The 57,671-nt window shown below is 31.9% G+C and carries 58 protein-coding genes, 1 riboswitch and 1 other annotated feature (1 of these 60 running past the window's edge); of the genes, 41 read left to right on the forward strand and 17 right to left on the reverse strand.

Annotation, left to right across the window (positions count from 1 at the left end; all coding sequences use genetic code 11):
- Window positions 1-541, forward strand: a 541-nt coding sequence (locus BUB47_RS04975) for an EF-Tu C-terminal domain-related protein (RefSeq protein ID WP_073184326.1), incomplete at its 5' end; no start/stop codon positions are given.
- A gap of 100 nt (window positions 542-641) precedes the next feature.
- On the opposite strand, the gene BUB47_RS04980 is transcribed toward BUB47_RS04975, so the two are convergent.
- Window positions 642-1,274 carry a DUF1847 domain-containing protein gene (locus BUB47_RS04980; protein ID WP_073184328.1) on the reverse strand — a complete coding sequence of 211 codons (633 nt, stop codon included), beginning with the start codon at window positions 1,272-1,274 and terminating at the stop codon, window positions 642-644.
- A 27-nt stretch (window positions 1,275-1,301) separates the two neighbouring features.
- Complete coding sequence (locus tag BUB47_RS04985; RefSeq protein WP_073184330.1) at window positions 1,302-1,592, reverse strand: thioredoxin family protein; 291 nt, start codon at window positions 1,590-1,592, stop codon at window positions 1,302-1,304.
- 119 nt (window positions 1,593-1,711) lie between these two features.
- On the opposite strand from BUB47_RS04985, the gene BUB47_RS04990 reads away from it, so the two are divergent.
- Window positions 1,712-2,164 carry a hypothetical protein gene (locus BUB47_RS04990; protein ID WP_073184332.1) on the forward strand — a complete coding sequence of 151 codons (453 nt, stop codon included), beginning with the start codon at window positions 1,712-1,714 and terminating at the stop codon, window positions 2,162-2,164.
- Window positions 2,161-3,063, forward strand: a complete 903-nt coding sequence (locus tag BUB47_RS04995) for an AAA family ATPase (RefSeq protein WP_073184334.1) — start codon at window positions 2,161-2,163, stop codon at window positions 3,061-3,063. The genes BUB47_RS04990 and BUB47_RS04995 overlap by 4 nt, the downstream gene beginning before the upstream one ends.
- Window positions 3,064-3,311: 248 nt before the next feature.
- Here BUB47_RS04995 and BUB47_RS05000 read toward each other — a convergent pair whose 3' ends face one another.
- The 7 genes from BUB47_RS05000 to BUB47_RS05030 all read right to left on the reverse strand — a co-directional run bounded on the left by BUB47_RS05000 (window position 3,312) and on the right by BUB47_RS05030 (window position 10,873).
- Window positions 3,312-3,968 carry a hypothetical protein gene (locus tag BUB47_RS05000; protein WP_083529077.1) on the reverse strand — a complete coding sequence of 219 codons (657 nt, stop codon included), beginning with the start codon at window positions 3,966-3,968 and terminating at the stop codon, window positions 3,312-3,314.
- Window positions 3,969-4,252: 284 nt separating this feature from the next.
- Window positions 4,253-5,320, reverse strand: coding sequence for a class III poly(R)-hydroxyalkanoic acid synthase subunit PhaC (gene phaC / locus BUB47_RS05005; protein WP_073184336.1), 1,068 nt, complete (start codon window positions 5,318-5,320; stop codon window positions 4,253-4,255).
- A gap of 69 nt (window positions 5,321-5,389) precedes the next feature.
- Window positions 5,390-6,748 carry a poly(R)-hydroxyalkanoic acid synthase subunit PhaE gene (locus tag BUB47_RS05010; RefSeq protein WP_073184338.1) on the reverse strand — a complete coding sequence of 453 codons (1,359 nt, stop codon included), beginning with the start codon at window positions 6,746-6,748 and terminating at the stop codon, window positions 5,390-5,392.
- Between the two features lie 19 nt (window positions 6,749-6,767).
- Window positions 6,768-7,178: a MaoC family dehydratase gene (locus BUB47_RS05015; RefSeq protein WP_073184340.1), complete on the reverse strand. Its 411-nt coding sequence runs from the start codon at window positions 7,176-7,178 to the stop codon at window positions 6,768-6,770.
- Between the two features lie 297 nt (window positions 7,179-7,475).
- Window positions 7,476-9,194, reverse strand: a complete 1,719-nt coding sequence (locus BUB47_RS05020) for a vWA domain-containing protein (protein WP_083529078.1) — start codon at window positions 9,192-9,194, stop codon at window positions 7,476-7,478.
- A complete protein-coding gene (locus BUB47_RS05025) occupies window positions 9,191-10,105 on the reverse strand; it encodes an AAA family ATPase (protein ID WP_073184342.1) in 915 nt (304 codons plus the stop codon). Before BUB47_RS05025 ends, BUB47_RS05020 begins: the two co-directional genes overlap by 4 nt.
- A gap of 3 nt (window positions 10,106-10,108) precedes the next feature.
- Window positions 10,109-10,873 (reverse strand): sulfite exporter TauE/SafE family protein, encoded by a 765-nt coding sequence (locus BUB47_RS05030; protein ID WP_073184344.1) that lies wholly within the window; start codon window positions 10,871-10,873, stop codon window positions 10,109-10,111.
- A 215-nt stretch (window positions 10,874-11,088) separates the two neighbouring features.
- On the opposite strand from BUB47_RS05030, the gene BUB47_RS05035 reads away from it, so the two are divergent.
- From BUB47_RS05035 to BUB47_RS05065, 7 genes are all read left to right on the forward strand, one after another.
- Entirely contained in the window at window positions 11,089-11,280 is a 192-nt protein-coding gene (locus BUB47_RS05035) for a hypothetical protein (RefSeq protein ID WP_073184345.1), read from the forward strand.
- A 263-nt stretch (window positions 11,281-11,543) separates the two neighbouring features.
- Window positions 11,544-12,893 (forward strand): amidophosphoribosyltransferase, encoded by a 1,350-nt coding sequence (gene purF / locus BUB47_RS05040; protein WP_073184347.1) that lies wholly within the window; start codon window positions 11,544-11,546, stop codon window positions 12,891-12,893.
- A gap of 13 nt (window positions 12,894-12,906) precedes the next feature.
- Entirely contained in the window at window positions 12,907-13,935 is a 1,029-nt protein-coding gene (gene purM / locus BUB47_RS05045) for a phosphoribosylformylglycinamidine cyclo-ligase (RefSeq protein ID WP_073184349.1), read from the forward strand.
- Window positions 13,932-14,483: a phosphoribosylglycinamide formyltransferase gene (purN, locus tag BUB47_RS05050; RefSeq protein WP_073184351.1), complete on the forward strand. Its 552-nt coding sequence runs from the start codon at window positions 13,932-13,934 to the stop codon at window positions 14,481-14,483. Before purM ends, purN begins: the two co-directional genes overlap by 4 nt.
- Window positions 14,480-15,985: a bifunctional phosphoribosylaminoimidazolecarboxamide formyltransferase/IMP cyclohydrolase gene (gene purH / locus BUB47_RS05055; protein WP_073184353.1), complete on the forward strand. Its 1,506-nt coding sequence runs from the start codon at window positions 14,480-14,482 to the stop codon at window positions 15,983-15,985. Before purN ends, purH begins: the two co-directional genes overlap by 4 nt.
- Before the next feature lie 8 nt (window positions 15,986-15,993).
- Window positions 15,994-20,898 carry a phosphoribosylformylglycinamidine synthase gene (locus tag BUB47_RS05060; protein WP_073184355.1) on the forward strand — a complete coding sequence of 1,635 codons (4,905 nt, stop codon included), beginning with the start codon at window positions 15,994-15,996 and terminating at the stop codon, window positions 20,896-20,898.
- Window positions 20,899-21,031: 133 nt separating this feature from the next.
- Window positions 21,032-22,162: a hypothetical protein gene (locus BUB47_RS05065; RefSeq protein ID WP_073184357.1), complete on the forward strand. Its 1,131-nt coding sequence runs from the start codon at window positions 21,032-21,034 to the stop codon at window positions 22,160-22,162.
- A gap of 40 nt (window positions 22,163-22,202) precedes the next feature.
- Here BUB47_RS05065 and thiE read toward each other — a convergent pair whose 3' ends face one another.
- The 5 genes from thiE to BUB47_RS05090 form a co-directional block, all read right to left on the reverse strand.
- Window positions 22,203-22,838: a thiamine phosphate synthase gene (thiE, locus tag BUB47_RS05070; protein WP_234945635.1), complete on the reverse strand. Its 636-nt coding sequence runs from the start codon at window positions 22,836-22,838 to the stop codon at window positions 22,203-22,205.
- Window positions 22,825-23,631 (reverse strand): hydroxyethylthiazole kinase, encoded by an 807-nt coding sequence (gene thiM, locus BUB47_RS05075; RefSeq protein WP_073184361.1) that lies wholly within the window; start codon window positions 23,629-23,631, stop codon window positions 22,825-22,827. The genes thiE and thiM overlap by 14 nt, the downstream gene beginning before the upstream one ends.
- A gap of 1 nt (window position 23,632) precedes the next feature.
- Complete coding sequence (gene thiD / locus BUB47_RS05080; protein ID WP_073184363.1) at window positions 23,633-24,427, reverse strand: bifunctional hydroxymethylpyrimidine kinase/phosphomethylpyrimidine kinase; 795 nt, start codon at window positions 24,425-24,427, stop codon at window positions 23,633-23,635.
- A gap of 142 nt (window positions 24,428-24,569) precedes the next feature.
- A riboswitch (TPP riboswitch) is annotated at window positions 24,570-24,667 on the reverse strand.
- A 46-nt stretch (window positions 24,668-24,713) separates the two neighbouring features.
- A complete protein-coding gene (locus BUB47_RS05085) occupies window positions 24,714-25,343 on the reverse strand; it encodes a hypothetical protein (protein WP_073184374.1) in 630 nt (209 codons plus the stop codon).
- Window positions 25,344-25,388: 45 nt separating this feature from the next.
- Window positions 25,389-25,739, reverse strand: a complete 351-nt coding sequence (locus BUB47_RS05090; protein WP_159430536.1) for an iron chaperone — start codon at window positions 25,737-25,739, stop codon at window positions 25,389-25,391.
- A 274-nt stretch (window positions 25,740-26,013) separates the two neighbouring features.
- Here BUB47_RS05090 and BUB47_RS05095 point away from each other — a divergent pair, with 274 nt between their 5' ends.
- The 19 genes from BUB47_RS05095 to BUB47_RS05180 all read left to right on the forward strand — a co-directional run bounded on the left by BUB47_RS05095 (window position 26,014) and on the right by BUB47_RS05180 (window position 43,914).
- The gene (locus BUB47_RS05095; protein ID WP_073184378.1) at window positions 26,014-27,081 is read left to right on the forward strand and encodes a hypothetical protein; all 1,068 of its coding nucleotides are present in this window, start codon (window positions 26,014-26,016) and stop codon (window positions 27,079-27,081) included.
- Between the two features lie 115 nt (window positions 27,082-27,196).
- Window positions 27,197-27,346 (forward strand): 50S ribosomal protein L33, encoded by a 150-nt coding sequence (gene rpmG, locus BUB47_RS05100; RefSeq protein WP_073184380.1) that lies wholly within the window; start codon window positions 27,197-27,199, stop codon window positions 27,344-27,346.
- A 19-nt stretch (window positions 27,347-27,365) separates the two neighbouring features.
- Window positions 27,366-27,584 (forward strand): preprotein translocase subunit SecE, encoded by a 219-nt coding sequence (gene secE / locus BUB47_RS05105; RefSeq protein ID WP_073184382.1) that lies wholly within the window; start codon window positions 27,366-27,368, stop codon window positions 27,582-27,584.
- Entirely contained in the window at window positions 27,577-28,143 is a 567-nt protein-coding gene (gene nusG / locus BUB47_RS05110; RefSeq protein WP_073184384.1) for a transcription termination/antitermination protein NusG, read from the forward strand. Before secE ends, nusG begins: the two co-directional genes overlap by 8 nt.
- 76 nt (window positions 28,144-28,219) lie before the next feature.
- Entirely contained in the window at window positions 28,220-28,645 is a 426-nt protein-coding gene (rplK, locus tag BUB47_RS05115; protein WP_073184386.1) for a 50S ribosomal protein L11, read from the forward strand.
- Between the two features lie 40 nt (window positions 28,646-28,685).
- Window positions 28,686-29,387, forward strand: a complete 702-nt coding sequence (gene rplA, locus BUB47_RS05120) for a 50S ribosomal protein L1 (protein ID WP_073184397.1) — start codon at window positions 28,686-28,688, stop codon at window positions 29,385-29,387.
- Between the two features lie 137 nt (window positions 29,388-29,524).
- Window positions 29,525-29,665: a sequence feature (ribosomal protein L10 leader region), on the forward strand.
- Between the two features lie 11 nt (window positions 29,666-29,676).
- Window positions 29,677-30,216 (forward strand): 50S ribosomal protein L10, encoded by a 540-nt coding sequence (gene rplJ, locus BUB47_RS05125; RefSeq protein ID WP_073184399.1) that lies wholly within the window; start codon window positions 29,677-29,679, stop codon window positions 30,214-30,216.
- 40 nt (window positions 30,217-30,256) lie between these two features.
- Window positions 30,257-30,640 carry a 50S ribosomal protein L7/L12 gene (gene rplL / locus BUB47_RS05130; RefSeq protein ID WP_073184401.1) on the forward strand — a complete coding sequence of 128 codons (384 nt, stop codon included), beginning with the start codon at window positions 30,257-30,259 and terminating at the stop codon, window positions 30,638-30,640.
- A 702-nt stretch (window positions 30,641-31,342) separates the two neighbouring features.
- The gene (locus BUB47_RS09895; protein WP_143270608.1) at window positions 31,343-31,573 is read left to right on the forward strand and encodes a hypothetical protein; all 231 of its coding nucleotides are present in this window, start codon (window positions 31,343-31,345) and stop codon (window positions 31,571-31,573) included.
- A 177-nt stretch (window positions 31,574-31,750) separates the two neighbouring features.
- Window positions 31,751-33,130 carry an aminotransferase class I/II-fold pyridoxal phosphate-dependent enzyme gene (locus BUB47_RS05135; RefSeq protein WP_073184403.1) on the forward strand — a complete coding sequence of 460 codons (1,380 nt, stop codon included), beginning with the start codon at window positions 31,751-31,753 and terminating at the stop codon, window positions 33,128-33,130.
- Window positions 33,127-33,744: a dTMP kinase gene (gene tmk / locus BUB47_RS05140; protein ID WP_073184405.1), complete on the forward strand. Its 618-nt coding sequence runs from the start codon at window positions 33,127-33,129 to the stop codon at window positions 33,742-33,744. Before BUB47_RS05135 ends, tmk begins: the two co-directional genes overlap by 4 nt.
- Window positions 33,741-34,067: a cyclic-di-AMP receptor gene (locus tag BUB47_RS05145; protein WP_073184407.1), complete on the forward strand. Its 327-nt coding sequence runs from the start codon at window positions 33,741-33,743 to the stop codon at window positions 34,065-34,067. Before tmk ends, BUB47_RS05145 begins: the two co-directional genes overlap by 4 nt.
- Before the next feature lie 9 nt (window positions 34,068-34,076).
- Window positions 34,077-34,361 carry a cyclic-di-AMP receptor gene (locus BUB47_RS05150; protein WP_073184409.1) on the forward strand — a complete coding sequence of 95 codons (285 nt, stop codon included), beginning with the start codon at window positions 34,077-34,079 and terminating at the stop codon, window positions 34,359-34,361.
- Window positions 34,361-35,308 carry a DNA polymerase III subunit gene (locus tag BUB47_RS05155; RefSeq protein ID WP_073184411.1) on the forward strand — a complete coding sequence of 316 codons (948 nt, stop codon included), beginning with the start codon at window positions 34,361-34,363 and terminating at the stop codon, window positions 35,306-35,308. The genes BUB47_RS05150 and BUB47_RS05155 overlap by 1 nt, the downstream gene beginning before the upstream one ends.
- Entirely contained in the window at window positions 35,305-36,198 is an 894-nt protein-coding gene (locus BUB47_RS05160; protein WP_073184413.1) for a PSP1 domain-containing protein, read from the forward strand. Before BUB47_RS05155 ends, BUB47_RS05160 begins: the two co-directional genes overlap by 4 nt.
- A gap of 3 nt (window positions 36,199-36,201) precedes the next feature.
- The gene (locus BUB47_RS05165; protein ID WP_143270609.1) at window positions 36,202-38,346 is read left to right on the forward strand and encodes an alpha/beta hydrolase family protein; all 2,145 of its coding nucleotides are present in this window, start codon (window positions 36,202-36,204) and stop codon (window positions 38,344-38,346) included.
- A gap of 143 nt (window positions 38,347-38,489) precedes the next feature.
- The gene (locus BUB47_RS05170) at window positions 38,490-38,969 is read left to right on the forward strand and encodes a ferritin (protein ID WP_234945636.1); all 480 of its coding nucleotides are present in this window, start codon (window positions 38,490-38,492) and stop codon (window positions 38,967-38,969) included.
- A gap of 211 nt (window positions 38,970-39,180) precedes the next feature.
- A complete protein-coding gene (locus BUB47_RS05175; protein ID WP_073184429.1) occupies window positions 39,181-39,351 on the forward strand; it encodes a DUF362 domain-containing protein in 171 nt (56 codons plus the stop codon).
- A 288-nt stretch (window positions 39,352-39,639) separates the two neighbouring features.
- Window positions 39,640-43,914 carry a 2-hydroxyacyl-CoA dehydratase gene (locus BUB47_RS05180; RefSeq protein WP_073184431.1) on the forward strand — a complete coding sequence of 1,425 codons (4,275 nt, stop codon included), beginning with the start codon at window positions 39,640-39,642 and terminating at the stop codon, window positions 43,912-43,914.
- 36 nt (window positions 43,915-43,950) lie between these two features.
- On the opposite strand, the gene BUB47_RS05185 is transcribed toward BUB47_RS05180, so the two are convergent.
- Window positions 43,951-44,886: a copper amine oxidase N-terminal domain-containing protein gene (locus BUB47_RS05185; protein ID WP_073184433.1), complete on the reverse strand. Its 936-nt coding sequence runs from the start codon at window positions 44,884-44,886 to the stop codon at window positions 43,951-43,953.
- Window positions 44,887-44,931: 45 nt separating this feature from the next.
- Complete coding sequence (locus tag BUB47_RS05190; RefSeq protein ID WP_073184435.1) at window positions 44,932-45,519, reverse strand: hypothetical protein; 588 nt, start codon at window positions 45,517-45,519, stop codon at window positions 44,932-44,934.
- 136 nt (window positions 45,520-45,655) lie between these two features.
- Here BUB47_RS05190 and BUB47_RS05195 point away from each other — a divergent pair, with 136 nt between their 5' ends.
- From BUB47_RS05195 to BUB47_RS05225, 7 genes are all read left to right on the forward strand, one after another.
- Window positions 45,656-46,978, forward strand: a complete 1,323-nt coding sequence (locus BUB47_RS05195) for a CCA tRNA nucleotidyltransferase (RefSeq protein WP_073184436.1) — start codon at window positions 45,656-45,658, stop codon at window positions 46,976-46,978.
- Window position 46,979: 1 nt separating this feature from the next.
- Window positions 46,980-48,323 carry a phosphoglucosamine mutase gene (gene glmM / locus BUB47_RS05200; RefSeq protein ID WP_073184437.1) on the forward strand — a complete coding sequence of 448 codons (1,344 nt, stop codon included), beginning with the start codon at window positions 46,980-46,982 and terminating at the stop codon, window positions 48,321-48,323.
- A gap of 10 nt (window positions 48,324-48,333) precedes the next feature.
- The gene (locus BUB47_RS05205; RefSeq protein ID WP_073184439.1) at window positions 48,334-49,176 is read left to right on the forward strand and encodes a DegV family protein; all 843 of its coding nucleotides are present in this window, start codon (window positions 48,334-48,336) and stop codon (window positions 49,174-49,176) included.
- Between the two features lie 14 nt (window positions 49,177-49,190).
- Entirely contained in the window at window positions 49,191-49,757 is a 567-nt protein-coding gene (locus BUB47_RS05210; protein ID WP_073184441.1) for a GNAT family N-acetyltransferase, read from the forward strand.
- Between the two features lie 266 nt (window positions 49,758-50,023).
- Entirely contained in the window at window positions 50,024-51,187 is a 1,164-nt protein-coding gene (locus BUB47_RS05215) for a CapA family protein (protein WP_083529079.1), read from the forward strand.
- A gap of 2 nt (window positions 51,188-51,189) precedes the next feature.
- On the forward strand, window positions 51,190-52,185 hold the full coding sequence (locus BUB47_RS05220) for an asparaginase (protein WP_200779480.1): 996 nt from the start codon (window positions 51,190-51,192) through the stop codon (window positions 52,183-52,185).
- A 57-nt stretch (window positions 52,186-52,242) separates the two neighbouring features.
- Window positions 52,243-53,196 carry a DMT family transporter gene (locus tag BUB47_RS05225; protein ID WP_073184442.1) on the forward strand — a complete coding sequence of 318 codons (954 nt, stop codon included), beginning with the start codon at window positions 52,243-52,245 and terminating at the stop codon, window positions 53,194-53,196.
- On the opposite strand, the gene BUB47_RS05230 is transcribed toward BUB47_RS05225, so the two are convergent.
- Window positions 53,193-54,308, reverse strand: coding sequence for a M20 metallopeptidase family protein (locus BUB47_RS05230; protein WP_073184444.1), 1,116 nt, complete (start codon window positions 54,306-54,308; stop codon window positions 53,193-53,195). The genes BUB47_RS05225 and BUB47_RS05230 overlap by 4 nt on opposite strands.
- Before the next feature lie 165 nt (window positions 54,309-54,473).
- Here BUB47_RS05230 and BUB47_RS05235 point away from each other — a divergent pair, with 165 nt between their 5' ends.
- From BUB47_RS05235 to BUB47_RS05255, 5 genes are all read left to right on the forward strand, one after another.
- Entirely contained in the window at window positions 54,474-54,842 is a 369-nt protein-coding gene (locus BUB47_RS05235) for a hypothetical protein (protein ID WP_073184446.1), read from the forward strand.
- 103 nt (window positions 54,843-54,945) lie between these two features.
- On the forward strand, window positions 54,946-55,401 hold the full coding sequence (locus BUB47_RS05240; protein ID WP_073184448.1) for a CtsR family transcriptional regulator: 456 nt from the start codon (window positions 54,946-54,948) through the stop codon (window positions 55,399-55,401).
- Window positions 55,402-55,410: 9 nt separating this feature from the next.
- On the forward strand, window positions 55,411-55,911 hold the full coding sequence (locus BUB47_RS05245; protein ID WP_073184450.1) for a UvrB/UvrC motif-containing protein: 501 nt from the start codon (window positions 55,411-55,413) through the stop codon (window positions 55,909-55,911).
- Window positions 55,908-56,882, forward strand: coding sequence for an ATP--guanido phosphotransferase (locus BUB47_RS05250; RefSeq protein ID WP_073184451.1), 975 nt, complete (start codon window positions 55,908-55,910; stop codon window positions 56,880-56,882). The genes BUB47_RS05245 and BUB47_RS05250 overlap by 4 nt, the downstream gene beginning before the upstream one ends.
- A protein-coding gene (locus tag BUB47_RS05255; RefSeq protein WP_073184453.1) for an ATP-dependent Clp protease ATP-binding subunit crosses the window boundary here: on the forward strand, window positions 56,882-57,671 show its start. Its footprint extends 1,661 nt past the window's final position; only the first 790 of its 2,451 coding nucleotides appear in the window; it begins with the start codon at window positions 56,882-56,884; the stop codon falls past the right edge of the window. Before BUB47_RS05250 ends, BUB47_RS05255 begins: the two co-directional genes overlap by 1 nt.

Genomic DNA, 57,671 nt, shown 5'->3' on the forward strand with positions numbered 1-57,671 from the left:
AGACGTATTTTCAATAACAGGAAGAGGAACAGTAGCAACAGGAAGAGTTGAAAGAGGTCTTGTAAAAATAGGAGACAACGTAGAACTACTAGGACTAACAGAAGAAAAGAGAACAGTAGTAGTAACTGGAGTAGAAATGTTCAAGAAACAACTAGACCAAGCACAAGCAGGAGATAATATCGGAGCACTACTAAGAGGAGTGCAAAGAGAAGAAATCCAAAGAGGTCAAGTACTAGCAGCACCAGGAACAATTCACCCACATCACAAATTTGAAGCAGAAGTATATGTATTGACAAAAGAAGAAGGTGGAAGACATACACCATTCTTTAATGGCTATAGACCACAATTTTATTTAAGAACAACAGACGTAACTGGAGATATTCAATTACCAGAAGGAATAGAAATGGTAATGCCAGGAGACAATGCTACATTTACAGTAACATTAATAGCTCCAATAGCAATGGACGAAGGACTAAGATTTGCTATAAGAGAAGGCGGAAGAACAGTTGCATCAGGAGTAGTTTCAAAACTTCTTGATTAATTTTAAAAATATAAAGGTAGGTACTTTAAAAGTATCTACCTTTTTTTATTGTTTTTAATTTTAATTAATTACTACTTTATAATAATCTTTAAGTTTAAAATCACTTTAAAAGCTTGCTATAAATCCCCTTAGTATAGTGAAGAGGTGCAATTGGATTGTGGCAAGTGACCCTGTCTTTTACTATCATAGTAGTTACTGGAGCTTTAGAGTGCATATAAAATAAAGTGTCATGTCCAACACATAGACCGAAAACTATATTAAAATCAGTTCCTTCACTGTGCAAAAACTCTGCTTGAAGTATGGGATTACACATTGATTCGTGGCCTGACTGAAATATTCTATTTTCATCTGGTATTCCAACTTCAGATTTATCTATAGCACCAACTTTACAACAGGCAACTTTGTATAAAATATTATTGTGTTCTAATATTTTGCAAAAAGTTCTCACTTCGCTTATAAAAGAAATGCAAGTGGCAATTCCCACCAGTTTATAGTCCATTTTTTTAATAAATTCAACAGTTTCTTCAACACGGGTTAACTTCAAATATCCTCCGGATTCAACCTCAGAGGCAACTTTCATTATTTTATTTATATTTTCATCTTCATTGTAGGTGTTTTTAACTTTTTCAATTACATCTTTATCTAAATTTTTAGTTATACAAAAATCAGGATAAGTTGAATTCCTATCACATCCAAGTAATCCACAAGACTCACATCCTAAGTGCTTATTCACTATAACCCCTCCAATTTTAAAAAGTAGTTAATTTAACTGCAATTCATTTTCTAAAATGTGAATTATTTTTGGAAAGTCAAAAAATCCGGATTCACGGAAAATTTCATTTCCATTTTTTAAATAGAGCAGTGTTGGTGCTGTAAAAACTAAATATTTTCCCTTTAGTGCTGGTTCTTCTTCAATTTGAACGATTTTTAAATCTATATCAATATCTTTTAACTCTGTAAATAACTTTTCAATCATTGAATCACATATTGCACAAGAGTTAGTTTTAAAGAACAACAAAGTGTTCTCTGAGATGTTTTCTACTACTTTCATTTAATCGCCTCCATATATGTATATATATCCATAAAAGTAGATTTTAAATAATTTACTTCTATTTACATAATTAGTAGCTTAATTTAAGCAGAATATGGTATTATTGTTCTGGTGATAATATGAAAAATTTTGTACTAAAGTATAAATACATTTTAGTTTTATTGGCATTTGTAGTATTATTTGGCAATAGATTTATAAGGAAGCCCTTTCAAATGGATATATTTGTAACTCAAATGGGCATTAAAAGTGTAACTATGAAGTATGGCGGGTTAGAAACTGTAGGAGAAAAAACTATATCAGATAAGAATGATGTAGAAGAATTTGAAAAAATCTTAGGGGCTGCTAGGATTAGAAGAGTGGACAAACCACTTTTTACAATGCCTGGAAAGCAAAAAGCCTATTCTCTAGTTATAGATGCAAAAGATATAGTCTACACGATTGATTTTTTAAATGACAAAAAATTTCAACTGTCCTACAATCTGGATGGAAAGCCAAATATTGAAACTTACAAAGTATTAAGAGGGCTTGATAGAGAAAAGATGTTTGAAGTTTTTGGAGTTGAAGATGTGTGATTTATTTAAGAGAATTTACTATTCCGCCAAAAAAAGTTGATGAATTAGTATTTACACCATCAAAACCAAAAAATCCCTATTTTATTCCTGAAACTAATATTCCGGCTTATAACAACCACTATCCCTTTATAATTTTTAGAAATAGAATAGTAAAGCCCGTAGAATTTTCTAATATTACTATATTTTGTGGTGATAATGGCTCAGGGAAGAGTACTATACTAAATTTAATAGCAGAAAAGCTTGAAATTAACAGAAGTTCAGCTTTTAATAGAAGTTCTTTTTTTGATGACTACTTAAAACTTTGCAGCTATGATATGAGTTCTAATTTTTCTAGTAATATACTTAGTAATAGCAAGGTTATAACCAGTGATGATGTATTTGATTTTTTATTAAACCTACGCTATGCAAATGAGGGAATAGATGTAAAAAGAGAAGAGTTATTAAGTGAGTATGTAGAGTCAAAAAATAAAGACTTTAAATTTAGTTCACTAGATGACTATGAAGAAATGAAAAAAGTTGTAGATTCTAAAAGACAATCTGCTTCAAAGTATGTAAAAGACAGAACTATGAAAAATATTATAGGTCGTTCTAACGGTGAAAGTGCCTATATGTACTTTACTGAAAATATTAGAGAAAGCGGAATATATATTTTAGACGAGCCTGAAAATAGTCTGTCTGTAAAAAATCAAATTAAGTTGGTAAAATATATTGAGGATTCAGCAAGATTTTACAACTGTCAATTTATAATAGCTACTCATTCTCCCTTTGTATTGTCTTTAAAAGAAGCAAAGGTCTACGATTTAGATAGTACGCCTATGGTAGAGTCAAAGTGGACTGAAATAGAAAATGTTAAGCTCTACTATAAATTTTTTAAGGATAGAGAAGAAGAGTTTAAATAAATTATAGTTATTTATATGATAGATTGTAAAATTAAATGCGACACCTAAAATAAAAACTCATAACAAATTTGTATTTCGTGTAACGTATTAATTAACACAAGAACAAACACGAAAGGAATTTGTTATAAGTCATAAATATTTTATCATAGATGATATAAATAAAAGAGAAGTACTGAATAAAGAAGGATGTTTTGCTAGAAAAACCGCTAATATATTAGGTCTTTTATCATTCTACAATTAGCAAAGAACTATTTTTCAGGAGGAATTGGAATTTCCAAGGTTTCATTGTGAAAATAGTCAGTTCCATCTGGTGCATTGGAAGTATTGATGGCAAAAAGACTGACATAGTTTTTATTATTGGCCGTAAAGGAAATTTTTACTTGACTAAACTCCATAATATATTTTTCGTATTGGGGACGGAATCGATCCATCTCGTAATAATATCCTCCATCCTCTCCCTTGAGAAGATTTCCGGTGATAACTCTTGTTTTCTCTGTATCTTCAGGAGCGGCAGAGTAAACTTCAAGTTGGATCTTGGGAGGGTTTTCTAACGTTAAGAGAGTTTCGTTGTCATAAAATTTAAAATATATATTTTTATCAAAAAGTAGATGAACACAGGGAATATCTCCCTCGACACCGCCATCTACAAGATCCTTAATTTTTTCTGTTTTTTCCTTATCAAAGGTTGAATATTCTTCTTCGGTATAGGTTCGGACAATGGGATTTCGTTCATCCACAGAAATTTGTGCACGTAAGGTGACATTTGTTGTGGAGATATTTCTCTTATATTCCGGCGTGGGCTTAGATGCAAAGTACATCAATAAAAGAAAAGCACCAAAAAGAACTAGAATACATATAAATACTCCTAAAATAATCCTTAAAATAAGTTTGGTAACTGTTTTCAATAAACACTCTCCTTTCTATAATTCGTATTTTATGTTAGCATAAAAAAACTTTTTAAACAATAAAAGCTTTTGAAAAGAAAGATGGAAAAAACAGGTTCCTATTTATGAGATAGATTGTAAAATTAAATGGACACCTAAAATAAAACTCATAACAAATTTGTATGATGCATTTTTATATGAAATAAATAATTTGGGGTAAGTTGTCGCAATAATTATCGCAATTTAACATATATAAAAGAACACCCTACATAAAATGTAAGGTGTTCTTTTATATAAATTTAATATTATTTTCTGTCTTTTAACCACTGTGAAACAAGAGGGGCAACTATTCTCTTAGATTTTGAGCTTACGTACATTCCAATGTGTCCTGTTGGAATTTCATGTGTTTGAACATCTTTCGTTCCAACATATTTTTCAAAATTTTTGCTGGATTCTGGTGATACAATGTGGTCATTTTTAGCATATATGTTTAAAACTGGCATAGTGATATTTTTTAAGTCAACTTTTTTATCGCCAATATACATTTCACCTTTAACCAATTTATTGTCACGATATAAGTCGTTTACGAATTGTCTTAAAGCTTCTCCAACTTGGCTAGGACTGTCAAAAATCCACTTTTCCATTCTCAAGAAGTTGTCAATTGCCTCAGGATTGTCAAAGTCGTCAACTAGTTGAAGGTATTTAGTGATATTTAATGAAATTGGCTTTAAAGTTACGAAGGCATTGTTCATAAAGTCGCCTGGAATTAATCCATAGTATGCATCAACCATTTTATCAATATCAAGATATTTTCCCCAAGCAAAGAGTAGAGCATCATTAGGTTCAAAGTCAATTGGAGCAACCATTGTAATTAAGTTTTTAATTTTATCAGGGTGAAGTGCTGCATACATTGCTGAGAAAGTTCCACCTTGGCATACTCCAAGTAAATTTATTTTTTCAACTTTGTTTTTTTCTCTAATTAAATCTACAATTGTATCAATATATCCCTCTATATAGTCTTCTAAAGTTATATACTTGTCATCAAGTGTAGGATAGCCCCAGTCTATAATGTAGACATCAATGCCATCATTTAGTAAATTTTTTATAAAACTGTTATTTTCTTGCAAGTCCATCATTGTCTCTCTATTAACTAGAGCGTAGACGATTAAAACAGGTGTTTTAAGAGTACTTTTAACAGTTGGTTTGTATCTATATACTTTGAGTTTATCTTCTTCATATACAGTTTCTTTTTCTGATACACCAGGATCAGCAGCATCAGCATTCATCATTGTTTCAAAACCATCTATCATCTTTTTTTGAAATTCCATAGATTCTTCAAAACTTTTTTTAATATCAAAAGATGTATTCTTCAAATTTAGCCTCCTATTCTACTTGAATAGTAAATTATTCAAGTAACCACATATCAACTTAAAATAAGTTAATTACTTTGTTTCTTTTGTTTCCTTTTTCTCTTTTTTATCTGGAGTTTTTTCTGAAGTGGAGTTTTGTGCTTTTAACTCTTCGATTTCTTTTTTTAGAGCTTTAACTTCTTTCTTTAAGTTGTAAATATTTTTGCTAATCCCATCTAAGTTATTTTTAGTAACAAGGGGAGTATCAGATAGAAAGTCTTCTATTAGCTTATTTGATTCAAGTCTGAAGTCCATTGCTGTGATTTCAAGTTGAGCAAGCATTTTAGAAAATTCTGGACTGCCAAAGTAATCTATCATATACTTATCCATCTTTTCAGACCAGAAATTGAAGAATTCCTCAAAAGATTTAGATTCTAAACTCTCTTTTGTAATTTCAGCGTAGTCTTTTATTATATTCCTAAAGGCATTGTTTTGAACTGTGCTAAGTCTGGTTGTAAACTCTGACCCAATTATTAACAAGTCTATAAATCTATCAAAAGACTTATTTTGTTGTTCTATAGTATTTCTATTTACACCTAGTGCAGGTGAATTTAAAATTTTTCCAAATGTATCATCATATTGTTTTTTCCAAAGTTTAAAGAAATCTGCAACTTTTTCAGTGTCGTTTTCTAAAGTTCCCTCTACTAGTAAATCTCTTAAATTAGATAGTTCATCTTTCCAAGGACTGTAGAAACGAGTAAGTGTGTCAAAATATTTTTCGATTAACTCTTTTGGCTGTTCAAAGTACATCTTTAGTTCATTGGGAACGCAAGAAAGTGCCATATTGTATGTTAAATCCATATTTTTATTTACAAAATCTTGAAACTTTTCATAGTTTTCTTCTGTAACTTCTGAAAATTCATCATTTAGTTTATTCCAGAAATCATACATATATAGATAAAATTTATTGGCATTAAACATTTTATCTATAATTTCATTCATCTTTGGATCAAAAATCTTGCTGAAATCATATTGTGAATAAAAATCTTTATACTTGTCAAAGGCCTCATTTATACTTTGAAAGTTAAATGGCATATTTTGAAAATCAAATGGTGCAAATGTACTTCCACCAAAGCCCTTTGTATAAAATTCACTGGCTTTTTGTAAGTTTTCAAAATATTGTTTTTGCATGTCTAAAAATGTCTTAAATGACTCAGAATTAAATCCTGGGATTTCCATCATCTTTTGGTACATTGTAAAAGGATTGAAATCTGTATTTAAATTCTGCATAAACTTTTGTTGCATATCGAAAAATTTTTTTACTTGTTCAGAGTATGTGTCAGAAGAAGAGGTGTCAGATTTTTTGTCACCAAACCACATTGGGGTATACATTTTTTGAAAATTGTCAAACATGTTTTTTTGTGCATCGAAAAATTCTTTACTATAATCCATATTAAACTCCTTTTTGTTTCTATTCAGGTTTCTTTACAACGGCCTGTCCAGTTATTACAACATTATCAGTGCTGTTAGTACATACTGTAGTATTTAAAATGATAATGTTTTTTGCGTCTTTCTTTTCAACAACCTCTACTGAAGCTATACAATTGTCGTTAAAGTACACAGGTTTTAAAAATTTCAATTCTTGAGACATATAGATTGTGCCTGTACCTGGAAGTTTATTTGCAAGAACTGCCGAAATCAGAGATGAAACTAATAGACCGTGAACAATATTTTCTTTAAAAATACTATTTTTAGCATATTCAGAATCAAGGTGAATTGGATTTGTGTCTAAAGAAAGTTTTGAGAATTCAATTACATCCTCTTTAGTAAATGTTTTTTCAATGGTTGCCTTGTCTCCTATTTTAATATCTGAGTAATTAATACTACCACCTCCTTAATTCTTTGTATATTTATATATCTAAAGAGATTGACTCTAGTAGAATGGGTAATTTTTAATATGTAATAATATATGTATGTCTTGTTTATAAATATATACCCAAGTACTGTATTCTTTATCATATTTACATGGAATAAACCTTAGATAAATTGAAGGTATAGTATAACATATTGGGAAATGTGTCAACACAAATATTAGGTTTGATAAATACAAAAACATAGCTTAATAACATGGTAAAGAGATAAAAAATAAGAGAGGACATTTAAATTTAAATGCCTTCTCTTAAGTTATTTTTTCTGCAACTGACTTTAAAAAGATTCCAACTATTTGGGGAAATCTCTTAATGTCGGTTATATATGCAAAGTCATTTCCATATATTTTCTTTTCTGTGTCCAGATCTATTTCATGCCCTGTAAATACACCTAAGACATTAATTTCTTTTAGTTTTGCAATTAAAACCTTGTTGTAGGTGTCAAGTTGTGCAACTTCATCTACATAGTTTTTAATGCCCAAATCTTTTACGCCTACAAGGCCCAAATCCGTTTCGTCATTGGGTTTACCATCAGATAGAACAATTAATATTTTTCTGGTTTGTGAATTTTTTTCAATTAATTGTGTCATAAGTTTTATTGCAAGTCCATCTCTATTGCTTCCGGAGGCTGAGTACTTAAATATGTCTTTATTTTTTGCTCTGTTGTCATTGTAATCTCTGTACTTGTGAATAACTAAATAGTTAAAAAAGTTATTGTATCCGAAAACCCGCGTCTTTATATTTAACTGGGTTAGAGCTTCGGCGATTATAAAACCCTGAATGGCTATTTCAGACTCTCTTTCATTTTGAGAAGCAGAGGAGTCAAGTAGAATATCAATGCTAATGTCTCCGTATATATCTGTAAATTTCTTTTCAAATATTTTATTGTCTGAAGTATATAGACTCTTCCACACAGAGCCGGCTACAAGTTCACCTGTAGTACTTTTAATTTCATAGGACTCTGTATTTTTTAGAAGAGAGTTTTTTATAGTTTCAGATAAATTTTTAATTCCCCTTCTATAGTGGAGTTCATCTTCTAAAAACAGCTTTGTAGTTTCTTCATAGGACTTGTCTATCTTTGCTTTAAAGTAGGAGTTTTCATCTTCAAAGATTCCCTTAGTAAAGTGAAATTTTACTCCCTCGTGAATTTCAGTGGAGAGCTCTCTTTCTAAATTTTGCGTAACCTGAGCACTTAAATAACTGTTTCCATAGTGCTTTACTACAGACTTATACAAATCTATATTCATAAAGCTCTGTGCACTTGAATCATCAGTTAAAATATTTAGGCCGTTGTAGTCAGATGAAGTGAATTCTGCCGATTCTATAGTGTATTTTTCAAGGTTGCTCACGTCCATTTTGTTACTTGTGATATTTGGATTGTAATTACTTGTACTCATCTGTTCTTTAATTACTTTATTTAACTCTATTGTCTGCTGTACTTTTTTATTTGTGGGTAGGGTTTTATAAATGTGGAAGTACTTTTTGTATAAGTGTTTTAGAAATATTACATATTCATAGGTGTCCAGAGAATTAAAAGATAGTATTTCGTCAAGTAGTTCTTTGGCAATTGAATTTAATTTTGGAACTATATTTTGTCTGGATTCATAAAAGCCCTTTAAGATTTCATCAGATAAATCCTTAGAGAAAAGTGTCTCATATCTAAATAACATCTTTTTCTCATAGTCTTTTCTAAAGTCAATTACTCCGGGACGCTCTTTTACAATTTCAGACCTTACAGTATTTTCCAAAGTTAACTTTGCAATAGTCAATAGGTCTTTGGAGTTTGAATGAGTCTTAATATGAGAATTTACAAAGTCTAAAATATATTCTACATCAAAGTACCTGTAGTAGGCACCAAGTAAAATGGCACCATATTCACTTTCTATTAGTTCGTCAAATAAGTCGAAATTTATCTTGAAGGAGTAGTCTTCGGCTACAGTCCAAGTTAAATTTTCAAGTCGAGTCATCATTTAAAGAGCTCCTTGGATGTTAAGTTTCTTTCAAATAGAGTTCTCAAAGTGTCATCTACAATTTCAGTTTCATATAGGTCAAAGCTCTTGTGGCTCATTCCCATTTCAATGGACTCAGATATAGTTAAACCATATTCCATTAGAGAGATAGAGCTAATTAAACCACGCAGGTCAATTGACTTAGAAGAAATTTCAGAGTTGAGAGATTTTTTTTGAAGGTCTAGGAAAAACTTTGCAAATCTTTCTGTGTACTCGTCTTTCAAATTTGTTTTTTCTTTTAATATGCTAATTAAGTCTTCATGAGTTATAGTTGGCATGTCAATAACTAAAAATCTGGAAACGAGAGCTTCGTTTAAATCCCTTGTACCAATGTAGCCATAGTTCATAGTACCTATAAATCTAGTTGCCTCGTGAAGGTTTAATCTGTCATATCCAGGGACATCAATAATTCTTCTGTAGTCAAGTGCAGAGTGAACTACACTTAGAGCTTCGTTTTTTGCCATATTTATTTCGTCAAAAATTCCAAATCCTCCATACTCAGAAGCTTCGTATACAGGGCCTTTTTTTAAGATAACTTCGTTATTTTTAAAAGTATCAGAGCCGATTAGTGCTCCAACGTCTGTATTTATATTTAGAGAAATAGTCCAAAGTGGTCTATGAAACAGCAGAGCTAAATTTTCAGCCAAGACGTTTTTACCAGTGGCCTTTGGTCCTGAGAGTAGTATGTGGTTGCCGGAGAGTATTCCCGCAATTGACTTTTCCCAAACTGACTTTCCATAGTACTTAAATTTTGGATTTGGTATTCTATACTGTAGGTTACTATCTAATTTATAAAATTTTGTAAATTTATCTACTTCATTTAATAAATTTTCAGAAACCCCCTGTGTCTTTAAAAAATTAATTAATTCCATTTATTAAAATCCTCCGATTATTTTTATAGTTAGTAAAATTAAAACAAAAATTATTACAGGTCTCATGATTTTTTGAGAGTCTTTCATTGCAAGACTGGAGCCTACATAATTGCCTGCCATGTTAAATAGGGCACCTATAATTCCAAGTGGAATAATAATCTTGCCACTTAATAAAAATACAATTAGTGATGAAAAATTAGTTGCTAAATTTATTAGCTTTGAATTTCCGTTTGCATATACTACATTCATCTTTGCAAATACAGTAAAGGCTAAAATTAAAAAAGTTCCCGTACCGGGGCCGTAAAACCCATCATAACATCCTATGACAAATGAACTGAGGGAGGTTATAATATAAGTTTTTTTATTATAAACTATTTCCTGATCTAAATTTAAATTAAAGAGTTTTTTATTTAGTACTAAAAAACCTGCAATTGGAAGGACTATAATCATGAGATAGCTAAGTTGTTTTTCTGTAAATAACATTGTCAGCTTTGAACCTATTGCAGATCCAATAAAGGCAGTGATAATTGCAGGTATCATAAATTTCAAGTTTACAAATCCATGTCCAATAAATCTAATTGTGGAAATAAAAGTTCCGCAAGTTGACTGTAGTTTATTAGTTCCTATTGCAGTGTGAATTGGAAGACCTGCAAACAAAAAAGCCGGAAGGGAAATAAGGCCTCCTCCGCCTCCTATAGAGTCTACGAAGCCTGCAAAAAACAATAGCGGACATAAGATTATAAGTGTTTTAAATGTTAAATATTCCATAGGTCACCTCTAATTGATACAATACCATAAAAGATAGTTTCAAAGAAGTATTTTTGTGTATTAAAATAGTGAAAATTTTTCACATATAAAATAATTGGGATTAGGCACAAGACTGATGAATTTCAACGAAATTTCTATATTTTTTATTAAAATATCTTTAAAAATTTGCCTTGTATGGTATAATAAATTTGAAATAATATTTTCTGGAGGTTGTAATGTCTATTCTATCTCACAAGTTAATCAGTAAATTTAATAAAATTATAATAAATAACTGTCCTAATCTAAGTGTGAGAAAAATAGATTACGACTTGAGTTTAATTAATAAGTTAAGAGGAAAATTAAGTTTAATTGTGGGAATAGTATTTGAGGGTAGAAGTGTAACTAATTTTATGAGCAGTTTTATTTAAGGGAGTCTTTTTTAGATTCTCTATTTTTATTGGGGGCAAGCTAGAAAATGTTAAAGGATAAAAAACTTTTAAATGGTTTTCCATGAGGCAAAGCTAAAGTTAGTTGATTTTAAAATAAGTTTGGAAGATAGACACTAGAGAATTATCCTTAGTTTAGATTTATTGTGCAGTTTAGTCGCAATTTAGATATGGCACATTTAAAATAAGTCATAAGATTTAGTAAATAGGGTAGAGAAGTTCTTAGTTTAGAATGAGGGGTTAAGATGTGCGGAATTATTGGAATTTATTCAGATTCACCAGTAAATAAAAAATTGTTTTATGGACTCAATTCACTTCAACACAGAGGTCAGGAATCTTGTGGTATAACTGTTTCAAATTCAGAGACCTTACTAAGAGAAAGAGGAATGGGACTTGTAATTGATGTGTTTGATGAAAATAAGTTAAACAGGTTAGAGGGAAATTTGGGAATAGGACATACCAGGTACTCAACTGAGGGCGGAAATTACGAATACAACACTCAACCGCTGTTGTCTTTTACTAAGGGAACAGAAATATCTATATCTCATAATGGAAATTTAATTAACTATCAAATATTAAAGACCAGATTAGAAGAAGATGGAATGATGTTTCAAACAACTTCTGATACTGAAGTAATTTTGTTTTTAATTGCAAGATACTATAAAGATGACATTGTAGACGCTATAAAGAAGACTATGGACGTAATAGAGGGAGCATACAGCGTAGTTTTACTTTTAAAGGACAAGTTGGTTGCTTTTAGAGATAATAGAGGGATAAGACCCCTTGTAATTGGAGAGACTGAAAGTGGAGATACTGTAATTGCATCTGAAAATGCCCCTATTGAAATAATGGGAGGACGTGCAGGCAGAAATATTCTTCCGGGAGAAATAGTTGTAGTAGATGAAAACGGAATTAATTCCTATTTTCACGGTGGAGCTAAAAAACCTAAGCACTGTATATTTGAATATGTATACTTTGCAAGAGACGACGCCACTTTAGATAAGGTGAACTCCTACAACTTTAGAAGAAGATGTGGTGAGATAATTTCAAGAGAAGCTCCCTGTGATGTAGACTTGGTAGTTCCCGTGCCTGACAGTGGAATTCCATCAGCTATAGGGTATTCTCAAGAGACAAAAATTCCCTTTGCAGAGGGACTTGTAAAAAACAGATATATGGGTAGAACTTTTATAAAGCCAACTCAAGAAGAAAGAGAAATGGCCGTTAAGTTAAAGTTAAATCCGCTGCGCCATGTAATTGAGGGAAAGAAAATAGTACTAATAGATGATTCAATAGTTAGAGGTACTACATCTGCCAATCTCATAAGGAGAATGAGAGATGCGGGAGCCAAGGAAGTACACCTTAGAATAACTTCACCTCCTGTAGAATATCCTTGTTACTATGGAATAAACACCCCAAGCAGAATGAATTTAATTGCAGCAAACAATACAGTTGAAGAAATAAGAGAGAGAATAGACGCTGATTCACTTGCCTTTATTTCCATGGAGGGATTACAAAGTGCAACTTTAATTCGCGATGATAGATTTTGTAAAGCTTGTTTCAATGGGGAATATCCTGTTGACCCAGTAGTTATATAAGGAGAGAATTTAAATGATTGATTACAAAGATTCTGGAGTAGATATTGATTCGGGAAATAGGGCTGTAGAGCTAATGAAAGCTCACGTTAAGAAAACTTACACAAGTGGAGTATTTGGAGATATAGGTCTTTTTTCAGGTGGATTTAGCCTTAGAGAGTTTAAAGATATGGAAGATCCAATACTTCTTGCTTCAACAGACGGAGTGGGAACTAAACTCTTAATAGCTCAAAAAATGGACTCACACACTACGATAGGAATTGACTTAGTGGCAATGTGTGTAAATGATTTAATTTGTCAAGGTGCTAAGCCATTATTTTTTCTAGACTATATTGGAGCAGATAAAATAGTTCCTGAGAGAATTGAGAAAATTGTAGAGGGAGTTTCCAACGGATGTATTGAGTCAGGCTGCGCCCTTATTGGTGGAGAGACAGCAGAACTTCCTGGGATGTATGCAAAAGACGAATACGACCTTGCCGGATTTAGCGTTGGAATAGTAGATAGAAAAAATATAATTGACGGACAAAAGATAAAAGAGGGCAACACTATAATAGCTCTACAGTCTTCCGGACTACATTCAAATGGATATTCTCTTGCAAGAAAGTTATTTTTAGAAGAACTTGCAATGGATTTAAATGAAACTTTTCCAAATTCAGACAAAAGTGTTGGAGAAGTGCTGTTAACTCCTACAAAATTATATGTAAAGACCATAATGTATTTAGTTGAAAGACACAATATACTTGGAATTGCAAATATTACAGGTGGCGGACTTGTAGAAAATGTGCCAAGAATACTTCCAGAGGGACTTACAGCAGAGATGAGAGAAAGCTCTTGGGAAAAACCAATTGTATTTGATGAAATAATAAAATCCAACTTAGTAAAAAGAGATGAGCTATTTAGAGCTTTCAATATGGGAGTTGGAATGGTTTTAATAGTTGAAAATGAAAAAGCTGAGGAAATATTAAAAGACATAAATGAAAATACTGATGACAGAGCATTTATAATAGGTGAAATAGTAAAAGGCGAGGACGTTAAGATACTATGAAAATAGCTGTGTTAATATCCGGAACAGGTTCTAATTTAAAAGCCCTTATTGACGCACAAAAAAATAGAGAATTTAAAAGTGAAATAGTTTTAGTTCTTTCCAATAAAGATGCAAAGGGTTTGGAGTATGCAAGAGAAGCTGGAATTTCATGGGCAATAATAAAAACTGACGAAGAAATGCTTCAAGAATTAGAAAGTCACAGTGTGGATTTTATAGTCTTGGCGGGATATTTAAAAAAGATCAGTTCTAAAATATTAGATAAATATGAAAATAGAATTATAAATATTCACCCATCTCTGCTTCCTAAATATGGCGGAAGAGGATTTTATGGGCTTAGTGTTCACGAAGCTGTTTTTAAAAACAAAGATAGAGAAAGTGGTGTAACAGTCCACTATGTTAATGAAAAAGTTGATGGAGGAGAAATTATTCTTCAAGAAAAAATTGATATATCAAAGTGTAATAGCCCTGTAGAAATAAGAGATGAAGTTTTAAAAATAGAACACAGTATTTTAAAAAAGGCAATTGCAAAGATAGAGGAGGAGATATGAGAGCATTAATTTCTGTAACTGATAAGAAGAATGTTGATTATTTAGCTAAATCTCTAAGTGATTTGGGATATGAAATAGTATCTACTGGAGGTACGCTAAAGAAAATTTTAGACTCCGGAATCAAGGCAATAGATATAGAAGAAGTCACCGGTTTTCCAGAAATTTTAGATGGAAGAGTAAAGACGCTTTCTCCAAAAGTTCATGGAGCAATACTCTACAAGCGTGACGATGAAGAACATAAAAAGACAATTCTAGAACAAGATATTGAACCTATAGACATAGTAGTAGTAAATTTATATGACTTTCAAGGTGCATTAAAGACGAGAGACCATGACAATATAATAGAAAATATAGATATTGGCGGACCGACTCTAATAAGGTCAACTGCAAAAAACTATAAAGACGTCTTAATTGTAACTGACCCTTCAGACTATGAAGAAGTAGTTGAAAGGTTAAAAAATAAGACAGATGACTTAGAATTTAGAGAAAAACTTGCAGCAAAGGCATTTTCTCTCACAGCTTATTATGACTCAATGATTTCAAGGTACTTTTTAAATAGAACTTCACTTGATTCAAAGTACTACTCACTTGGATTTGAAAAGATATCTGACTTAAGATATGGAGAAAATCCATCACAAAGTGCAAAAGTCTATGAAGACAACTTTGTGGAGAGCTATCTTTCAAATTTAGAAATTCTACATGGAAAAGAAATGAGTTTTAACAACTATAATGATTTAAACGTTGCCGTTGAACTTGCAGCGGAACTTGGGAAAAATTCCGTAGTTGGACTAAAGCACGCAACTCCTTGTGCAGCATCAAAAGCAGAAAGTATTTATGAAGCTTATATAAAAACTTACAACGCAGATCCGGTTTCTATTTTTGGTGGAATAATTGCAGCCAATGGAATAGTTGACAGAGATACGGCAGTGGAAATGTCAAAAATATTTTTGGAGATAATTGTAGCTGAGGACTTTACAGAAGAGGCACTTGAGGTGTTAACTGAAAAGAAAAATATTAGACTTGTAAAAGTTGACTTTTCTCTTAGCTCTGTAAATATAGATGTTAAATATTTAAATGGAAAAGTTTTAATCCAAGATAAAGACCAAGCTGTAGATGGATTTGAAGTAGTTACAGATAAAAAACCTACAGACAGTGAAATAGAAGACTTAAAATTTGCAATGACAGTTGTAAAACACGCTAAATCAAACGCCATAGTAATAGCTAAAGACCTAGTAACTTTGGGAATAGGTGGAGGACAGACTTCAAGAATTTGGGCACTTGAAAGTATAGGGAATAATCATCCTGACAAGAGCTTTAAAAATTCAGTACTTGCCTCAGATGCCTTCTTTCCATTTGACGATTGTGTAACCCTTGCCGGTGAGATGGGAGTAAAATCCATTATTCAACCTGGTGGTTCAAAAAAAGATATAGATTCAATAAAAAAATGTAATGAGTTAAACATTTCAATGGTCTTTACTGGCCAAAGACACTTTAAACACTAGGAGGAACGATGAAAATATTAATTATTGGAAGTGGCGGAAGAGAATATGCTATTGCATATAATATTTTAAAATCAGTTAGCAATAGAGAGATTTATTTTGCTCCGGGAAATGGTGGAACAGAAGAACTTGGCAAAAATGTAAACATAGCTGCAGATGACGTAGACGCACTTTTAAACTTTGCAATTAGTGAAAAAATAGACTATACAATAGTTGGTCCTGAAGTGCCACTATGTATGGGAATTGCAGATAAATTTGAAAGTAAGGGTCTAAAAATATTTGGACCTAAACTTGAAGGTGCAATGTTTGAAAAGAGTAAGGCATTTACAAAGGACTTTTTAAAAAAATACAATATTAAAACAGCAGATTATTTAGAAAGTGAAAATTATGACGAGGCTTTTAACTTTGCCAAAGACCTGTTTGAAAAAAGTGGAAGAGTTGTAATAAAAGCAGATGGACTTGCTGCAGGCAAGGGAGTTTTAATTGCTGAAAGTGAAGAGGAAATAGTAGAGTTTTTAAAAGATGTAATTGAAGTTGGAAAGTATGGAGATAAAAAAGTTGTAGTTGAAGAGTTTTTAGACGGTTTTGAAATGTCTTTAATCTGTCTATGTGATACGGAAACTATTTTGCCTCTTCCCACTTCAAGAGATCACAAGAAAATAGGTTCAGGTGAAGTTGGACTAAATACCGGCGGAATGGGAACTTATGCACCTAATGCTGAAGCTGATGCCTTTTTAGATGACATAAAAGCTGAAATTTTAAATCCAATACTTGAGGGTTTTAAAAGTGAAAAAATAGACTATAGAGGAGCACTTTTTATTGGACTTATGATTACAGATGAGGGAATTAATGTACTTGAGTTCAATGCAAGATTTGGAGATCCGGAAACTCAATCTATTTTAGAATTAATAGACAACGATATTTTAGAGTTACTTACAAAAACTTCTGAGAGAAGATTAAAGGAAGTAAAGCTAAAAACTAATAATAAAAAAGCTCTATGTCTAGTTCTATCTGCAGGTGGATATCCTGAGAACTATGAAAAGGGAAGTGAAATAACAATTGCTAATGACTTAAAGGCAAAAGTATTTCACGCAGGAACCAAGTTAGAAAATGGAAAGTTAGTTACAAACGGCGGGAGAGTTTTAAATATTGTATACAGTTCAGAAAATTTTGACAATACAATAGAAACTGTATATAAGGACGTTAAAAAAGTTAACTTTAAAGATATGTACTACAGAACAGATATTGGACCTGGTGTAAAGAGAGTTTTTGTTAGAAAAAAAGACGAATTCGCCTATGAATCCAGAGAATTAGTAGAAGAAATTAAAAATGCACTTGGAATAAATTTAAAAAATATAAATATTTACAATAGATATGACATTGAAATAAAAGATTCAACACTTGAAGAAATTTTATATACAATACTGTCTGAAAAGCCAATAGACGACATATACTATGGAGAGTCAGCGTTAAAGTTGCAGTCAAAAATAAAAGATTCAATAGTTGTATCTTATTTGCCGGGACAATTTGACCAAAGAGAACAGGGACTACTAGATACAATTGCCCTAGTAAGTGATGAAGAAGTTAAGGCAAGTTCCAGCAGAGTTTATGAAATAGAAGGTGCAACGAGAGAAGAAATTGAAAAGATTGAAAGCTTTTTAGTAAATCCTGTGGACTCTCATAGAATTAACTTACTTGGAATTCCAACTACTTTAAAATCTCATGCAAAGGCAAATAGAAAAAACAGAACTTACACCGGATTTATTAAATTAGATAAAAATGGATTAAATAAATTTATAGAAGACCATGGTTTGGCAATGAGCTATGAAGATATTGAAATAGTTAGAGATTATTTTAAATCTGAAAATAGAGACCCAAATGAAACTGAAATTTCAATAATTGACACTTACTGGTCAGATCACTGTAGACACACTACTTTTAATACTGAATTAAATATTGAATTTAATGAAAAAACTGAATTGGACAAGATGATAAAAGAGAGTTTTGACAGATATTTAGCTATTAGAGAAGAGTTGAATATTACAAAACCTATAAGTCTTATGAGTTTTGGAACTATACTTTCAAAGTATTTTAGAGAAAAGGGCGAGTTAGAAGACTTAGAAATTTCTTCTGAAATAAATGCCTGTTCAGTAAAAGTAAAAGTTAGAGTGTTTAATGGAGATAAGGAAGAACTTAGAGACTACCTACTGATGTTTAAAAATGAAACACACAATCACCCTACAGAAATAGAACCCTTTGGAGGAGCAAGCACCTGTCTTGGAGGAGCAATAAGAGACCCACTAAGTGGTAGATCTTTCGTATACCAAGCTATGAGAATAACAGGAGCAGCTGACCCAAGAACACCTATTTCAGAAACACTTGCAGGCAAACTTCCTCAAAAGAAAATAACAACTGAAGCAGCAGCGGGATATTCTTCTTATGGAAATCAAATAGGACTTCCAACGGGATACCTTGATGAAATATATCACGAGGGATATGTGGCTAAGAGAATGGAAGCCGGAGCAGTTATGGCTGCAGCTCCTATTGAAAACGTAAAGAGACTGGACCCTGTAAACGGAGATTTAGTTTTACTACTAGGGGGAAGGACAGGACGAGATGGAATTGGAGGAGCAACAGGCTCTTCAAAGGCTCACAAAAAATCTTCAATTGAAACTGAATCGGCGCAAGTTCAAAAGGGAAATGCCACAGAAGAGAGAAAAATTCAAAGGTTGTTTAGACGAGAAGAAGCTGCAAAACTTATAAAAAAATGTAATGACTTTGGAGCGGGAGGAGTAAGTGTTGCAATAGGAGAACTTTCTGATGGAGTGGAAATTTATTTAGACAGAGTTCCACTAAAATATGAAGGACTTTCTCCAAGAGAAATTGCAATATCTGAATCTCAAGAGAGAATGGCACTCGTAATAGACCCTAAGGACTTAGATGAGTTTAATAAGTACTGTGATGAAGAAAATCTTAAAGCTACAGTAGTTGCAAAAATTACTGACAAAAATAGAATGCTTATGAAATTTGATGACACAGTAATTTGTGATATGAGTTATGACTTTATAAATACTAATGGAGCTAGAAGGACTCAAGATGTAGTAGTTACAAGTGAAGACGTTCCAAGTATTTTAAAAGATGAAAACTTAGATCCAAAGAGTTTAAAAGAACACTTAAGTGATTTAAACACTACTTCAAAGAAGAACTTAATAGAACTATTTGACCCATCTGTGGGAAGAAACACTGTTTTAAATCCACTTGGAGGAAAAGAGAGATTAAATCCAATACAGACAATGGTTGCGAAAATTCCTTCATTTGAAAAAGACGTTAGAACAGTTTCACTTATGAGCTACGGATTTGACCCATATATTTCAGAAAAGTCTCAATATTTGGGAGGATACTATGCAGTAATAGAATCTATTGTAAAAATTGCAGCAACAGGAGCTCCTATAGATAAAATCAGACTTTCATTCCAAGAGTTTTATGAAAGACTAAGAGATGAAAAAATATGGTCTAAACCACTTAAATCTCTACTTGGAGCCCTAGAAGCATCAGAGTTTTTTAATGCACCTCCAGTTGGCGGAAAAGATTCAATGAGTGGAAGCTTTGAAGAATTAAACGTACCACCAACTTTAATTTCCTTTGCAGTTACAACATCTGACATAGAAAGTATAATTTCACCGGACTTTAAGGGCAAAGGAAAAATAGGTTTAATAAAAACTCCAATGAATAAACTTGGAATGTTGGACTTAAACAAATTAAAGGAAAACTTAAATAAATTAAAAGTAGAAATAGATTCAAAAAATATTATTTCTGCAACTGCAATAACAGCTAGGGGAACACTTCCTCAAATATATGAAGCTGCAATTGGAAATACAGGATTTAATATAAAATTAGATGACCTTTACAGCCCTCTATATGGAAGTTTTATAGTTGAATATTTAGAGCCTAGAGATTTTATAGAAGAAGCCGGAAAATTCAGTGACGAAATAGTAGTAAATGGAGTTAAACTTGATGAGTCAGAGCTTAGAACAGCTTATTTACACACACTTGACGGTATATTTAAACCTGTAGAAGAAATAAAACTAGTTGATAGAGAAAATAATAAGGTCAGTCCAAGAAGAACTAAATCTAAAAAGACAGTTGAAAAACCGCTAGTTGTAATACCGGCATTCCCTGGAACAAACTGTGAATGGGATACAAAAGATGCCTTTGAAAACTACGGTGCAATAGGAGAAATATTCCTATTTAAGAATAGAGACAATGAAGACATTAAAAATTCAAAGAAGGAATTTGCAGATTTAATTAGAAAATCTCAAATACTGGTACTACCTGGAGGATTTTCACTGGGAGATGAACCTGATGGCTCAGGAAAGTTTATAGCTAATGTGTTAAGAGCTAAAGAAGTTTCTGAGGCAATAGACTATATGTTAGAGGAAAATGACGGTTTAATACTGGGCATATGTAATGGATTCCAAGCTCTAATAAAGACAGGACTACTTCCAAGCGGAAAAGTAAAAGAAGTTTCTGCTGAAGATCCAACTCTTACATTTAATACTTGTAGAAGACACATTGCAAAATTTGTAGACACTAAGTTAAAGACAAATAACTCACCTTGGTTAAGCGGATTGGAAGTTGGAAAGACTTATACAATGCCTATATCTCATGGTGAGGGAAGAGTTGTAGCAAGTGAAGAAGCATATGAAGAACTCCTTGAAAATGATCAAATAGTTTCCGTATATGAAGTTTCTCCTAATGGCTCAGACTATAACATTGAGTCAATAATGTCCAAAGATGGAAAGATTTTAGGAAAAATGGGACATGCAGAGAGAATTGGCGAAAACTTGTTTAAAAATATCTACGATGTAGAACTTCAAAATATATTTAAATCAGGAGTAGATTATTTTAAAAAATAAAGGCAATTGAACAAAGAGGTAAAATCTAATTAGATTTTACCTCTTTTGCTTAAACTTATTTAAAAATTGTAACAATATATTTGACTTGTTTAACACAAAAATCTGTTAATATATACTTTAAGGAGATGGTACAATGAAAAAAATTAAAAAGTTTTATTCTCTGGCTATTGCCGGCGTGCTTTTAGCTGGAATTTCAGGGCAAGTAAAAGCTGAGGGTAACAACGTAACTTTACCTAAGTTTAATGTGACTTTAAACGGTCAAAAAGTGGAAAATGAATATTCTAAATATCCACTAATTGTCTATAAGGACATCACATACTTTCCAATGACTTACAATACTACTAGATTTTTAGGGGTAGAGACAAATTGGAATGAATCCAGTGGATTAGACATCAAGAAAACTGGAATAGCAGGTAATTTTGACAACTATAAAACTGATGTAAAAAATGTGGAGTCATATCAAGTTAGTATTCCAACATTTAAAATTACAGTAAATGGAAAAGTTGTAGACAATAGCAAAGAAGAATTTCCACTTTTAGTATTTAGAGATGTGACATATTTTCCAATGACTTGGAAATTTTCTGTAGATGAATTTGGTTGGGAATACAACTTTACTAATGAAAATGGACTAGTTATAAAGTCTACAGTTAAAAAAGTAGAGGAAAAGAAAACTGAAGAAAAGAAAGTTGAAAAAGCTGAAAGTGAGTATAAAGATTCTTCAAAGACAGTATTTTACAACGGATACTACTATGTAGTAAAGACAAATGGAAAAGACTATAGACTTTTTAAAGACAATATAGTTGGTCAAGAGTCTAAAATGGTAAGTGACAAAGAAATCAAAGATATAGTTCAAGATGGAAATAAATTGTACTTTGAATCTGACAAGACAGTTTACTACTATGATATGGACAAGGGCTCAGTAAATACTGCACTTTCAAATGCCACAGTTAAAGATGGCAAAATTGTATCTTTAGATAAGGACATCTACTGGGTAAATGCAAAAGATGGAGAACTCTATTCAAAGGACAATAAAAAATTAAATGAAGGCGCAACAGTAATTACCTTAGAAAAAAAATTAGATTATGTTATTGCAACTTTTAATGACGATAAAGATGCAAAATATAAATTAATTGTCTTTGATAAAGATGGAAAAGAAGTTTACAAAACAGAAAATGAAGTTACAGATATAAAAATAGAAAATAACGAATTGACATTTGTAAATAAAAAGACAGATAGAACAGAAACTATAAAATTAGATAAGTAAAAAAACAGCCGAAGATAAAATTTTGTCTTCGGCTTTTACATTAAGATAATATTTCGTTTTCATCATACATTTTTTTAATGTTTTCAGTAGCTGACTTAATATCTTTTTTTGAAAGTATGGCTGATACCACAGCGTAACCTGCAAGTCCAAAGTTTTTAAGTTTTGGAATTGTAGTTTCATTTAGTCCTCCTATTCCCACTACGGGAATATCTACGGAGGAAATTATTTTTCTTAGTTCATCAAGAGAGCAGAGCTTGGCATCATCTTTTGTAGGAGTTGAAAAAAGGGCTCCTGCTCCTAAGTAATCAGCTCCATTTTTTTCTGCTTCAAGGGCTTGTTCTACAGTTGTAACAGATATTCCTATAATCTTATCTTCGCCCAATATTTTTCGAGCATTTAGTATATCTATGTCACTTTGTCCCAAGTGAACTCCTGCTGCATCTACACAAAGCGCAATATCTATTCTGTCGTTTATTATAAGTGGAATATGATATTTATCAGCTATGTGTTTAACTTCAAAGGCCTCTCTTAAAAAGTCTTTGGAGCTTAAGTTTTTTTCTCTTAGTTGAACTACAGTAGCTCCACCTAAAATTGACTGTTCAACAGCTTCCGGAAGAGACTTAGAACTTATTACATTGTCAGTTACCAAGTATACGCTTAAATTAAAGTTTTTCAATTTTAATAGCTCCTTCAAAAATATATTCGTCAATAGTGGAGAGCTCATTAAATATATTTACATGAAAACTTCCAAGACCTCTGTAGTTTTCAAAAGCTCTTTCACCTGAAATTGCCATTAGAGCAGTGGCATAAGTAGAAGCAAGTAGAAAGTCTTCTTCTACGGCAGCTGATGCCGCAATAAGGCCTGTAAGCATACAACCTGTACCTGTGATATTTCCCATTTCTCTACATCCGTTTTTTACTACATAAGTAGTTTCAGAGTCAGTTATAATATCTTTTTCTCCAGTGGCTACACAGATACAGTTATATTTTTTAGCTACTTTTTTTGCCATTGAAATTATATCTAAACTTTCATCAAGAGATGATGCATCAACTCCCTTAGTGTTGGAAACTGAAGATGCAATATATGCTATTTCCGAATAGTTTCCATGGACAATATCTACACTTCTTTCAAGTATAGATATAGTGGATTTATTTCTAAGAGACGATGCTCCGGCTCCAACTGCATCTAAAATTACCGGAATATTTTTTGAAACTGCAAGGTTTTGTGCAACTTCCATTGATTTTAAGACAGGGGAATTTAGTGTTCCTATGTTTATATATAGTGCCTTTGAAATACTTACAATTTCTTCAACTTCATCTATGGAGTCTGCCATTATTGGAGAGGTACCTATGGAGAGAAGTGAGTTTGCAACGTCATTTACAGTTACATAATTTGTAAGACAGTGAACTAGAGGATTTACATTTTTAATCTTTTGCATTATTTTATTTATTTCATTTAAAGAATTCATACTATGCCTCCTTGTTAAAAAAATTAAAAAAGTGATTTACAGGTCCGTTGCCCTTGCCAATGTGAATGTCATTCTTTATGGCTTCTGTAATATACTTTTTAGAAAGAGAAACTGCTTCTTCTAAACTGTATCCTAGTGCTAAGTTTGATGCTATTGAAGAGGAGAGAGTACATCCTGTTCCGTGAGTGTTCTTTGTATCTATTTTTTCCGTTTTATACTCTGTAAATGTGTTTCCGTCATATAGAACGTCAATGGCATCTCCAATATAGTGCCCACCTTTTAAAAGCACAGCTCTACAGCCTAAGTTAAGTATTTTTTCTGAAGCTTCTTTCATATCACTTAAAGTTGAAATTTTCATTTGCGAGATCTTTTCAGCTTCAGGAATATTTGGCGTAATTAAGTCACAAAGTGGTATTAGTTTTTCAATTAAAGTATTTATAGAATTTTCTTGCATTAGAGCATTTCCACCCTTTGCATACATAACTGGGTCAAGCACAATATTGTTTGGTTTATACTCCAGTAATTTATCTGCTACGGTACTCATAATATCTGAGTTAGATAGCATACCAATCTTAACTGCGTCTGTTCCAATGTCCTCGTAAATTGAGTCGATTTGCTCATCTATCATTTTTAAGCTGACGTCTTCAATGTCGATTACACGCATTGTATTTTCAGCTACAATTGATACGATTACACTCATTGCGTAGACCCCATGAGCACTCATAGTCTTTATATCTGCTTGAATTCCAGCTCCGCCGGAAGGATCTGATCCAGCGATAGTAAGTACTTTTTTCATATATTTCCTCCAAATAAGATTGTTGACTTATTTTGTCAACAGATTTTAAACAAGCTTTTAAAAATTAAAAATTTAATTACTTTAAAAGCAACTGACAAAAACTTAATTGAGAGATATTTTTGCAATAAAAAAATCTCCCTAGGGAGATTATACAAATGCTCCCTTCGACGGTATTAACCGACAGGTTCCAAGGGTCAGGTCTTAAACCTTCTCAACTTTACAGTTCCCCCGCATAAAATTAATATATCACAATGATAAAGCTGTGACAATATTATTAAATATTATTTTAGTAATTAGATAAAATTGGTTTACTTAGATCTTCGTTTTCAGCAGCTGTAGTATCTTTTCCGGCATTAGAAGAACAAATGCTAAAAATAGAAACATAGTCTTCGCCATCAACTTCAAAAAATACTTCCACATCTAAAATTTCCAAGTAGTATTTTTGATACTGAGTTCTATATCTTTGAACTTCATAATTATATCCGTTATTAGACTTTAAAAGTTCTCCTTCTACAACTTTATTTTCCTTTTCATCTTTATATGAAGCCGGATATATTGAAAGTTTTATACTTGGATTACTCTCAAGCTCAATTTCAGACTTATCCTCTAAAAACTTAAAGTATAGATTTTTGTCTTCTTCTGTGTATACACATGGTATGTCACCTTCCACCTTGCCTTTAGATTTGTTGAGTAGCTTTGATTTTTCTTCCGAACTCAAGGAATTGTACTCATCAAGTTTAAAAGTGTTTATAATGGGCTTTCTGTCGTCGGTAGAAACTTTTACTTCGACACTTATATCTGTAGTTGAATTGTTTCTAAACATATTAGGTGTCTTGCCAAATTTATAGTATAAAAATATTAAAGCCAATGCGGCAAGTATTAAGGGCCCGATTATTTTTTTTATTGAAAATTTCATATTTTCTCCTTACAAAAAGTAGTTTTTTAATTATATTGCAATAGTTTACTTAACCTCTAAAATTCTCTCATTAATCATTTTTCTAATTAAGTCTGCCGGAATATTTTCGTCAATAGAAAAGTGAACAGAGTTTTTACTGGTTTTTTTATAAGCATTCAGTTGATCTTTAAAAGTATTTTTGGTCATAGGGCTAGTATAAAAGGCAATGCCACCTTTTACAGTTTCTATTTGCGCCAGGTATTTACTTTTATAGTAGAAAGTAGGAACTCCCCAAGCTATTTTCTCACTAATATTATCTGAGGCAGAAAGTATAGCTTTTCTCAGTATATCTAATTTTTCAAATTGTATTTCACTTAAATTTAAAAAATAATCTTCAATAGTAATAATTTCTTTCAAAAACATCGGGCTCCTTTGTTGTTTCAAATTTTATCATAAAATATTGGCAAAAAATATACTTTGATTTTTATTTGTCTTGTAATGATATAATAATTATTATATGCAATTAATCTAAATTATCCAATAGAGTAAATATTTTATTTTCATATTGGATTTTATTTTAATAGTTTTTACAAAAGATAATTTATATGTTAAAGTATCATAAATAAATTTATAAGTAAGTATTTGAAATGAGTGGTAACTTTAATAAGGTTTCATTTTAGAGGAGATTAATATGTTTGAAATATTATATAACAATAAAAAATATATTCCAAAAGCAGCTCTAAAAATAAATTGTTCAGATTATTTAGTTTTGGCAATGGACTTAGATGATAACTTCATCTTTATTCACAGCAAGGATATATTTGAGTTAAGGGAAAATCCTGAAATATTAAAAGATATTTTAGTGCCTTTAACTAAAGATGAAATATACAACATGAAACAGTCAGAGCTAAAGAAAAAAGACATAGTTGAATTTAAAAATATAAAGTTAAATGCATTAAATTTTAGAGAGCTGTTGAGTTTATATAAAAAGTTTGAGTTTGCCGAAGAGGGCAGTTCAGTAGTTTTTAAAAGTAGAATAGTATCAGGTTTAAAGAAAAATTTATATGACTGCAAAAACAATGGGAAAGTTGACTTTAAAGATGATATAAAGAGTTTAATAAAAAACAGTTATGAATTTAATTTGGGAAGCGTAAGTGACTATGAATTAAAAGAAATTTTAATGGAATACACAGTTTTTTTAAAGACAAAAGTCTACGAAAAAATGAGTTTATATGAACTTTTAAAAGAGCACTCAAGATTTGTAAATGTTTTAAATGGAAATATGGAAATTGAAAAGTTGGGATTTCCAAATGTAGACTTATTTACACTAAGAGATTCCATAGAGCCGGCTGTAAGGGTTTTAATTTATTTAAAAGAGGATATAATTTTAACAGAGCTCTTAAATGTGACAAGACATGCTCTTGAAAAAAATCCCTTTACAATCAAGCGAAAAGACATTGAAGAAGTAGATGAAGAATTTCATTTTAATGAAGAGGCGAAATTTAACTACAACTATTTATTTTATGAGTCTTTGGGAATAGATACGGATTTTGCATATGATGAGCTTTCAAATTTAAATAAGTGGGAATTTAGTGAAGTTTCAGAGCATTTATTTAAAATAAGTGAAAGTGTTTTAAAGGAATATAAGGACAGAGATGAATTTTTAAACGCCTGTAAGGAAAGTTTAATAGTCTATGAAGACGTAGAATTTGTAAAGTATTTTATAAGTCACTTGTTTACAACACTAGAACGAGGTTAAATTTCAAAAAGCTTTACAAATATGAATAATTGTGGTACTCTATTTAGGTAAATTTTAATATAGGGTCATTGTGACTAAAATTAAGGGTTAGTCCTTTTTTATAGGAGGTGTTTTTATGGCCGATAAAGTGGTTTTAGAGTGTACAGTGTGTAAACAGAGAAATTACAATACTTTTAAAAACAAGAAGAACACGACAGAAAGATTAGAACTTAAGAAATATTGTAAATTCTGTAAAGATCATACAATGCATAAAGAAACAAAGTAATTTAAGAGGAGGAAAGAAATTGGCGGCAAAGGATTCTGTAAAGAAAGCTGAAGAAAAGAAAAGTTTTTCTAAATACTTCAGGGGAGTAAAGTCTGAATTCAAAAAAGTTGTATGGCCAACTAAAAAACAAATTTTAAATTACACTCTTATCGTAATTGTAGCGTGTATATTATTTGCGCTTTTATTAACTCTATTTGATAAGTTAGTAACGTTTGTTTTGAGTTTTATCTATGGATAATGGTGATAATGTGGACGAACAAGTAAATTTAGATGATAGGGAAAAAGAAGCTAAGTGGTATGTGATTCATACCTATTCAGGTCACGAAAATAAGGTAAAAGCTACTATGGATGCCATGGTAGTAAACAGAGGAATGCAGGATTTAATTTTTGACACACAAGTTCCATTAGAAGAGTATGTTGAAAACAAAGATGGAGTTAAAAAAGTCAAAGAGAGAAAAATGTTTCCAAGTTATGTACTTGTTAAAATGATTATGAATGACGAATCCTGGTACCTTGTAAGAAATACAAGGGGAGTTACGGGATTCGTAGGGCCTGGCTCAAAGCCGGTGCCACTTTCAGACGAAGAGGTAAAAGTACTTGGTGTAAATAGTCAAGAAGAAAACTTTGAAAAATATGAAGTTGGAGAAAGTATCAAAGTAATAAATGGACCTTTCAATGACTTTATAGGAAAAGTGGACTCCTTTAACTATGATAAGCAAAAAGTAAAAGTTGTTATCTCAATGTTTGGACGTGACACTTTAGTTGAATTGGATTTTAATCAAATAATTAAACAGTAACATGAGAAGATGAGTTTACCTCATTCTTCACAAAGTGGGAGGGATATTCCCGCTCAAACCACAAGGAGGAAAGAAAATGGCAAAAAAAGTAATAGCTTTAGTAAAATTACAAATTCCAGCTGGTAAGGCAACACCAGCACCACCAGTAGGTACAGCACTTGGACCTCATGGCGTAAATATTATGCAGTTTACTAAGGAATTTAATGCGAAAACTCAAGACCAAGCTGGTCTTATAATACCTGTAGTATTAACTGTGTATCAAGACAGATCATTTACATTCATAACTAAGACACCACCTGCAGCAATTCTTATTAAGAAAGCAATTAATCTAAATTCAGGTAGTGGAGAGCCTAACAAGAAAAAAGTTGGAAAGATAACACAAGCTCAATTAGATGAAATTGCAAAGACAAAAATGCAAGATTTAAATGCAGGAAGTCTTGAAGCTGCAGCTAAAATGGTTGCAGGTACAGCAAGAAGCATGGGTGTAGAAGTAGAAGGATAGTGGGAGGAAATTTCCGTCAATACCACAAGGAGGGATTTTAATGCCAAAAAGAGGTAAAAAATATATAGAGAGCGCAAAGCTTGTAGACAGAGAAAAGTTATATGATGCAAGCGAAGCTTTAGAGCTAGTGCAAAAGACATCAACAACAAAGTTCGACTCAACAGTTGAACTTGCTGTAAGATTAGGGGTAGACCCTAGACATGCAGACCAACAAGTAAGAGGTACAGTAGTACTTCCTCATGGAACAGGTAAAACTAAAAAAGTTCTCGTACTTGCAAAAGCAGATAAGATTCAAGAAGCATTAGATGCTGGAGCTGATTATGCAGGTGGAGAAGATTATGTTGAAAAAATCCAAAAAGAAAATTGGTTTGGCTTTGATGTAATGATTGCAACACCTGATATGATGGGTGTAGTTGGTAAAATAGGTAGGGTTTTAGGACCTAAGGGATTAATGCCTAACCCTAAATCAGGAACAGTAACTTTTGATGTTGCTAAAGCTGTTGAAGAGACAAAAGCTGGTAAGGTTGAGTATAGAGTTGACAAAGCTGCTATAATTAACGTGCCAATAGGAAAAGTATCTTTTGGAGCTGAAAAGCTACAAGATAACTTTAACGTTTTAGTTTCTGCAATAATTAAGGCTAAGCCGGCATCAGCAAAAGGACGTTATTTAAAAAGTGTTACAATTGCAACAACTATGGGCCCTGGAATTAGAATCAACGGTCAAAAGTTAATGGAACAATAAAAAACACCTATGAAGTGGAGAAATCCACTTCTTTTTTTGTATTATGCCAAAGATTTTTATAGTGTAAGAGGATAAAATTAAAAATATTAATTAAAACCGGAAATAGTATTGACAAAGACTAGTGGATTTGATAATATTACAGACGGTAAAAATAACCGCAGACAGTAGGGAGCAATTGCTTTAATAATCCTACCGAGGTATAAGAATATCGGATTTAAATATTATTTCGATTTTTTGTAATCTCATCTGGTCTGCGATGAGATTTTTTATATATTCAGGGGGTGAAAGAGTGAAAGAAGAAAAACTTCAAATGAAATCCCAGTTAGTTGACGAGATTAAAGAAAAAATTCAAGGCGCACAAAGTGTAGTGCTTGTAAATTACAGAGGTCTAGACGTAGCTGAAGTTACTGAGTTAAGATCACAGTACAGAGAAGCTAATGTAGATTATAAAGTTTATAAAAACACTATGATGAGACGTGCTTTTGAAGAACTTGGCTATGACGAAATAGGAGAATTCCTAAAGGGACCAAGTGCCGTTGCTTTTTCAATGGAAGATGTAGTAGCTGCAGCAAAAGTTACTTCTAAATTTGCAGAAACACATGAAAAACTTGAAATTAAATCAGGTTTAGTAGATGGAAAAGTTATTTCTAGTAAAGAAATAGAACAACTTGCAAAATTACCAGCAAAAGAAGTGTTAATAGCTCAAGTACTAGGTGGATTAAACGCACCAATTCAAGGTTTAGTAAACGTACTAAACGGAAATGTAAGAGGACTTGCAGTAGTGTTACAAGCTATTGCAGACAAAAAAGCAGAAGAAGCTACAGCTTAAGAGTAGCTATATAATTTAAAATTATTTGGAGGTATATAAGATGTCAGAAAAAGTACAAGGACTTATAGAAGAAATTAAAGGTTTAACAGTTTTAGAATTATCAGAAGTTGTAAAGGCTTTAGAAGAAGAATTCGGAGTTTCAGCAGCAGCACCTATGGCAGTTGCAGCAGCACCAGCAGCAGGTGGAGCAGCACCAGCAGCTGAAGAAGAAAAAACTGAATTTGACGTAGTTCTTAAAGAAACTGGAGCAGAAAAAGTTAAAGTTATTAAAGTAGTTAAAGACTTAACTGGTCTTGGACTAAAAGAAGCTAAAGCTTTAGTTGACGGAGCACCAAAGGCAATTAAAGAAGGAATCGCTAAAGAAGCAGCAGAAGAAATGAAAACTAAACTTGAAGAAGTTGGAGCAGTTGTAGAACTTGCTTAATTAATTCAAATTTAAAGCAGTCACTTAGGTGGCTGTTTTTTTATGCTTTTTATAATTAAATTAACAGTATATTTGACTTATTCAACACTCTGATAGAAAAATTTTACATAAGTTGGCAGTAAATTCTATCCATTCACAACTATGTTGTTCATGGGGATTTTTGTATAAAAACCATGACAAGAAACCTAATTCAATTTACTTTGACTAATTATAGAAAGTTATTATACAGTTACGTTAGCCAAATCAGTCGTAGTTTTCAACCAAGCCTTTGACCTTGGGAAAACCTGACATTGGGCCTACGACGAAATCAAGGATTTCTGTTAGGTCTCAAAGGTTTCTATAGATTGTTAGCAGTAAATTTCAGTGGCTAAAATCTTATTCTTTTTTTGGCGTTTCAAGGGTGTAGCAGTAAATTCTATCCACTCGCTGATACTCGTGGAGAATTCTTGCATAAAATCTATGACGGAACTAAAGTTCCTATAGATTGTTAAAGGGGAGGGAGTTTGAGGGAGGGCTATGAGGGAAAATCGCAATTCCCTTTGCCCTCCCTCAAGAATTTATTAAAATCAATTTTAAAGAAAAACAAAGATATATACTAAAATTATATTTTAATTGAAATAAAAATTTAATTTCAAATTAAAAGTTTCTATAAATTATTAAACAATGAAATTAAAGAATAGCAATAAAATCTATGAAGAAACTATGACAAGTAACCTAATTCAATTTACATTGACTAATTATAGAAAGTCATTATACAGTTACGTTAGCCAAATCAGTCGTAGTTTTCAACCAAGTCTTTCAGCCTTGGGAAAACCTGACATTGGACCTACTACGAAATCAAAGATTTCTGTTAGGTCATTAGAAGTAAATTTCAACCAATCGAACTTCGTTCTCTTGGGAAATTCTTGCATAAAATCTATGACGGAACTATGACAAGAAACCTAATTCAATTTACATTGACTAATTATAGAAAGTCATTATACAGTTACGTTAGCCAAATCAAAGATTTGGACTCCACTGTATCTGACCTACCATCAATTTACTTCATAAATTGGGTTAGGTCATTATATGTTATAATATTTTAAAAGGTTTAATTTAAGGGAGCTAAGAATGAAGAGATACATATTTGACGAAGTGGAAAAAATGAAAGACAAGTTAGTTTTTTCAACTCCGGGACATAAGTCAAAAGACTATTTTGACTTTAACTATAAAAATGATGTAACGGAAACTATTAATACTGACAATTTATTAAATCCTGATGGGTGTATATTAAAGTCTCAAGAGGCAGTTGCAAGTGTTTTTGGAGTGAAGAGTTCACACTATATAGTAAATGGCTCTACAAGTGCTCTGCAAATTGCAATGGGGTTGGTTACAAAGCCTGGAGATAAGGTATTAATGCAGAGAAATTGCCACAAGTCAATTTACAATGGGCTCATAATTAACAGCTTAACTCCGGAGTACGTAAGTGCAGTTTACAATAGAGAATACAATTTAATAACGGGAATTGACCCAGGGGAAATCGAAAAAAAATTAAAAGAAAATCCCAATATAAAAACAGTTATATTAGTGAGCCCAAATTATTTTGGAGTTTGTTTAAGGCTTAGAGAAATAGCTGATATAGTGCATAGATATGGGGGGTACTTAATTGTTGATGAGGCACATGGTACGCATTTACAGTTTTCTAAGGCAAGGGAGTACTCGGCAGTTAACTGTGGTGCAGATATAGTTGTACACTCAACTCACAAGACAATTCCAAGTCTTACTCAATCGTCACTACTTCACATAAATACAGATAGAATAGACAGTAAAAGAGTTATAAAAACTATAAATTTACTTAGCACAACTTCACCTTCTTATTTAATTTTGCAATCATCAGAATTTGGAATTGAATATATGAATAGGTGTGGCTTGGATAGGTTGTCTTTAAATGAAAAATATATAGAAGACATGAAAGAAGAATTAAAGGGGAAAGTAAATTTTTTGAAAAGTGATTTAAAAGATGAGACTATTGCACATATAGATCCAAGTAAGATTCTTTTTAGGATAGATGGATACAGTGGTTTTGACATTGTAGAAAAGTTGTTTTTAAGCTATAATATAAGATTAGAAATGGGTGATTTGTACTATGCTCTTGCCCTTTCTACGGTGGCAGATGAAAAAGAGGATTTTTTAAAGCTTCAGGAAGCTCTAGAGGATTTATCCAGGGATAAATTTTGTAGTTCTATGAATTTTAAATCTGTCAAAGAAATAAAGCCAACTATTAAATTAGAGCCAAGAGAGGCTTTTTATAGGGACAGTAAAGAGGTAGAGCTTGAACAGTCGGTTGGAAAAATTGCCGCTTGTATTGTAGCTGCCTATCCTCCGGGAATTCCCATAGTATCTTTTGGAGAGCTTATAACTGAGCAAGTAGTTAGAGAAATTAAAGACTATATAAATAGTGGGATTGAAGTAATAGGAGTATCAAATAATAGATTAGAGGTAGTTGTATGAGTGGAATATTTGTTACTTTTGAAGGACCAGATGGTTCGGGGAAGAGTACTATCGCTGAAATGGTCTATGAGAATTTAAAGGACCAATATAGCATTATAAGGACAAGAGAGCCAGGAGGAACGGAAATTTCTGAAAAAATCAGAGATTTAATTTTGGATACAGCAAATGTTGAAATGACAAGTAGAACAGAGGCACTACTATATGCAGCATCTAGAGCTCAACATGTGGAAGAAAAAATTGTTCCTGCACTTGAAAGTGGAGTAACAGTGCTCTGTGAAAGATTTGTGTTGTCCTCAATAGCTTATCAGGGCTATGGCAGGGGTCTGGGCGAAGAAAGTATAGTTATGATTAATGAATTTGCAACAGGCGGCATAAAGCCCGATATTGTATTTTTATTTGATGTTGGAGACAATGCTTCTGAAAATAGAAAAATAAAACTTGGCGGTGATAGACTTGAGACAAGTGGCGATTTATTTCACAGTAGAGTTAGAAGTGCCTATGAAGAGCTGTCAAAAAGGGATAAGTTTTATGTAATAGATGCAACAAAGAGTATTGAAGAAGTTTTTAACAGCTGTATGGAAGTTTTAAAAGCTAAATTGGAGGAAAACATATGAAACTTGTAATATCAATAGTACAGGATGTAGATGCTGACAATTTAATTGAAGAGATAACTAAGGCGGATTTTAGAGTTACAAAGATGAGTAGTAGCGGTGGATTTTTAAAAAGTGGAAATACAACACTTTTAATAGGTGTAGAAGACGAGGGAGTAGATAATGTTCTGGCTATAATAAGGAACAACTGTAAGGAAAGAGAAATTACAAAAGTAGTTCAGACTATGAATATACCGGGTCAGGCAATAATACCAACTCCAATAACTGTAAAAGTTGGAGGAGCTACGGCTTTTGTGTTAGATGTTGAAGAGTTTAAAAGGTACTAGGTGATATATATGAAAATGATAATAGCAATTGTACAAGATAAATTTATAGATGATTTAATGGACAAATTTTTAGATGAGGGAATATATGTAACCAAACTATCATCTTCAGGTGGATTTTTTAAGAGTGGTAATACTACACTTTTATTGGGAAGTGAAGAAAGTGAACTTGATAAAATAGATTCAATATTTAGAGAAATAACTAAGACAGAAGAACTTCACAACGAACGTGGCAAATTTAAAATTTCAGGGGCTACGATTTTTGTAATAGATGTTGAAAAGAGCATGAGAATTTAATGTTAATTGATTTTATAGGTAATGAAAGAGTATTAAAAGAACTGGATAATAATTTAATAAACAAAGATCTATCTCATGCCTATTTGTTTTTGGGAAGTGAGGGAGTGGGGAAGTTTACTGCTGCTAAAGCTTTTGCCAAGCGAATTTTAGAATTTGACGAAGATAATTGTTGTGCAGAAATAGGGGACTTTGCCCATCCGGATTTAAGAGTTATCAGAAGTAAGGACAGCATTAAAAAATTGGAAATAGAAGAATTAATAGAAGATGCTGCAAAAAAACCCTACAAGTCCACTAATAAAGTTTTTATCATAGATGGTTTTGAAGATGTTACAACTAGCGGGCAAAATGCTCTGTTGAAAACACTGGAAGAACCTCAAGACTATTTAAAGATTATTTTAATTTCAAATAACATAAAGGGGATTTTGCCTACGATTGTATCAAGGGCGAGAATAATAAGATTTAAAAATGTCTCAGATGAACAAATAAAAGAATTTTTAATGCAAAAGGAAAATTTAAATGAGAAGAGTGCTAAACTTTTTTCAAAGTTGGCAACAGGATCAGTTACAAGAGCATTAAAATATATATCAGATCCCAGTTATTTAGCTCTTAGAGATAAGAGTATAACGACATTAGATAGAATTTTAAACGTAGGTGGATTGCCATTTAAAGAGTATGAATTTTTTAATGAAAACAGAGAAGAACTAAATGAAATATTTAACTTTTTTATACTCTTTTTAAGAGATATAGCTTTTTTAGACTTGGGAATTTCTACTGATAGCATTGTAAATGAGGACAAGTTAAACTTTTTAAACAAACAAAATATTACAGCAAGTGATGCTGTGAAAATAACAGAAGAAATAATTAATACTCAAAAATTGCTTCAACGTAATACGAATTTTGAACTTACTATAGAGCAATTTCTCATAAATATAGGAGGAGTTAGATGATAGATGTCGTAGGTGTTAGGTTTAAACGAAATGGCAAGATATACTATTTTGCCCCAAATGAAACGGGCGCAAAGAAAAATGACGACGTTATAGTTGAAACTGTACGAGGACTTGAATATGGGAACATAGTAACAGTAAAAGAAATTGACGAAGATGAAATGCAATCAGAATTAAAACCGGTTATTAGGATTGCAACTATGGAAGATAAATCAAGAAATATTGACAATAGAAATAGAGCTAAAGAAGCTTTAATTATATGTGAACAACAGTGTAAAAGACACAGTTTGGAAATGAAATTAATTAATGCGGAATACACATTTGACAATTCCAAGTTACTATTTTATTTTACTGCAGAGGGTAGAATAGATTTTAGAGAATTAGTAAAGGACTTAGCTTCTATTTTTAAAACGAGAATAGAGTTAAGACAAATTGGAGTTAGAGACGAAGCAAAGACTATTGGAGCTTTGGGATGTTGTGGAAGAGAGTGCTGTTGCAGCAGCTTTTTATCAGAATTTACTCCTGTTTCAATTAAAATGGCAAAAGATCAAGGACTTTCCTTAAATCCTACAAAAATTTCAGGAGTATGTGGAAGATTGATGTGCTGTTTAAAGTATGAACAGGACGGATACGAAGACATTTTAAGAAGAATGCCACGAGTGGGTGAAATAGTGGAGACAGAAAGAGGAAAGGGCACAGTAGTCTCAACTTATACAATTCAAGAGCTTGTAAAAATAATATTTGCAAAGGGAGAAGAGTCAGAATATGAATTATATTCTCTCGACGAAGTAAAGAGAACTAAAAAATTTGACAAAAAATTTGAAAACATCAGCTCTGAACTAAAAGAAGAAGAGGCAAAAATTGAAGAATTAAAAGATCTTGAGAGGGAGTGATAAGTGAAAGGTGGGATATTCCCACATTTCACTTTTTGTATGAAAGTAGATAATATTATTATAAAAATATATACAAAATTGAAAATTGGAATTTTAAAAGTCTTTGGAGAGACAAAAAAGTCCTATGAAATTATAAAGCTTATAATTTCACTAATTATAAGTTCTGCACTTTTTCACTACTTAGTTGATTACAAAGTGCCAAAAATTGTGGCTTTTTTATTACTAAGTCTTTTATTTTACATATTGATAAGTATTTGTACTTACATTGGAAAAATATTGCTGGTACTGATAAAGAGGTTTCATTCCAGAAATATAATTTTGTTTACGATTTTATTTATTTTATTATATAAAATCTTTGAAGACGTAAGTTATGATGCAGACTTTGAAAATATTTTAAATTTTTTAATTCCACTGTCTTTTGCAGTAATAATTTTTATTTTTTCAAAATCTCTGGTTTCAGTTTTTAGAAATAAAAAGAAAGCTCCAATACTACTTTTAATTCCAAGTGGAGCAGTAATGGCAATAAGTGTAGTGATGTTGATTTCACCTGGTATGTCAGAAAAAAGTGGGTTGGTATATTCAAATACTGGAGATAAGAGTTTAGAAACTGAAGTAGTTTACTCTTCTGACTTTATAGACTATGGAAGTAAGGATGAAAATACAATTTCGCTGCTACCATATGTAAACTACAGCGGAAAGACAAAAAAAATTAGAGATTTTATGTTGGGAAAGGAATTAAACAGTGTTCCATTAAAGGGAAAAATTTGGTATCCGGAAAACAAAAAAAATTCTCCAGTAGTTTTTATGGTTCATGGAAATCACAGATTTACTGAGGAAAATTATCTTGGATACAACTATCTTGGAAGGTATTTAGCCAGAAGGGGAATTACAGTAGTATCAGTAGATATGAATATGTTAAATGGATTTATGAACTATGGACTTAAAAATGAAAATGATGCCAGAGCAATATTGCTACTGGAAAATATAAAGTATATTTTAAAAGAAAACAAAGATAAAAATTCAAATTTATATGGATTGATAGATGAAAAAAATATTGCTCTGGCAGGACACTCACGAGGTGGAGAGGCCGTTTCAATAGCGCAGAGCTTTAATAAGTTAAAATTTAATCCCGACAGTGGTAAAGAAATGAATTACAATTTTAACATTAAGGGAGTGATAGCTATTTCACCAACAGTAGATCAGTACAATCCATCAGATAAAAATATAGTTATGAAAGATACGAATTTTTTAGCTATACACGGAACTCACGATGGAGATGTAACGGGATTTAGTGGAATGAAATTATACAATAATACCCTATTTTCAGAAAATTCTAACAACTTTAAAAGTGCAGTATACGTTGGATATGCTAACCATGGACAGTTTAACAGTCTATGGGGAGATGCGGATTCAGAACCTCCTGAGGAGTACTTTATTAATAAAGCTGCCCTTCTAGATGAGAAAGTTCAGGAAGATATACTGTGTAAATATGTGTACAGCTTTTTGGAGAATAGCTTTGGGCTTAAAAATGACAGGGGACTATTTAAAAATCCTACACAGTATAAATTGCCGGAAACCCTATATTATTCCAGATATTCAGATTCCAGTTTTAAGAGTATTTGTAATTTTAACGAAGACTATAACATGGAAACTTTCACATTTGGAAAGTCAAGATTTGAAGGGCTTACTTCAGTTAAAGAAAAATCTGTTAAAATAGGCGGATTTAGCACAGAAGATACAGGTCTGTGTTTAGATTCTAATGGCAAGGGAAAGTATGAATTAATATTTGATAAATTTGTTCAGCCAAAAAATTTCTTGCAGTTTGACTTAATGTCTTTGGATACAGAGGAAAATTTTGAAGATACAAAGTTTAAAGTTGCTCTTGTAGACAGTTTTGGAAATAGGGAGGTTGTAGATATATCTAAGTATTTGGAATTAAAGCCGGAAATAAAAGTAGAACTTTCAAAATTACAGGACATTACAAAAAATTATGACTATAAATCTTCCTATGAAACGGTGAGAATACCAATGGAAGACTTTAGTAACCAACTTGATATTAACTTAAGTGAAATAAAGTATTTGGAGTTTGTATTTGACGGGGGTTCAAGCAGTTCTATTGTAATAGATAATATTGGATATAGTAATTAAATTTTAGTTTAGCAAGCGATATATAGGGTAATAATTATTTAGAGTGAGTTGATACTATTATTTTAGTATAAAAGCTCTACTTAGAAATTATTTTAATAAATTAAAATAAGATTATAGTTAAGCTGAAAAGAGGGGGACATATTTTGAGTAATTTAATGAAGAAAATGAACGAGCAATTTAATTTTGAGCTATCTAGTGGCTATATTTATTTAGCTATGAGTGCTCATCTAAAAGACAAAGATATGAATGGATTTGCAAGTTATATGTACAAACAGGCTCAGGAAGAATTTGAACATGCGATGAAATTCTATGAGTTTTTATTTGATATAGATGAAACACCTGAGTATGATTCTATTGAAAAACCAAGCGTGGAATTTGAAACTTTTACAGAAGTTTTTGAAGCTGCACTGGAACATGAAAAAGAAGTAAGTAGAAGAATAAGAGAATTATACAGCATGGCTGAAGCAGAAAAAAATTATGAAGTTAAAGACTTTTTAAATTGGTTTATAAGAGAACAAATTGAAGAAGAAGATACTTTTAGAACTATAGTTAATAGATTTAAGAGAATTAACGAATCTTGGAATGGACTTTATATATTTGACAAAGAGTTGGCAACAAGATAATTAAAAAAGTGTAGAATTTTTTAGTTTAAGACCTTAAAGGCAATCTATATTAATAGAGAGCTTTTAGGGTTTTATTTTTTTGAGATATAGTATATTATTATACTTTAGATAGATTATTATATAATTGATAAATATAATGAACTATGCTAAAATAATCAGGTGAAGAAAATAAGATTAATTTTATTGGTATAAAATTTATGGAGGTGCTAAAATGGCATATGTAATTAATGATAGTTGTATTGCTTGTGGATCTTGTTTGCCAGAATGTCCAGTTGACTGTATTTCGGAAGGTGGAATATATGTAATTGATGGAGATCAATGTATCGACTGTGGATCTTGTGCAGCAGTATGTCCAACAGGAGCAATAAGCCCTGAAGATTAATAGTTTAATAATATTATTTTTTATGGGGTAAAACAAATTTGTTTTTAAAATATAATATTAGATAAACGAAGATAAGATGCCGTTTTATGCGGCGTCTTATTTTTTTATAATTTTTTAAGTGAATTGTAAATTATTATTTACGTTGCAACTCCTTAATTAAGCCATTTATATGCTGTATAATGTATTTATATGTTGCATTAAAAAGTAGATTTCATACAATTATCAGATAATTGTGTTAATATGCAGTTAATTAATAGAGAAGTAATAATGCGAAAGGAGAATACAGATATGAAAATTCACATGGGGCTTGATGTTGGATCAACGACTGTAAAGTTAGTTGTATTAGATGATAATTATAATATTTTATACTCTACTTACAGAAGACATTTTTCTGATGTTAAGAAGACAGTTAAAGAAGTGATAAACGAGTGCTATGTGTCTTTTAAGTATGATTCTGTAACAATTTGTGTCACTGGTTCCGGAGGAATTACAGTCCATGAGTTATTGGGAATAGAGTTTATACAAGAAGTAGTAGCTGGAACAGAGGCAATTCAAAAATATATACCTCAAACAAGTGTAGCAATTGAATTGGGAGGCGAAGATTCTAAAATAACATATTTAGATGGAAGTATTGAACAGAGGATGAATTCCATATGTGCAGGTGGCACAGGTGCATTTATAGATCAGATGGCAGCTCTAATAGAGACAGATGCAGCAGGATTAAATGAACTTGCAAAAGACTATGAAAAGATATATCCGATAGCATCCAGATGTGGAGTATTTGCAAAAACCGACATTCAAGCGTTAATAAACCAAGGTGCAAGTAAGTCTGATATTGCAATATCAGTATTTCAATCTGTAGTAAATCAGACAATTTCAAATTTGGCCTGTGGAAGACCGATTAGGGGAAATGTAGCTTTTTTAGGAGGACCACTTCACTTTTTGCCAATGCTAAGAGAGAGATTTATTAGCACCTTAAATTTAAGTGATGAAGAGGCTATATGTCCAGAGAAATCTGAAATTTTTGTGGCTTTAGGTGCTGCTATTGCAAGTTTTGAAATGGAGACTATATCTTTTTTAGAACTCTACACTAGAGCGAATTCTAAAGAGGAAGTTGAACTAAAGGAAAGTGAACTTTTAGAGCCTTTATTTAAAGACGATGAAGAACTTTTAGAGTTTAGAAAAAGACACAAAACTAGAGAAATAGATAGAATTAACTTTGAAGACTATGAGGGCCCAATGTACTTGGGAATAGACTCAGGCTCAACTACGTCAAAAATTGTACTACTTTCAAAAGACAATGAGATGATTTATTCGTTTTATGGTTCCAATAAGGGAAAGCCACTGGATGTTGCAATTGAAAAATTAAAAGAAATTTACTCTAAAAAAACTAAAAATTCATATATTGCAGCAGCAGGCTGTACTGGATATGGAGAGGATTTTTTAAAGGCGGCGTTAAATCTTGACTTTGGAGAAGTTGAGACTATTGCTCACTTTAGAGCAGCCCAGTACTTTGACCCGGATGTAGATTTTATATTGGATATTGGTGGACAGGACATGAAAAGCATGAAAATAGAAGATGGAGTTATACAGTCCATACTTTTAAATGAAGCTTGTTCATCAGGTTGCGGATCATTTCTTGAAACATTTGCTCACAGCATAAATATGACGGCAGAAGAATTTGCCGAAGCTGCACTAACTTCCAGAAATCCTGTGGATTTGGGAAGCAGATGTACAGTATTTATGAATTCAAATGTAAAGCAAGCTCAAAAAGAAGGGGCAAGCGTAGCTGATATTTCAGCTGGATTGGCTTTTTCAGTTATAAAGAATGCAATTCAAAAAGTAATAAAAGTTAGAGATCCAAAAGAACTTGGAACTCATATTGTAGTTCAAGGTGGAACATTTTTAAGTGATGCAGTTTTAAGATCTTTTGAAATAATTACCGGAGTAGAGGCAACTAGACCATCTATTGCAGGATTAATGGGTGCATTGGGCATGGCTTTAATTTCAAAAGAAAAGTCTACTGGTGAATCTACAATAATATCTAAGGAAAATTTAGAGGACTTTGAATATAAAGTTATAAATACAAATTGTCGTCAATGTACTAACCAATGTAGCCTTTCTGTAAATGTATTTCCAAATGGAAAGAGATATATTACTGGAAACAGGTGTGAGAAAGGTGCAGGAGTAGTTAGAAAAGCTGAAGACGAATTGCCTAACTTATATAAGTATAAACACAATAGATTGTTTAGCTATGAGAGTTTAGATGAACAAAAGGCAGAGAGAGGCACTGTGGGAATACCAAGAGTGCTAAATATGTACGAAAACTATCCTTTCTGGCATACATTCTTTACACAACTTGGCTATAGAGTGGTGCTATCAGATGAGAGCTCAAGGAGTCTATATGAGTCGGGAATAGAATCTATAACTTCTGAAACAGCGTGTTACCCTGCCAAAATAGTCCACGGACACATTGAAAATTTAATATCCAAGGGAATTCAGTTTATATTTTATCCTGCAGTATTCTATGAAGAAAGACAGTATGAAAGTGCAGATAATACTTTAAACTGTCCGGTAGTAACGGGATATTCAGAAGTAATTAAAAACAACGTGGAAAGCTTAATTGAAAAAGATGTAAAGTTTTTAAATCCCTTCTTGTCCTTTGACAGTAGGAAGAAACTTGAAAAGAGACTTGCAGAAGTATTTAAAGACTATGATATTTCCTCAGGCGAAATTAAAAGAGCAGTTAGAGCAGCTTATGAAGAATCAGACAGATATAAAGATGACGTAAAAAATGAGGGCGTTAGAGTTCTTGAAGAAATAGAGAAAAAAGGTATAAAGGGAATAGTTTTAGCAGGGAGACCTTACCACATTGACCCTGAAATAAACCATGGCATTCCGGAACTTATTAACTCACTGGGCTTAGCAGTGCTATCAGAAGACGCTATAGCTCCACTTACTGATATAGATGGAAGGCTTAGAGTATTAGACCAATGGAACTACCACTCAAGGCTCTACAGGGCGGCTAAGTTTGTGGGAACACACGACAATTTAGAGATGATACAACTTAACTCTTTTGGTTGCGGTATAGATGCAGTTACAACAGACCAAGTGAATGAAATTTTACATGGTTACAATAAAATCTATACTGTAATAAAAATTGATGAAGTAAATAACCTAGGAGCAATAAAAATTAGAATAAGGTCTCTTTTAGAGGCAGTTGAAAATAGAGAAGTTTCAAAAGACTACAATATAATAGACGAAAAGCCTGTTTTATATACTAAGGAAATGAAACCAAAACATACACTTTTATTACCACAGATGGCTCCACTTCACTTTGACATAATAGCTTCAGTAATGAGATCTGAGGGATATAATATTGAAGTGTTGGAAAATTTAAGCCCGAAGGTAGTAAATGAAGGATTAAAATATGTAAATAACGATGCTTGTTATCCATCTATTTTCGTAGTTGGTCAATTTATTGAAGCACTAAAAAGTGGACGCTACGACACTGATAACTTAACTTTAATAATATCTCAAACAGGTGGAGCTTGTCGTGCATCAAACTATGTTGGATTTATTAGAAAGGCATTAAAGGATGCAGGTTATGGACACGTTCCAGTACTGGCACTTTCTTTCCAAGGGATTGAATCACACCCAGGATTTGAAATAGGAAAAACTCAAATAATAAGAATATTAAATAAATTAATAGTTTCACTTTTATATGCAGACTTAATAATGAGACTTTCACAAGCAACCAGACCTTATGAAAAGATAAAGGGCTCTGTAAATATACTAAAGGAAAAGTGGCTAAAAATATTTAAAGGTGAAAATTTAAGCACTAACTTAAAAGACTTTAGAGAAAATGTAAAACTTATGATTAGAGAGTTTGAGCAATTAGAAGTTACTAAAGAAATAAAGCCTAAAGTTGGTATTGTAGGGGAGATACTTGTAAAATATTTACCGGAGGCCAACAATCATTTATCTGACGTATTGGAATCAGAAGGAGCGGAAGTGGTAATTTCAGACTTAACTGACTTTATGATGTACTCTTTTAAAAATGCTGAAATTAAGTACAAGGAGTTGTCAAAGAACTTAATTCCTTCAATAGTTTGTAATTTTGGAATAAAATATATTGAAAGATATAGAGAAATAATTAGAGAAGAGTTAAAGAAGAGTAGATTTGAACCACCTAAGAAAATTGAAGAGATTATGGAATATGCAAAGAAGTATGTAGATCTTGGAAATCAATATGGAGAAGGTTGGCTCTTAACTGGTGAAATGGTGGAATTAATAGAAAGCGGAGTTGAAAATATAGTATGTGTTCAACCTTTTGGATGCTTGCCAAATCACATAACAGGTAAAGGTGTTATAAAGGCAATTAGAAACACATATCCAAAGTCAAATGTAGTTCCAATAGACTTTGATGCATCTGCATCAGAAGTTAACCAGTTCAACAGATTAAAACTTATGTTGTCTCAAGCAAGGAAGAATTTAAAGCCTGAGACTGCTGAGCAAAAAGAAAATAGAGAAGCACTATTTGTAAAAAACCTTAGGATTTAAATCCTAAGGTTTTTTAGTTAAAAATTTTATTAAATTTTAAAGTTTATCCATTAAATTTTGAATTGTACTGTCTTCTAATAAATTTGAATTGTCATTGTAAGATTTTATGTTTTTGTCAGGAGAATAAGTTTCTCCTTTAATTTCAGCTTCAAGTTTGTTTCTAACTTCTGACAATTTTATTGAAAGTTGAGTTTGATAGTTTACAACATTTTTTGCAGCATCACTTTTGCCGTCAATTAAAGCTGAGTTATAAAATTCAATCATTTCCTTTGAAATAGTTGCAGCTTCTTTTAATGATGCGCTTGAACTCTTAAACTTTTCAGGAACACTGATGGAATTAATTGAATTTACAATTTCATCAATTTCTTTTTTTAAGTTTTGGTACTGAGTTTCAATTTCAGCCTTAGAGTACTTAGATGAATTTTCAAAGTAATATCCCTTTAATTGGTTCATCTTAGATTGAAGTTTACTTGTAAGTGAATTAAATTCAGCTAGGTAAGTATTTTCTTCTGTAGTTAAATTTGAATTAGTGTTAGTAGTATTTGAGCTGCCGTCTGTGTTTAATAGAACAATGTAGTTTGCGCTGTCCCATTCAACATTTACACCGAAGTTCTCTGCAATAAATCTAATAGGTACAAAAGTTCTATTTTGATTTATTTCAGGAGCTACTTCAATTGTCTTTTCAACGTTATTTACTTCAACTTTTGTGCTTCCAACTTTTAATTCAATTTCTGTATTGCCCTTTTCAATAGTAATTTCTCTGTCATCTTCATCCCATTCAACTTCATATCCAAGTGATTCAGATATAAATCTTATTGGAACGAGAGTGCGATTGTTTTTTACATATCCCGGTGCATCTGTTTTAATTTCCTGTCCATTTAATTTAATTTGAACTGTCTTTTGTGCAAAAGCACCAATGGAATTAACCATTAAAAGAGAGCTCAGTGCAACTAGTGCAAAAGTTTTTTTCATAAATAAATCTCCTTAATTTACAAGTATCTAATAAAGATCCTACTATTATTTTTTAGTAGTAGTGGTTTTAGTGGTAGTGGTTTTATCAGCAGTTTTATCAGTTGGTTCACTTGAAACTTTTGGAGTTTCTTCAACTTCAAAAATGTTTTCAATATAGTCTAGAGAAGCGTCATTTTCTCCTTGGATTTCAACATAGGACTCCTCATCTCTAGTAGGGGTGATTTTTCCATTAACTCCATCTACATAAAAGATAATATACTCTTTGTTAGACTTAAGTGTCTTTGGAAGTTCCAACTCAATGCCGGACAAATCTCCTCTGTAGTCTTCAATAAAGTTTATATTTGTAGCATTGTCTTGAGTTACTTGGATTTTAATTCTAGAAATATAATCAGAGTTATCTACTAAATTTTTTAGAACTTCTTTGTCTACTTTAGAACTACTTGCCTTAGGCGTTTCATTTTCATCTGTTGTGCCGTCAGGGTTATTTTCATTTGTTGATTTAGGGTCTGTTGCATTTTCTGTAGTTGTGTTTGCAGGTGCAGTCGTCTTTGCTTTAGTTTCATCTTTTTTACTACATCCTGTAAAAAGTAATGTTGCAGATAGAGCAGACACCAATAAAAGTTTTTTATTCATATAAACCTCCCGTTTACTAATATATTAGGTTTATTATAACATAATGGGTAGAAAATGAAAAAGAAAAGGAAAGAGAGAAATCTTGTTATAAAAAAAGTTTTTACATTGTGATATAATCGTTATATTAGGTGATAAAATGCCAATTGAAATATTAGAAGTACTTAAAATATTAGAAGAACACGGTTTTAGTGCATATGTTGTCGGGGGAGCTCTTAGAGATAAACTCTTGGGAAAGAGCCCCTATGATTTTGATGTGGCAACTAATGCAAGGCCGGAAGATGTAGAAAGTTTATTTAAAGATTGCATCTTAACTACTATAGGGAAAAAATTTGGAACTATAAAAATAAAATATAGAGAGTTTGAAGTTGAAATTACAACCTTTAGGTCAGAAGGTGCCTATGAAAAAAATAGAAGACCGCAGGAAGTCAGCTATATAAAAACTATAGAAGAAGATTTGAAAAGACGTGATTTTACTATTAATGCAATGGCATACAGTGAAAAAACGGGATTAGTGGACTTGTTCTCAGGAAGAGAGGACTTAGAACACAAAATAATTAGGTGTGTTGGGGATCCTGAACTTAGAATTAGGGAAGATGCTCTTAGAATTTTAAGAGCTATTAGATTTACAGGAAGTTTGAATTTTAAAATTGAAGAAAATCTATATGAGAGCATAATAAAAAACAGGTTTTTATTGCAAAACATCTCAAAAGAGAGAATAGCAATGGAATTTAATAAAATTATGCTAAGTGAAAAGCCTTCAAGGTCTTTAAATATAATGGCAGATACAAAAGTAATTGATATATTATTTCCAGAACTGGCAAAAACTGTGGGCTATAATCAAAAGACGCCATACCACATTAGAACACTTTTTGACCATCTATTATGTGTGACAGATAATGTAGAGCCAAAGTTGGAATTAAGACTTGCAGCACTGTTTCACGATATTGCAAAGCCTGAAACTCTAAGCATAGATGAAAGTGGATTAGGTCATTTCTTTGGACATGACAAGTTGGGAAGTGAAATGAGCAAGAGAATTTTAAGAGAGTACAACTACCCAAATGTAGTAGTAGAAAAAGTTGGAATTCTAATTGAAAGCCATATGAAAGCCCATGAAGAGATGACAGACAAGGCACTTAGAAAGCAAATAAGAAAAGTGGGTAAGGACAATATCTTAGATTTATATGATTTAATGATTGCAGATAGGTATTGCACTTTAATCAATAGAGATGTAGAATTTTTAAAAGTTAGAAAAAATAGAGTAGAGGAATTATTGGAAGAAAGTACTTCCAATGACAAGTTTTTATCAGTAAGCGGAAGTGATCTGATTGAAATGGGGTTTAAAGAGGGTAAAGTAATAGGAGAAATATTAAATTACTTAACTGAGATTGTACTAGAAGACCCAAGTTTAAATAATAAGACAGAGTTACTGGAAATTGTAGATAGAAGATATAGGAGTTAGAATGGGAAAATTATTTGGAACAGATGGAATAAGAGGAATAGCCAATTTGGAGTTGACACCGGAACTTGCCTACAATGTGGGAAGAGCTGCCGGATTTATACTTTCAAAAAATAAAAAGGGGAAAATATTAGTTGGAAGAGATACCAGACTTTCAGGGCATCTTCTTGAAAGTGCGTTGGCATCGGGAATTATGTCAATAGGGCTGGATGTTGAAATGGCAGGAGTAATTCCAACACCGGGTATAGCTTATTTGACTAGAAAGTCTGATTATTTGGCGGGAGTTGTAATTTCAGCTTCTCACAATCCCTTTGAATACAATGGAATAAAGTTTTTTTCATCAGAGGGGTATAAACTTCCTGATGAATTAGAAAATCAAATTGAAGACTTGATTTTTTCAGATACAAAAATATATAAAAATGCCACTGGAGTAGATGTTGGGAATATTATTTACTCTGAAGAACTACAAGATGAGTATGAAAATTATTTAATAGGACTTTCAGATTTAAATCTATCAAATATGAAAATAGCAATAGATGTGGGAAATGGAGCACTTTACAAAATAGCACCTAAAGTTTTAAGAGACTTGGGCGCAGAAGTAATAGTGGTAAATAACGCTCCTGACGGAACAAATATAAATGACAACTGCGGTTCTACAAACCCCGACTTAATCAGTAAATTAGTAGTGGAAACAAAGGCGGATATGGGTATGAGTTTCGATGGAGATGCTGATAGAATTATAGCTGTAGATGAAAAGGGCAATATAATAGATGGCGACCATATATTGGCCATTTGTGCAACACAACTTAAAATAGAAAACAGATTAAAAAATGACACCGTAGTTGGAACAATTATGTCCAATATAGGACTTAAGAGATATTTAAAAGACATTGGCGTTAAATTAGTCTATACACAAGTTGGAGATAGATACGTACTTGAAGAAATGCAAAAAGACAACTACGTACTGGGTGGTGAACAGTCGGGCCATATTATATTTTTAGATTACAACACTACAGGCGATGGATTGGCAACTGGAATTCACTTATTAGAAGTAATGTCTAAGTCCAATAAAAAACTATCGGAGTTAAACAACTTAATGAAGAGCTATCCTCAAGTTCTTGTAAATGCAAATGTGAGATCAGATTTAAAAAATAAATACATGGAATTTGAAGATATAAAAAATAAAATAGACAGTATAGAGGAAAAGTTTAAAGGCAATGGCAGAGTGGTAATAAGACCTTCAGGAACTGAAAGTTTAGTAAGAGTTATGATTGAAGGCGAAGACGAAGAAGTACTACAAAGAGAAGCTGAAGAACTTGCAAAGTTAATAGAAAAAAAATTAAATTAGGAGAGTTGTTATGAGCTATAGATTAGTAGTTGATACTGCTTGTGATCTTACAAAGCAGATGGAAAGAGATATGAATGTATTGTCAGTACCATTTAAAATTACAGTGGGAGATGTTGAGCACGTAGATAATGACGACCTTGATATGAGAGCTTATTTAGATGAGATGAAAGCAAGTCCTGACCCAATAAGAACATCTTGTCCTTCACCTTATGACTATGTGGAAAAACTGAAGGAATGTGAAGAGGAAAATATATTTATATTAACAATATCATCTAAACTATCGGGATCTCACAATAGTGCGGAAGTTGCAAAAGAAGAGTTTTTAAAGGAAAACCCAAATAAAAGAGTATATGTATTTGACTCAGAGTCAGCAAGTGCAGGAGAAACGTCTGTGGCTTTAGAAATATACAAAAAAATGGGTGAAGACAGTTCTTTTGAAGAAAAAGTTAAAGAAGTAAATGAATTTATAAGCGAAAATAGAACATTTTTTATATTGGAGAGTTTAGATAACTTAATAAAAAATGGAAGAATAAAAAAGACTGCAGGATTAATAGCAAATGTTTTAAATATTAGACCTATTATGAAAGCTGAATATGGAGAAATTTCTCTTTTTGAAATGAATAGAGGATTTAAAAAGAGCCTTTCTAAATTGGCAACTTCTATAGGAAAGAAATCAAGTGACTTTTCTAAAAGTACGCTAGTAATTTCTCATGTAGATGCTATAGAAAAGGCAAAGGAATTTGAAAAAAAAGTTCGTGAGCTCTATAACTTTAAAGAGATAATCACACTTCAAGCAAGAGGTCTATCATCAGGATATGCTGACAATGGTGGCATAATAATAGGCTTTAAATAATTAAAGGGATAATTATGAATGCAGAAATTACTTTAAACGGTGAGATTTTAAAGTCTGAAAGATTAATATTGAGGTCATGGAAATTAAATGACCTTAAAGATTTCTATGAATATGCATCAGTTGACGGCGTTGGGCAAATGGCAGATTGGATGCCTCACAAGAATATAGAGGAATCAAAAGAAATACTTTTACATTTTATTGAGACAAAAAACAACTTTGCCATAGAACTTGTAGAGAGTAAAAAAGTAATTGGCTCAATCAGCTTAGAACTTTGCAAGGAAGAATTTAAAAAAGATTTCAAAAATCTTTCCGGAAGAGAACTTGGCTATGTAATAAGTAAAGATTATTGGAATAGGGGCTATGCAACTGAAGCTGCAAAGGCTTTAATAGATTACTGTTTTAAAGAAAAAGGCTATGACTATTTATACTGTAGTCACTTGGAGCGAAATTACAAGTCAAAGAGAGTTATAGAAAAGTGTAACTTCACCTTTTATAGAGAATTTGACTATGACACTGTTTTAAATACCAGAGAAAAAGTTTTAATGTATGTACTTTATAATAAACAGGAGGAAAGGGCTTGAAAAAGTCCTATTCTCAATTAGAAAAATCTTTTGAAATAGAAAACTGTAAAGTAATAGTTGAAAGTTAAAATAAAAAACTTAAATTAATTTTTAAAGTATAAACACTATGATAAAATAAATTTTATTAAGCTGAAAATTGGCAGTAAATTTCAACTAAACCTTTCAACCTTAAGAAAACTTAACACTGGAACTACAATTTACAGATTGTAGTTTTTTTGTACCTATTTTTAATGATTTTAAATGTTATAATAAAAATGGTGATGAAAATGAAAAAGATGATTTCAGTAGTAAGTGCTGTATTTATACTATTATTAAGTATATTTGTAATAGACTACAACACTACTGGATACATAAAAAATGCTTTTTTTACTCCTGTGGAAGATGAAGTGCAGACAGTAAAAATATTGGCAACAGGAGATATAATGTACCATTTGCCCCTCTATATAAAAAACTTTGATGAAACTACGGGAAAATATGATTTTTCTACATATTATGAAAAAATGAAAGAGTATATAGATGCTTCAGATATAGTTGTGGGGAATTTTGAATCAACTATAAATCCAAACAGAAAAATAAGTGGACATCCAATGTTTAACTCGCCGCCGGAATCAGTTGAATATTTAAAAGATATTGGGTTTGACATACTTTCAACTGCAAACAACCATTGTTTAGATACGTCAATTGAAGGTGTGGAAACTACAATAGATGCCATTGAAAGTGTGGGTTTAAAAAACTTTGGAACTTATAGAGACAATAATAGAGAATTACTAATTGTAGAGGAAAATGAAATAAAGATAGGCTTTTTATCTTATTCAGAGATATTTAATGGACTGGACTACAATATTGCTGAAGACAAGATAAACAACATTTCTCCAATGAATAGAGATTTAATTTCCGGAGACATAGATAATTTAAAAGCTCAAGGTGTGGATTTTATAGTGGTATATCCTCACTGGGGAGTTGAGTACAGTACAAGCCCATCGGAATTTCAAAGAGAGATGAATGACTACTTCTTGTCTCTTGGAGCAGATGTGGTTTTAGGTTCTCACCCTCACGTGCTTCAGCCGGTGGAATATAGAGAAATTAACGGCAACAATAAATTTAGTATTTATTCTATGGGAAATTCTATTTCTAACCAGAGAAAACCTTGGATGAAAAACAGAGGTGTGGAGTTTGGAGCCTTTGTTGAATTGACTGTGGAAAAAAATATTACTAAGGGCACTACAGTTTTAGCTGCAGTAGATGTAAAGCCAACTTACGTTAATAGATATAGAGATGAAAAGGGACTTTTTAAATATGAGGTAGTTGCACTAAATGACCTAATGGAAACGGGAAAGCACAGAGATGAAATAGATGACAGCACAAAGAAATTTGTAGATGAAAACTACCAGTGGGTAATGGATGTTTTAAACAACAAGGAGGCAAAATAATATTGAAGAGATTACTTTTAATAGCAACGGGAGGAACTATTGCATCAGAAGAAACTGAATTTGGACTTAGTCCAAAGACTTCTCCAAGGGAAATTTTAAATCACATCCCACAGGCAAAAGACCTTGCCGATATTGACGTAGTGCAAGTTTTAAATATAGACTCCACAAATATAGAGCCTGAGCACTGGACTATGTTTAGTAAAGTAATAGAAGAAAACTATGAGGACTACGACGGATTTGTAATAACTCACGGTACTGATACGCTGGCATATACTGCAGCTGCACTGTCCTACTTAATACAAAATTCAGATAAGCCAATAATTTTAACGGGATCTCAAAAGCCCATAACTGATCCTATTACAGACGGCAAAAAAAATTTACTGGACTCAATAAGATATGCACTTCAAGAGGGAGTAAGAGGAGTATTTATTGTATTTGATGGTAAGGCAATAATAGGAACTAGAGCTAAGAAACTTAAATCTAAAAGTTACTCTGCCTTTGATTCAATAAACTATCCTGTAGCAGCTTTTATTGATGGAGAGAGAATTTTAAGATATGTGGGAGAGTCAACTTCTACAGAAAAAGTAAAATTTTATCACAATTTAAATCCAAAGGTATTTTTGTTAAAGTTAATTCCGGGAATGGAGCCGGATATATTTGACTATATTTCAGATAATTACGATGCAACGGTTATAGAGTCCTATGGAGTGGGTGGACTTCCCTTTAATCACAGAAGAAATTTTAAAGAAGCCCTAAAGAAGATAACAGACAAGGGGAAAATTATAGTAATTGCAACGCAAGTAATGCTTGAGGGTTCTGACGCTGCAACTTATGAAGTAGGTTACGACATAATAAATAACTACAATGTACTTCAAGCTTATGATATGACTATAGAGTCGGCGGTTACGAAATTAATGTGGATTTTGGGAGTTACTGAAGAATTTGAAGAAGTTAAAAAGTTGTTTTATAAAAATATAAATAACGACATAATAGTTTAAAGTGAGGTGATGGCAATTGGTTTTAAGTTTAAAATTGCTGATTAAAAGGTGGATAAAATGTTAAGTGGAATAATTTATGTATTTTTAGCCACAGTTTTATTCTCAAGTATGGACGTTGCAATAAAACTAACAGGAGGAGTATTTAATCCTCTACAGTTAAATTTTTTGAGGTTTTCTATAGGTGCCTTAATGCTACTTCCAATGAGTATATCGAAACTTAAAAAGGCAAATTATAAACTGTCTAAAAAAGATTATTTAAATTTTATAGTGCTTGGATTTATATATGCAGTACTCAGTATGAGCTTATATACATTTTCTCTGGAATATGTATCGGCATCAATAGCATCAGTGCTGTTTTGTTGTAATACATTTTTTTCTATAATACTTGCGGCAATTTTTTTAAAGGAAAAGACCAATATATTTACAAAAATGGCCCTTGTAATTTGTTTTATTGGAATTTTAGTAATAATAAATCCCTTAAATATTAATGAGCCGGTTTTTGGAATTGCAATAGTTATTATATCGGCTTTAATATTTGCCGTTTATTCAGTCTATGGAAAGTATGTGACACAAAATAAGCCAACAGGTGGAATAGTACTTACTTGCTATTCTTTTATCTTTGGCTCAATTGAACTTTTAATTTTAATACTTATAAGTAAAATACCACTAGTGTCTGATTTTTTAATTAGTAAGAATGCCGTGGACTTTGCAAATATCCCGATATTTAGTGGAATATCCTCAGATGATATAATTATACTGCTATATATATCTATTTTCGTAACAGGTGTGGGGTTTTCAGCCTACTTTCTGGCAATAGAAAAGATGTCTGTGGCAATGGCATCACTTACATTTGCCATAAAGCCGGCATTGGGACCGATACTTGCCAGTATATTTTTAAAAGAAGAACTGGGAAGTTATCAATTAATAGGAATTATATTTGTAATCGTAGGCTCTATTGGAATAATTATCTCACAGAGAAACTCTGCAAAAAAAGATAGCTTATTAGCTTAAAAATTCCTTGCTATTACAGAAAAAGCCTTAATTCCATTTTCTAAAATTTCATCAGAAAATTCAAAGTTGTCATTGTGCAGAGGAATATGTTCTACACCATTTCCAAGATAGAAGAATAGGGGTAGGGCATATTTTTTATATACTCCAAAATCTTCACTGGCTCTAAAGGGAACTTCTAACTTTAAAGTTTTAAGATTTTCTCTAGAGAAGATTTGTTCTGCCTTTTTAACAAGTGAAGGGTCGCTATAGGTCTCGGAAAATTCGTCAGTAAATTCAAATTGAAGAGAAAAGTCCTCTTCACATAAATCTCTTGCTAAATTTAGAATATAGTTTTTAATTAAATTTAAATCTTCATCATGGGCAGCTCTAAGTGTAAGAGACAGCTCGCCATTGGCAGGTGAAATTCCAAAATTTTTACTTCCAAGAGAAATATTTATAACTGTGACTAAAACTAGAGATTTAAAGTGCAAGTTTCTAAAATTAAAGGGGCTATATCCTCTAAAAATATTTAAATCACTTAAGTCATCAACTATTTTAGAAATAATATAGGCTGGATTTTTTCCAAGTTCAGGAAGAGAAGCGTGAGATTGAACTCCTTTAAACTTTAAAGTAAGACCCACTGAAGCACATTGGCAAACTCCGATTTTTAAATAAATTGTCCCCATTTCAAGCCCTGGCCAATTGTGAAGGCCATAGACTTCGTCTATACTATATTTTTTAAACACCTCACTGCAAATTTTTGCTCCCCTTCCATTTTCCTCTGCAGGTTGAAATAAAAAAATTACGTCCTTGTCCAACTCTTCCTTCCAAAGATTTAATATTGTACCACATAAAATTGCAGAGTGCCCGTCGTGACCGCATCCGTGAAATGGCTCAAGGTTGGAATTTAAAATTGCATCGTGATCTGCCCTAATGACTATAGTTTTCTTTGGATTTTTAGATTTCTTGTATACATAAAAATAGTCTTTAAAGTCATAAATACTGTTTATATTGTTTTCTTTTAAAAAGTTTATTAAAATTTTACGAGTGTTAAACTCACAGTTGGAAATTTCAGGAGAGTTATGTAGTTTTTTTCTAAGGGAAATTACACTGTTTAATAAATTTTTATTCATAGTTTAAAATACCTCCAAGTACATAGTAAAACTTTTAAAATAAATATGCTATAAAATATAAAAATTAATAAAAAATTTAAATTTCCAGAAAATTGGATATTGTTTCAGAATTATACTATAATACATATATATTTAATTAAATGTAAGTTGATTATAGGAGAAAATATGGGAAAGAAAATTAAGAAAACAGCAAAGCGTGTAAATTTAGATAAGGTTACTTTAACTGAAGAAGAAGAGGTAATTGCAAAGAAAAAGGCGATATTTACAATAGCACTTTGTATAATGTGGCCTATTACACTACTGCTTCTATGGCCTTCACTTAGAAATTTTGTGCCAAACATAGTTTACTATGGGATAATTGGAATTTCAATGATAAATATTATACTTACTTATCTCTATACAACAGTTCAAATTGAACAAATAAAATACCAAGCTTACTTGAGTAGAAATAGTATTGGAAAAATTGAAAGATTTGGCTCGGTCTTTGTAATAGTTGAAGCTGCACTAATATTAATATTTATTATTTTATCTTAAAGGTCAGGTACTTTACAAAATTATATTTTAATGTTATCATATATAAAATAGCATTAGAATATTTTTTTGAGCCGAAAGGCAAAGATGGTCAAAAGGTGGTATTATGGCAAAATTATCAAATTCAATAGAGGACTTCTTGTTAGATTTAATAGATGAGGCAAATGGGACAGTTGAAATACAAAGAGCATTGCTGGCTGAGAGATTTAACTGTGCACCATCGCAAATTAACTATGTACTAACCACTCGATTTACTCCATACAAGGGATATTATGTGGAGTCAAGAAGAGGTGGAGGAGGTTATATAAGAATAGTAAGAGTAGAGTTTAGAAATAAAAATTCTGTAGATAAGTTATTTAATGAGGAAATTGGAAACTCTATAACCAAGGATAAAGCAGATCAGATTATAGACGAACTAATGAGACTTGAATATATAAATAAAAGAGAAGCAGAAATAATAAGAGTTACTTTAAGTGACAGGTCATTAAGTATTTCAAGTGAATGGAAAAATGAGCTGAGGGCAAATATTTTAAAAAACATTTTGCTGGTAATCTTTAATTAGGAGGTTATTATGATTTGTGATAACTGTGGTAAGAGAGAAGCAATAATTGCATATACAAAAATGCAGGGAAATAGCATAGAGGAAGTGCACTTATGTGCGCAGTGTGCAGAAGAAAAAATGAAAAAAGACTTGGCATTTAACAATGCTGTAAGTGGAAAAATGGAAAACTTTCTAAAGGATTTATTTAAACTCACCGGGAAATTTAACAACAATATTCCAAATAAAAAGTGCAGTCACTGTGGAACTACTTTTGAAGACTTGGGCAAAAATCAAGTGGGCTGTGAATACTGTTATGATGAATTTAAAGAAGAAATTGAAAGTATGCTTTTAAATTTTAAATCTTCTTCCAAACACAAGGGGAAAATTCCAAAAAGTGCCGGAAAAGAACCTGTTTACAAGAGAGAAGAAAATGAATTAAGAGATAAATTAAGTGTAGCTGTAGAATTGGAAGAATATGAAGAAGCTGCAGTATTAAGAGATAAATTAAAGCAATTGAGGGATGAAAAATGAGTATAGTTCTCAATTCAGAGTTAAAAATATATAGAAATATAAGGGGATTTAATTTTCCCTCAAAATTAAATAGTGAAGATGCAAAGACAATTTTAGAGAAAATATCTATACCTTTATTAGAAAAGGGGTATAAGAGATATGCTGTTGAAGGATTAAACTCTCTTGAAAAGTTGGATTTATATGAAGAGGGTAAAATTACTGTAGATGTTTTAGAAAACGAAAAATTCAGCGCAATATTTTTGTTGGAGAATAATCCCAGTATATTAGTAAATGGGAAAAATCATATTACAATAATAAAATCAACTGATGATTTAAATTTTTCAAAATTATATGGTGAAGTTTCTGAAATAGATGATTTACTAGACGGCAATGTGGAATATGCCTATAGAGATGATTTTGGATACTTGACTTCCAATCCTCAAGAGTGTGGAACAGCAATGGTTATTGAAGCAAATTTGCATCTTCCCGCTACAGACTACTTTGGAATGAGTTCAATGCGTGAAAGTTTAAAGAGACTTGGCTACATTGCACTTCCACTAGGCGGCAGTTCAAAGTCTGTAGGAGCTATTTATAAAATTTCACCAGATAGAACTATTGGAGAAAAAGAAGGGGACTATATTGATAAATTCACAAATATATTAAAAGAAATAACAGAAATGGAAGAGCAAAATAGAAAAAACTTATATCTTGAAAAGATAATAGACTTAGAAGACTTGGCAAATAGAGCTTATGGAGCTCTAAGATACTGCAGAATTATAGATGAGGAAGAAATGATAAACAAAATGTCAGACTTATTTTTGGGAATAGAACTTAGTATTTTAAAACCTAAAAAAAATATTGAATTGGTAGATACTATTAATCAATTTAAAAACGGACATTTACAAATTGAAAGAGGCTCTTTGTTAGATGCAAAATCTATAGATATTTTAAGAGCCAACAATATAAGAAAGATGATGAAGGAGGTCTTTTAATGGGCATGTTTGGAAGATTTACTGAAAAAAGCCAGAAAGCAATACTGTTTGCTCAAAATGAAGCAAGGGAGAGCAGACACAACTATATAGGTTCAGAACACTTACTTTTAGGAATAGTTAGAGAATCAACAGGACGTGGAGCAAAAATATTACAATCTCTGGGAGTAAGTTACGATAGATTAAAAATGACAACTTATGAAGTTGTTTCAAGAGGTCAGGAGCTTACAAATTCAAATTTAGTATACACTCCAAGAACTAAGAGAATTTTTGAACTTGCTTTTGAAGTTGCAAGAGAAGAGGGAGAAAATTACGTTGAAACAGATCACTTGCTACTTGGAATACTAAGAGAGGGCAATGGAGTTGCAATATTAATACTAAAGAGAATGGGAATTGACAGTATTGCACTTGAAGAGACAATTATAAATGCCTTTGAAAATAGAGAAGACGGCGAATATGAAGATGAGAGAGAAAAGACAGCTTTAGATAAATACACTGTAAATTTAAATGAAAAATCCTCAGAGGGCAAAATAGATCCGATTATTGGAAGAGAAGAAGAAATTCAAAGAGTAATTCAAGTACTATCCAGAAGAAAGAAAAACAACCCAGTACTGATTGGAGAACCGGGAGTAGGTAAGACTGCAATAGCTGAGGGACTAGCTCAAAAAATAGTTGAGGGGAAAGTTCCTGAAATAATAGCTAACAAGGAAATCAGAACTCTAGACGTATCCGGATTAATTGCAGGAGCAAAGTACAGAGGAGATTTTGAAGAGAGATTAAAGGCAGTTATTA

Source organism: Anaerosphaera aminiphila DSM 21120 (genome assembly GCF_900129925.1).
Classification (GTDB): Bacteria; Bacillota; Clostridia; order Tissierellales; family Peptoniphilaceae; genus Anaerosphaera; species Anaerosphaera aminiphila.

Excerpts from the sequence above, each read along its gene's own strand:
- BUB47_RS04985 (WP_073184330.1), bottom strand. The coding sequence starts at position 1,592 with ATGAAAGTAGTAGAAAACATCTCAGAGAACACTTTGTTGTTCTTTAAA.
- BUB47_RS04990 (WP_073184332.1), top strand. The coding sequence starts at position 1,712 with ATGAAAAATTTTGTACTAAAGTATAAATACATTTTAGTTTTATTGGCA.
- BUB47_RS05010 (WP_073184338.1), bottom strand. The coding sequence starts at position 6,748 with ATGGATTATAGTAAAGAATTTTTCGATGCACAAAAAAACATGTTTGAC.
- BUB47_RS05020 (WP_083529078.1), bottom strand. The coding sequence starts at position 9,194 with ATGATGACTCGACTTGAAAATTTAACTTGGACTGTAGCCGAAGACTAC.
- BUB47_RS05025 (WP_073184342.1), bottom strand. The coding sequence starts at position 10,105 with ATGGAATTAATTAATTTTTTAAAGACACAGGGGGTTTCTGAAAATTTA.
- BUB47_RS05030 (WP_073184344.1), bottom strand. The coding sequence starts at position 10,873 with ATGGAATATTTAACATTTAAAACACTTATAATCTTATGTCCGCTATTG.
- BUB47_RS05035 (WP_073184345.1), top strand. The coding sequence starts at position 11,089 with ATGTCTATTCTATCTCACAAGTTAATCAGTAAATTTAATAAAATTATA.
- purF (WP_073184347.1), top strand. The coding sequence starts at position 11,544 with ATGTGCGGAATTATTGGAATTTATTCAGATTCACCAGTAAATAAAAAA.
- purM (WP_073184349.1), top strand. The coding sequence starts at position 12,907 with ATGATTGATTACAAAGATTCTGGAGTAGATATTGATTCGGGAAATAGG.
- purN (WP_073184351.1), top strand. The coding sequence starts at position 13,932 with ATGAAAATAGCTGTGTTAATATCCGGAACAGGTTCTAATTTAAAAGCC.
- purH (WP_073184353.1), top strand. The coding sequence starts at position 14,480 with ATGAGAGCATTAATTTCTGTAACTGATAAGAAGAATGTTGATTATTTA.
- BUB47_RS05060 (WP_073184355.1), top strand. The coding sequence starts at position 15,994 with ATGAAAATATTAATTATTGGAAGTGGCGGAAGAGAATATGCTATTGCA.
- BUB47_RS05065 (WP_073184357.1), top strand. The coding sequence starts at position 21,032 with ATGAAAAAAATTAAAAAGTTTTATTCTCTGGCTATTGCCGGCGTGCTT.
- thiM (WP_073184361.1), bottom strand. The coding sequence starts at position 23,631 with ATGAATTCTTTAAATGAAATAAATAAAATAATGCAAAAGATTAAAAAT.
- thiD (WP_073184363.1), bottom strand. The coding sequence starts at position 24,427 with ATGAAAAAAGTACTTACTATCGCTGGATCAGATCCTTCCGGCGGAGCT.
- BUB47_RS05085 (WP_073184374.1), bottom strand. The coding sequence starts at position 25,343 with ATGAAATTTTCAATAAAAAAAATAATCGGGCCCTTAATACTTGCCGCA.
- BUB47_RS05095 (WP_073184378.1), top strand. The coding sequence starts at position 26,014 with ATGTTTGAAATATTATATAACAATAAAAAATATATTCCAAAAGCAGCT.
- rpmG (WP_073184380.1), top strand. The coding sequence starts at position 27,197 with ATGGCCGATAAAGTGGTTTTAGAGTGTACAGTGTGTAAACAGAGAAAT.
- nusG (WP_073184384.1), top strand. The coding sequence starts at position 27,577 with ATGGATAATGGTGATAATGTGGACGAACAAGTAAATTTAGATGATAGG.
- rplK (WP_073184386.1), top strand. The coding sequence starts at position 28,220 with ATGGCAAAAAAAGTAATAGCTTTAGTAAAATTACAAATTCCAGCTGGT.
- rplA (WP_073184397.1), top strand. The coding sequence starts at position 28,686 with ATGCCAAAAAGAGGTAAAAAATATATAGAGAGCGCAAAGCTTGTAGAC.
- rplL (WP_073184401.1), top strand. The coding sequence starts at position 30,257 with ATGTCAGAAAAAGTACAAGGACTTATAGAAGAAATTAAAGGTTTAACA.
- BUB47_RS09895 (WP_143270608.1), top strand. The coding sequence starts at position 31,343 with ATGACAAGTAACCTAATTCAATTTACATTGACTAATTATAGAAAGTCA.
- BUB47_RS05135 (WP_073184403.1), top strand. The coding sequence starts at position 31,751 with ATGAAGAGATACATATTTGACGAAGTGGAAAAAATGAAAGACAAGTTA.
- tmk (WP_073184405.1), top strand. The coding sequence starts at position 33,127 with ATGAGTGGAATATTTGTTACTTTTGAAGGACCAGATGGTTCGGGGAAG.
- BUB47_RS05145 (WP_073184407.1), top strand. The coding sequence starts at position 33,741 with ATGAAACTTGTAATATCAATAGTACAGGATGTAGATGCTGACAATTTA.
- BUB47_RS05150 (WP_073184409.1), top strand. The coding sequence starts at position 34,077 with ATGAAAATGATAATAGCAATTGTACAAGATAAATTTATAGATGATTTA.
- BUB47_RS05155 (WP_073184411.1), top strand. The coding sequence starts at position 34,361 with ATGTTAATTGATTTTATAGGTAATGAAAGAGTATTAAAAGAACTGGAT.
- BUB47_RS05160 (WP_073184413.1), top strand. The coding sequence starts at position 35,305 with ATGATAGATGTCGTAGGTGTTAGGTTTAAACGAAATGGCAAGATATAC.
- BUB47_RS05175 (WP_073184429.1), top strand. The coding sequence starts at position 39,181 with ATGGCATATGTAATTAATGATAGTTGTATTGCTTGTGGATCTTGTTTG.
- BUB47_RS05180 (WP_073184431.1), top strand. The coding sequence starts at position 39,640 with ATGAAAATTCACATGGGGCTTGATGTTGGATCAACGACTGTAAAGTTA.
- BUB47_RS05185 (WP_073184433.1), bottom strand. The coding sequence starts at position 44,886 with ATGAAAAAAACTTTTGCACTAGTTGCACTGAGCTCTCTTTTAATGGTT.
- BUB47_RS05190 (WP_073184435.1), bottom strand. The coding sequence starts at position 45,519 with ATGAATAAAAAACTTTTATTGGTGTCTGCTCTATCTGCAACATTACTT.
- BUB47_RS05195 (WP_073184436.1), top strand. The coding sequence starts at position 45,656 with ATGCCAATTGAAATATTAGAAGTACTTAAAATATTAGAAGAACACGGT.
- glmM (WP_073184437.1), top strand. The coding sequence starts at position 46,980 with ATGGGAAAATTATTTGGAACAGATGGAATAAGAGGAATAGCCAATTTG.
- BUB47_RS05205 (WP_073184439.1), top strand. The coding sequence starts at position 48,334 with ATGAGCTATAGATTAGTAGTTGATACTGCTTGTGATCTTACAAAGCAG.
- BUB47_RS05210 (WP_073184441.1), top strand. The coding sequence starts at position 49,191 with ATGAATGCAGAAATTACTTTAAACGGTGAGATTTTAAAGTCTGAAAGA.
- BUB47_RS05215 (WP_083529079.1), top strand. The coding sequence starts at position 50,024 with ATGAAAAAGATGATTTCAGTAGTAAGTGCTGTATTTATACTATTATTA.
- BUB47_RS05225 (WP_073184442.1), top strand. The coding sequence starts at position 52,243 with ATGTTAAGTGGAATAATTTATGTATTTTTAGCCACAGTTTTATTCTCA.
- BUB47_RS05230 (WP_073184444.1), bottom strand. The coding sequence starts at position 54,308 with ATGAATAAAAATTTATTAAACAGTGTAATTTCCCTTAGAAAAAAACTA.
- BUB47_RS05235 (WP_073184446.1), top strand. The coding sequence starts at position 54,474 with ATGGGAAAGAAAATTAAGAAAACAGCAAAGCGTGTAAATTTAGATAAG.
- BUB47_RS05240 (WP_073184448.1), top strand. The coding sequence starts at position 54,946 with ATGGCAAAATTATCAAATTCAATAGAGGACTTCTTGTTAGATTTAATA.
- BUB47_RS05245 (WP_073184450.1), top strand. The coding sequence starts at position 55,411 with ATGATTTGTGATAACTGTGGTAAGAGAGAAGCAATAATTGCATATACA.
- BUB47_RS05250 (WP_073184451.1), top strand. The coding sequence starts at position 55,908 with ATGAGTATAGTTCTCAATTCAGAGTTAAAAATATATAGAAATATAAGG.